This window comes from Streptacidiphilus jeojiensis (assembly GCF_042510965.1).
Classification (GTDB): domain Bacteria; phylum Actinomycetota; class Actinomycetes; order Streptomycetales; family Streptomycetaceae; genus Streptacidiphilus; species Streptacidiphilus jeojiensis.
On sequence record NZ_JBEUKS010000005.1, the window covers coordinates 1 to 55,384 of the forward strand.

Here is a 55,384-nt window from a genome sequence, read left to right on the forward strand (position 1 = left end):
CCGTTCGCCACTGATCCACCCCGAAGGGCTTCACCGTTCGACTTGCATGTGTTAAGCACGCCGCCAGCGTTCGTCCTGAGCCAGGATCAAACTCTCCGTGAATGTCTCACGCAAGAGCGGCACGACAGTCAGCGGAATAGCCGACCTCGTGCACTGCGTCCTCGCTATAAATGTAAAACTGTTTTCCCAAAGGAACCTCGACCACCCACAGAATTGCGGGCGGACGGGGTATCAACATTTGGCGTTGACTTTTGGCACGCTGTTGAGTTCTCAAGGTACGGACGCTTCCTTCGAGCGGCTTTCACACCAGCCCTCCGGGCGCTTCCTTCGTTTTCCACCGTACCAGACCGTTTCCGGCCCGTTCCGACGAGTGAAACTCTAGCGGAATTTCTCGGTCCGAGCCAATTCCGCCGTTTTCCCGATAAACGGCATGCCAAAGAAGAGCCATGCCGTCTCATCAGGGGTTTCGCCGCCACCGCTGTCCGCAGGGCAACTCGCAGAACGTTACGGCAGCGGCAGCCCCACTGCAAATCCGCCCCAGCGGTTCAGCCTCAGCGGCCGGCGAGGGCGTTCAGCTGCTGCCGGTCCAGGCCCGCGGCCTTCTCCACCTCGGCGGTGTCGACCGCGCCGCAGTCGAGGCCGCGGAGCAGATAGCTGCTGAGCGCCTTGGCGGTGGCCGGCTCGTCCATGACGTCCCCTCCCCGTCGGGAGACATAGGCGCTGAGGCGGGCGGCGGCCTGGTCGAGGCCCTCGCGGTAGAAGGAGTAGACCGCGGCGTAGCGCGTCGGCAGGTGGCCGGGGTGCATGTCCCAGCCCTGGTAGTAGGCACGCTCCAGCGAACGGCGGACCAGCCGGTGGTGGAGCTGCCAGGCGTCGCGGACCTGGGCGGCGTCACCAGTCGGGATCACATTGGTGGAGCCGTCGGAGAGGCGGACGCCCGTTCCGGCCGCGGCGACCTGCATCACGGCCTTGGCGTGGTCGGCGACCGGGTGCTCCATGCTCTGGTAGGCCGCGCCCACACCGCAGGAGGCGCTGTAGTCGAAGGTTCCGTAGTGGAGTCCGGTGGCCCTGCCCCGGGCGGCGTCGATCATGCGGGCCACGGTCGCCCGGCCGTCGGCGCCGAGGATCGACTGGGTGGTCTCGATCTGGATCTCGAAGCCGATGCGACCGGCCGGCAGTCCGGCCGCCCGCTCGAAGTCCTCGACGAGCCTGACCATGGCGTCGACCTGCTGGGTGTAGGTGACCTTGGGGAGGGTGAGCAGCAACCCCTCCGGAAGCCCGCCGCCGCCCGCAGCCAGCAGTTCGGTGAGGAAGAGGTCGAGGGTACGGATACCGCGGCTGCGGACCGCCGCCTCCATGCACTTCATCCGGATGCCGACGTACGGCGGAGCCGTCCCGTCCGCCACGGACGCCGCCACCGCTCGGGCCGCCCTTACCGCTGCGGCGTCCTCTTCCGCATCGGGGCGGGGGCCGTAGCCGTCCTCGAAGTCGATGCGCAGGTCCTCGACGGGTTCGCGTTCGAGCTTGGCGCGGACCCGGTCGTAGACCTCCTGGGCGAGCTGGTCGGCGGGGCGGCCGACGATTCCGGCCAGCGTGGCCGCGTCGGGGGCGTGCCGGTCGAGCAGGGCGAGGGCCTGGCGTCCCCAGTCGTCTACCAGCTCGCCCACCCCCGTCCCGGCGAGGGCGTCGGCCGGCACGTACACCGTGTGGACGGGCTGACGGGTGCTCGGCTCGCCCGGGTAGCGGCGCGAGAGCTCCGCGTCGACCTCGGCGAGGGCGCCGTCGACCTCCTCCCGTACCGCGTCGGAAAGAGTCGTGCCGTACCCCGCACCGTTCGCCGGGTCGTCATGACGCGCCATCGCGTAGCCCTCCACACTTTCAACAGTTTGTTGATGTGAAGGTATCGGCGGGTCCGGAGGGCGTCAATGGGTGACCTGCAGCTGAAGGCCGGGTTCCGGCGATATCCCATTGACGTCCGTCCCTGGTCCGGGCCATCGTGCCCGGATGCCCGTCGACCCGCGCTCCGCCCTCGCCCCGCTCCGGCATCCCGCCTTCCGCCTCCTCGTCGCCGGGCGCTGGGTGAACACCCTGGGCAGCGGGGTCGCCCCCATCGCGCTGGCGTTCGCCGTCCTCGACCTCACCGGATCGGTCAACGACCTCGGGCTGGTCGTGGGCACCCGGTCGCTGTTCAATGTCGTCTTCCTGCTCTTCGGCGGCGTGGTGGCCGACCGGCTCCCGCGGCACCTGGTGATGGTCGGCTCCGGGGTCCTCAGCGCGGCCAGCCAGGCGGCGGTCGCCGCGCTCGTACTCACCCACTCGGCGAGCATCCCGACCCTGCTCGTGCTCTCCGCCGCGAACGGCACTTTCGCCGCGTTCGCGCTGCCGGCCTCCTCCGCCCTGGTGCCGCAGACCGTTCCGGAGGAGCTGCGGCAGTCGGCCAACGCGCTCAACAGCATGGCCGGCAATGCCGCACAGATCGTCGGAGCCTCCCTGGGCGGGGTGCTGGTGGCCGTCGTGGGCCCTGGCTGGGGGCTCGCGGCGGACTCGTTGAGCTTTCTGCTCTCCGCGCTGCTCTTCCTGCGGGTACGGGTGCCCAGGGGTTCGGCCCGGCCGGCGGAGGGCAGCAGCCTGATCGGCGAACTACGGGACGGGTGGCGGGAGTTCACGGCCCGGACCTGGGTGTGGGTGGTGGTGGTCGCCTTCGGCTTCATCAATGCCGCGCTGGTCGGTGCCACCTCCGTACTCGGGCCGTCGGTCGCCGACGCGACCTTCGGCCGCTCCTGGTGGGGCGGCGTCCTCGCCGCCGAGACGGCGGGCATGGTGGTCGGCGGACTGGTCGCGCTGAGGCTTCGCCCGCGTCGGCTGCTGCTGGTGGGCGTGGTCTGCGTGGCGGCCGAGGTGACGCTGCCGCTGGGACTGGCGCTGCGCGTCCCGGTCTACGCCCTCACCGTGGCCGCCTTCCTGTGCGGGATGTGCCTGGAGCAGTTCGGCATCGCCTGGGAGACCTCTCTCCAGCAGGAGATCCCGGCGGACCGCCTGGCCCGGGTCTACTCCTACGACATGCTGGGCTCCTTCGTCGCCATCCCGCTCGCCCAGGTCACGGTCGGTCCGCTGGCCTCGGCCTTCGGCGTCCGCGGCACGCTCCTGGGCGCAGCCGGAATCATCATGCTGAGCACCCTGGCCATGCTCGCCGTCCGCGACGTCCGGGTCCTCCGCGCGGCCTCAGCAGTCCGAACCCTCCAGACCACCACCACCCAGACACCGGATCCCGCGACGGCGCAGCCGGTCACTCCCCCGCCGAACTGACGAGTCGTCGGACCAGCGCCGGGACGGCCGTGCCGATGGGCTCGCGGATGACCTCGGCGGCACGGTCGTCGTACGGGGTGGGCTCGGCGTTGACGACGGTGACCCTGGCGCCGGCTGCGAGGGCGATGTCGACCAGGCCCGCCGCCGGGTGCACCTGCAGCGAGCTGCCGACGGCGAGCAGCTGGTCGCAGGCGGCGGCGACCGCACGGGCCTGACCGAGCACCTCCGGGTCGAGGTGCTCGCCGAACATCACCGTGGCCGGTTTCAGCACCCCGCCGCAGGCGCGGCAGTCGGGGTCGGGCTCGCCCGCTCCGACCCGGGCCAGTGCGTCCGCCATGTCGCCGTAGGCGCGACAGCGCAGGCACTGGGTCCTGCGGGCGGTGCCGTGCAGTTCCACGACCTTGCGCTCGCTCACCCCACCCAGTTGGTGCAGGCCGTCGACGTTCTGGGTGAGCACCCGCAGCGGGAGCCCCGCCTGCTCCAGTTCGGCGAGGGCCCGATGGGCGGCGTTGGGGCGGGCCGCGAGCATGCCGACCTCGATCCGCATCAGCCAGGCCTTGCGGCGCACCTCCGGGTCGGCCCGGTAGTCGCTGATGGTGACGAGCTTCTCCGCCTCAGGGTCACGACGCCACAGACCGTTGGGGCCCCGGTAGTCCGGAATGCCGGAGTCGGTGGAGAAGCCCGCGCCGCTGAGGACCGCGACCATCGGTCGAGTGGTGGCCATGGCGGAAACGTTAGGACGGGTGCCCCGGCAGTCGCGAGCGGATTTGGCCGCCGGCGAGGGCAACACGCGGATCCAGGCAACACATGAAGGATCTTTCATATGTTCGGGTATCGTGGTGATCGAAGTCAACGGAGGAGGAACCGGTGAGCCCCATCCGCGAGCAGGCGCATCAGGAGCCGGGCCACGGTCATGCCGAGGGCGGCGCCCACGGCCGGGCACACGATCACGACGACCCCGAGCACGACGACAGCCACGGTCAAGACGACAGCCACGACCACGGCAGCCATGCCGGCCACAGCCACGGCGTCTCCGCGGACGCGGACCGGCGGTACCTGAAGGCCGCGCTCGCGCTGATCGCCGCCTTCATGCTCGGCGAGGTGATCGTCGGTGTGCTGGCGAAGTCGCTGGCGCTGATCTCGGATGCCGGGCACATGCTCACCGACGCCGCCTCGCTGGTGCTGGCCCTGGTGGCGATGAGCCTGGCCGCGCGGCCCGCCAAGGGCGCGCTCACCTTCGGCTTCAAACGCGCGGAGATCCTCTCGGCGCAGGCCAACGGGATCACCCTGCTCGGCCTGGGCGCGGTCTTCAGCTACGAGGCGATCCGCCGCCTGGTCAGCCCGCCCTCCGTCGAGGGCGGGATCGTCCTGGTCACCGCGCTGGTCGGGATCGTGGTCAACGTCCTGGCCGCCTGGCTGATCTCCCGGGCCAACCGCAGCAGCCTCAATGTCGAGGGCGCCTACCAGCACATCCTCAACGACGCCTGGGCCTTCATCGCCACCGCCCTGGCCGGACTGGTCGTGATGCTGACCGGTTTCAACCGGGCCGACGCGATCGCGACGCTGGTGGTGGCCGGGCTGATGTTCCACGCCGGGTACGGGCTGGTGCGCGAGTCCGGACGGATCTTCCTGGAGGCCGCGCCGCCGGGGCTGGACCCGGACGCCATCGGCGCGGAGCTGGCGGCGGTGCCGGGGGTGGTGGAGGTGCACGATCTGCACGTCTGGACGATCACCTCGGGGTACCCCGCCCTGTCCGCACACGTCCTGGTCCGCGGCGACCAGGACTGCCACGCGGTGCGGCTGCGGCTGGAGCGGACCCTGCGCGAGCACCACCGGATCGAGCACAGCACCCTGCAGGTCGACCACGCCACCCCGGAACTGCTCCAACTCGGCGTGCTTGGAAAGCCGGGAGCCGACGGCCCGTCCCCGGGCCACTGCGCCGACCCGCACGGAAGTTCTCACCGTCCTGTTACCTGAGCCGCCGGGCGGGCCGGGGCGGCCGATCTCCTCGCGCCGTTACCAAGCTGTAATTTTCTTATATGGTGCATATCGGTACAAAATAAGATCATCGTCTCAGCTTTGAGCTGCACACTTACGGGACGCTAAGCAGCGCACCTACTAACGTGACCGCCGCGGGGACCGTACACGCTGTTTCCAGGGCAAGCCGGAAGCTACTGAGGACCGATGACACAGAAGAAGCCGTCGAACGCCGACCGGCGCCGTATAGCCCAGGCGAAGATCGCCGAGCAGCGCCGCATCGAGGCCCGTCGCCAGCGCAGGATCACGATCTCGTGGGTCGTGGCCGGAGTGGTCGTCCTCGCCGGTGCGGGAACCGCGGCCACTTTCGCCATCTCCAGCACCAACAAGGACAACGCCAAGGCCGCGGTCGCCAAGCAGGCGTCGGACCCGTCGATCGACAAGAGCAGCAACCTGCTCGCCACCACCGCCGACCAGTCGACCGGTGACACCGTGGACGGTGTGGTCAAGAGCAACTCGATGGAGACCACGGTCTACCACATCCACGCCCACCTGCAGATCTACGTCAACGGCGTGCAGAAGAACATCCCCTACGGCGTCGGCATCATGCCCCCGTACTCGCTCAGCGGCTCGGGCTCCTCGGCCTTCGTCAGCGGCGGCAGCAAGTTCTACTTCCTGCACACGCACGACGAGACCGGCGTCATCCACGTCGAGTCCCCCAGCAAGCAGGAGTACACCCTGGGGAACTTCTTCGACCTGTGGAAGCAGCCGCTGAGCACCACCCAGGTCGGCCCCAACAAGGGCACCGTGACGGTCTTCGTGGACGGCAAGAAGTACACCGGCGACCCGACCGCGATCAAGCTGACCGCGTACGAGAAGATCCAGCTCGACGTCGGTACCGTCACCCCGTACAAGGACTTCACCTGGCCGTCGGGCTACTAGTCGGACCGGCAGTCAGTCGGGCGAGCAGTCGACGCACCGGGCAGGGCGACCGGGCAGGACGACCGAGCAGGGAGCAGCGCGCATGGACGCCGAGGCAGACGCCGAGGAGCTGGAACTCGCCGCGCTCGAGCAGGAGGCCGCGCTGCTGGAGGCCCGCGGCCGCCGGCAGCGCGGCGGGGCGGCCCGGCTGCGGCGGCTGCTCCAGCTGCAGGCCCCGGTGCTGGTGGCGCTCGCCGTGGTGCTGCTGCTGTGGGGGCGCAACGCTCCCCAGCCGGCCACGGCGGCCACCGCGGTCGCCTCGCCCGCGCTGATCGGGATGAGCAGCGCGCACCTGGACGTCCCGGCAGCCGGTGCCACCACGCTCTCCGCCTATGTGACGATCCGCAACAACGGCGGGACGCCGGACCGGCTGGTGGGCGCGTCCAGCCCGTGGGCCGGGACGATTAATCTCGTGGACGCCTCCTCGCCCGCCTCGCTACCGTGGATCACCGTCCCCGCGCACGGGTCGGTGACGCTGAAAGCCACCGCGGACCACATGCTGCTGAGCGACCTGAAGCGGGTTCCCAAGGCCGGAGACACCATCCAGCTGAACCTGAACTTCGCGAACTCGGGCACGGTGTACGTGTTCGCGCCGGTGGGTCCCGCCGACAGCCTCACCGTCCTGGACGTGGTGAACGCCATGAAGTACATGGACAAGCTGCCCCCGGAGTAGGTACGCAGTGGTGCGCCGCGCCAGGGGCCCTTCCGGGAGGTTCCTGTGCCGTCCGTCGACCGGCTGGCCGCGTTCGCCGCGGTGTCGCTGCTGCTGATCGTGATACCCGGCCCCAGCGTGCTGTTCGTGGTGGGCCGGGCCCTCGCGCACGGACGCCGCACCGCGCTGCTGTCGGTGCTGGGCAACACCGTGGGCGCGTACGTGCTGGTGGTGGCGGTGTCCATGGGGGTCGGACCGCTGGTGGAGCGCTCGGTGCTGCTGTTCACGGCGCTGAAGCTGGCCGGCGCCGGCTATCTGGTCTTCCTCGGGATCAAGGCGATCCGCCACCGGGGCTCGCTGCGTGAGGCCTTCGAGGCCGACGCCCCGGCACCGCACGGCGGCCCGCGGACCGTGTGGGAGGGCTTCGTGGTGGGTGTGGCCAACCCCAAGACCATGGTCTTCTTCGCCGCCGTGCTGCCGCAGTTCACCGACCGCAGCAGCGGCCGGGTGACCATCCAACTGCTGCTGCTCGGGCTGGTGTTCACCGGTATCGCACTGGTGTCCGACAGTCTGTGGGGGCTGGTCGCCTCCACCGCGCGCTCCTGGTTCGCACGCTCGCCGCGGCGGCTCTCGCTGGTCGGCGGGACCGGCGGGCTGGCCATGATCGGCCTGGGACTGACCGTGGCGGTCACCGGCCGCAAGGACTGACCCGGGGCACCCGGATCCGAGTACCCGTCAGAGCGTGCTCTGCGCACGGGATCGGACGGCCCGTCAGCAGGCGGTCCGTCAGAGGTCGGGAATCAGGGACTGTTTGGCCGAGTCTGCACAATCCTGGAAGAAAATGCGAGCAGACTGATCACCAGTTCTTCCCATCGGCTTCACAGAAGGGTCCCGTCTGTGCCCTCAACCCCTGTGCCCCCATCCCCTGCGCCGTCAGCCCGCGTGCCGTCAGCCTCTGCACCCCCGACCCGCCCGTCCCGCTCCCGGCGACTGCTGGCCGCCCTGGTGGGAAGCGCCGCCCTCGGTGCGCTGCTGCCGCTCGCCGCGGCCGGCTCCGCCGCGGCCGCCGCTCCCATCTGCACGGCGCCGGCCAAGCACGCCGCCGTGGCCGCCAAGCTCTCCCGTGACATCAAGTCAGCCCTGTCAGGCCGCAGCGACCAGGTCGGCATCTCGGTGTACGACCAGAACACCGGCGTCTTCTGCACCTACAACGCCTACACCCACTTCGACTCCGCGAGCGTGGTCAAGGCCGCGATCATGGGCACGGTGCTGCGCCGGGCCCAGGAGCAGCACCGCGGACTCACCTCCTGGGAGACCTCGAACCTCAGGGCGATGATCACCCACTCCGACAACACCGCCGCGACCAACCTGTGGAACAGCGTCGGCCGGACCCGCTTCCAGGCGTTCCTCAACCTCGCCCAGATGCACAGCACCCACCCCGGTTCCGGCGACCTCTGGGGACTGACCCAGATCACCGCCCGCGACGAGGTGCACCTGCTGGACGCCTTCACCGACCACCACGACGCGCTCAACGCCACCTGGCGGGCCTATGCGCTGAAGCTGATGTCCCAGGTCACCCCGTCGCAGCGGTGGGGTGTCCCGTACGGGGCGCCGGGCGGGACGCTGGTCTCCAACAAGAACGGCTGGCTGCCCCGGGCCACCCACGGCTGGCGGGTGCACAGCATCGGCACGGTCACCGGCAACGGCCGCGACTACCGGCTCGCGGTGCTGACCCAGAACAACAGCACCATGTCCTACGGCGAGACCACCATCGAGCGGGTCGCCCTCGCGGTCCACCGCGACCTGGGCGGCTCCACGACCCGGGCCGCGGCCGTCTCCACCCGGGCAGCGGACGTACCGGCGCCGACCGACGGCTCGGCGCCGTTCTGACCCGTAGCCTCCACTGACACCCCGTCCGGCACTGCGCCGGGCGGGGTGTTCCCGTCTCCGGGCTGCACCTGTATGCTCATTTCTGCTTGAAACAAGCAATCAATGAGCAGTATTGATCAGCTGTTCTCTCTGGGGAGGGCCCGCCCACATGTCCTGGACCGCGCAAGAGATCGCCTCGCAGCCCGACTGCTGGCAGCAGGCCGTCGACCGGCTGCCCGAGTTCGCACCGCTGCTCCCCCGCCACGGCGAGCGGGTCGCCGTCGTCGGCTGCGGCACCTCCTGGTTCCTGGCCCAGGCCTACGCCGCACTGCGGGAGACCGCGGGCCACGGCGAGACCGACGCCTTCGCCGCCTCCGAGGCCCCGCTGGGTCATGGCTTCGCCCGCCGCTACGACCGGGTGCTGGCGCTGACCCGCTCCGGAACCACCACCGAGGTGCTGGAACTGCTCGCCGAGGTGCGCGGCACGGTGGCCACCACCGCGATCACCGCCGACCCGGCCACTCCGGTCGTCGACCTGGCCGACGACCTGGTGGTGCTGGACTTCGCTGACGAGCGCTCGGTGGTGCAGACCCGCTTCCCGACCACCCAGCTGCTGCTGCTCCGGGCCCACCTCGGCGAGAAGACCGACGCCGTGGTCACCGACGGCGCGATCGCGCTGACCGCACCGATCGCACCCGAGTTGCTGGACGCCGAGCAGATCAGCTTCCTCGGCCGCGGCTGGAGCTACGGCCTGGCCCGCGAGGCGGCCCTGAAGGTCCGTGAGACCGCCGCCTGGTGGACCGAGTCCTACCCGGCGATGGAGTACCGGCACGGACCCATCAGCGTGGCCCGCCCCGGCCGCGCCGTGTGGAGCCTCGGCGAACTGCCGGACGGCCTCGCCGAGCAGGTCGCGGCCACCGGTGCGCACCTGGAGCAACCGACCCTGGACCCAGTGGCGGAACTGGTCCGGGTGCAGCGGCTGGGTGTCGCGCTGGCCGGGAAACTGGGCCGGGACGTCGACAACCCGCAGCACCTGACCCGGTCGGTGGTGCTCGCCGACGCGGCACCGGGGTCGGCCGCGGGCGCCGACGCCTGATGATCGTCACCGTCACCCTCAACGCCGCGCTGGACACCACCTACCGTCTCGACGCACTCAGGCCCGGAGACACCAACCGGGTCGCCTCGGTGGCCCAGCGGGCCGGCGGCAAGGGCGTCAACACCGCCCGGGTGCTGGCGGCCCGCGGCCGGTCGGTGCTGGTCACCGGCCTGGCCGGGGGCCCCTCCGGGCAGGCGCTGCGGGACGACCTGGACGCCTCCAGCCTGCCGCACCGGCTGACACCGGTTCAGGGAGCCACCCGGCGCACGGTCGCCGTGGTGGCCGACGACGGCGAGGTGACCGGGCTCTGGGAGCCGGGACCGGAGATCAGCGCCGCCGAGTGGCGCCGCTTCGCCGAGCACGACTTCCCCTCGGCGCTGGCGGAGGCCGAGGTGGTGGTGGTCTCCGGCAGCCTGCCGCCGGGCGTTCCGGTGGACGCCTACGCGCTGCTGCTGCGCCGCGCCGCACAACTGGGCGTCCCGGCGGTGCTGGACGCCGACGGCGAGGCCCTGCTGGCCGGTCTGGCCGGACGCCCCGCGCTGGTGAAGCCCAACGCCGAGGAGGCCCGCCGGGCCACCGGCGCCGCCCACCCGGCCGCCGCGGCGGACCGGCTGCGGGAGCTGGGGGCCGTGACGGCGGTGGTCACCGCGGGGGCCGACGGGCTGTTCGGCAGCACCGCGGGGTCGCGCTGGCACACCCCGGCCCCGCGCCGGGTGCACGGCAATCCGACCGGCGCGGGGGACGCGGCGACCGCCGCGCTCGCCATCGCCCTGGCCGAGGGACTGCCCTGGGCCAGGGCCACCGCGGACGCCGCCGCCCTCGCCGCCGCGGCCGTGGCCGCTCCACTCGCGGGCGACTACGACCCGGCGCTCTACCGCGAACTGCTCAAGGCGTCTGACGCGTACTCAGGCCCTCACCCGGGCCTTCACGCAGACCGCTGACGCACACGCAGACCTGAACCGACCTGATCAGAACAGACAGCAGGGGGCTCGACCGCATGCCGCTCACACCCACCGCCCGGATACTCCGCACCGCGGAGCGTGACGGCTTCGCCGCCGGCGCGTTCAACGTCATCCAACTGGAGCACGCCGAGGCCATCCTGGCCGGGGCGCAGCAGGCCAAGGCCCCGGTGATCCTGCAGATCAGCGAGAACGCGGTGGGGTACCACGGCGGGCTGGCCCCCATCGCCGCGGCCGTGCGGGCGGCGGCCCGGGCCTGTCCGACCCAGGCCGCCCTGCACCTGGACCACGCCACCGGGTTCGAGCTCATCCAGGAGGCCGCCGCCTGCGGCTTCGGCTCGGTGATGTTCGACGGCTCCACCCTCCCCTGGGAGGAGAACGTCGCCGCCACCCGCGAGATCACCGACTGGTGCCACGACCGCGGCCTGCTGGTGGAGGCCGAGCTGGGCGAGATCGGCGGCAAGGACGGCGCGCACACCCCCGGGGTCCGCACCGACCCCGGCGAGGCGGCCGCGTTCGTCGCCGCCACCGGGGTGGACGCGCTGGCCGTCGCCGTCGGCTCCTCGCACGCCATGACGGTGCGGGAGGCGGCGCTGGACCTGCCGCTGATCGAGGCCCTGCGCGCGACGGTCCCGGTGCCGCTGGTGCTGCACGGCTCCTCCGGGGTGCCGGACGCGACCATGGCGGCGGCGGTGACGGCGGGGATGCGCAAGGTCAACATCTCCACCCACCTCAACCGCCTCTACACCGAGGCGGTACGGGATGCGCTGGCCGCCGACCCGGCCCTGGTCGACCCGCGCCGCTGGCTCGGACCGGCCCGGGACGCAGTGGCCGCCGAGGTGGCCCGGCTGCTGGGGGTGCTGGCGCCCTGACCCTGGGTCGGGTGCCGCAGCCTCACGGGGTCAGCAGGTAGGGGGTGGTGGTGCTCAGCGCGGCGAATCCCAGCCGCTGCAGGATCGGACGGCTCAGGTCCGAGGCGTCGACCTGCAGGTACTCGTAGCCGGCGGCGGCCGCCTCGCGGGCCCGATGGGCGACCAGGGCGCGGTAGATGCCCTTGCCCCGCCAGGCCGGCAGGGTGCCGCCGCCCCACAGCCCGGCGAAGCCGGTGCCCGGGTAGAGCTCCATCCGCGCCGCGCAGACCGGCTCCCCCTCCGCCACGGCGACCACCATGCTGAGGGTGTCGGGGTCCTCGGCGAGCCTGGTCAGCAGCCGGGCCCGCATCCGGTCGGCGCCGCCGCCGAACACCTCGGCGTGCACCTGCACCACCTGTTCCACCCCGGCCGCGTCGGTGACCCGCTGCAGCTCGACCCCCTCCGGCAGTCGGGCGTCGGTGGGCAGCCCGGCCACCGGGGCGACCATCAGCGTCTCGGTCGGCTCGGGTTCGAATCCGGCCGCGAGCAGCCGCTCACCCAGATCGGCCGGGCCGTCGTGCCCGTACAGCTTCCACTCGAACTCGCGGCCGAGCCGCTTCGCGTGGGCGACCTGCTCGGCGATGGCGGCGTCGGCGGTGGACCCGGTCAGGTCCGACCAGAGCACACCGGCCCAGGTGTCCGCCCCGCCGCCGGTCTGGCGCAGCACGTCGCCGACCCGTTCGACGACGGCGCCGGGGCTGTCGGGCGCTGCCTCCCGACGCATCCGGCGGTCGAACAGGGCGAGTACCTCGTCATGGTCCATCTTGGTCATGGCCTCTATACGACCATCGATCCCGGACCGCAGCCAACTGCTTAATCGCAGGTCAGGACGGCCGAGCGGGACCGGCCCCGGCCGTCACGGCGGGGAGGCCACTTCGGACAGCACCCTAGCCGCTGAAACGTCCCTCCGTACGGACAATCGGACACTCTCCGCGTCCAGCCGGTCACTTGAGGTACCCATGAGGCGGGAGGGATGTTCCTTGCTGTTCAAACGCACCATTCCATCGCACCCCGGGGTCGGGCGACGCCGCCCGCCCGCGCTGGCCGAACGCGTCCACGCCGCGGATGCCTTCATCAGGCAGTTCGCCGAGGAGAACCCCGACTCGGGCGATCCCGAACGCCGCCGACGCGAGGTCCGCCGGGCGATCGAGTCCTACGGCACCTACGAGCACACCACCGACGAGCTGGTGTTCGGCGCCAGGGTCGCCTGGCGCAACGCCGCCCGCTGCATCGGCCGGCTGTACTGGCGCAGCCTGGTGGTCCGCGACCTGCGGCACCTGCGGCACCCGGACGACATCGCCGAGCAGAGCTTCGAGCATCTGCGGCTGGCCGGCAACGGCGGCCGGATCCGTCCGGTGATCAGCATCTTCGCGCCCGACCGGCCGGGCCGCCCGGGCGCCAGACTGCTCAGCGAGCAGTTGGTGCGCTACGCCGACGACCCCGCCAGCGCCGAACGCCTCACCCTGGCCCGGAACCTGGGCTGGAAGGGCGGCAAGGAGGAGTTCGAACCGCTCCCGCTGCTGGTCCAGGCAGCACCGGACCGCACCCCCGAGTACTACGAACTCCCCGAGGACGCCCTGCTGGAGGTGGAGCTGCGGCATCCGCACCACTCCGGTTTCGCCGGACTCGGCCTGCGCTGGTACGCGGTTCCCGCGGTGTCCGACATGAGGTTGGAGATCGGCGGGGTGAGCTATCCGGCGGCTCCCTTCAACGGCTGGTACATGGGGACCGAGATCGGTTCGCGCAACCTCGGCGACAGCGACCGCTACGACCTGCTCCCCTCCGTGGCCGCGCTGTTCGACCTGGACACCGCCAGCGACCGCAGCCTCTGGCGCGACCGCGCCCTGGTGGAGCTCAACCTGGCGGTACTGCACTCCTTCCACGAGTCCGGCGTCACCATGGCCGACCACCACACCGAGTCCGCGCGCTTCCTCGCGCACATCGAGCGCGAGCGGCGCAACGGCCGTTCCGTGCCCGCCGACTGGAGCTGGATCGTCCCGCCCCTGTCCGGCTCGGCCACTCCGGTCTTCCACCGCACCTATGACCCTCCCGACGCGGGGCTGCGCCCCGCACTGCTGCGGCGTCCCGCCAACGACCCCTGGGGGACGTCCGACTGAGTCCGCATCAGCAGGATCGGACCGCAGACGCGTTGGTGCATTGTGCGCCAACGCGTTTGATCTTGTTCATACCTTCATCCCCGTTTGACAGCCCATTCATCCACTGGGCACATCACGGTCTCGCAACGCATCCGGAACGGGGCGTTGACGCCCCTGACCAACTGCCGTAGAACTACCCGTGCGGTCGAGACAAGTTTCATCCTGGTGACTTATGTTAGAAACCGATCGGCCTTAACGGGCTGATCAGGTCCGTCGATTCAGGCAGCTCTCCCCAACTCCCTCCACACCCCCTCCACAGTCGTCGCCGATGGACACAGGCGCTGTGCGTTTGTGTTCCTTTTCGCCTCTCCGCATGCCACGCAGCACTCCCACCACTCATGGAGGCACCATGTCGGACGCAGGGATGTCACCAAGCCGTCGAACCCTGCTCAGGGGACTGGCCGGCGTCGCCGGAATATCCGTCGCGGGCGGACTCGTCTCCGCCTGCAGTTCCTCGGGTTCGGGCTCCGGTACACCCAGCAGCGGCAGTTCGACCGGATCGTCGGGCTCCTCGGGAGCGGTCAGCGGCACCGTGTCCTTCGGATCCAACTACTCCGACCCCGGAGTCAAGTCCGCCTTCGCCGCGCTGTGCACCGCGGCGACCGCCGCGACCGGGGCCCAGATCAAGATCAACACGGTCGACCACAACACCTTCCAGACCGACATCACCGCCTACCTGCAAGGCACCCCCGACGACCTGTTCACCTGGTTCGCCGGCTACCGCATGCAGTACTTCGCGGCGCAGGGGCTGGCCCAGCCGATCGACGACGTCTGGGAGAAGATCGGCGGCAACTTCAACGCCGCCGCCAAGGCGCTCTCCACCGGCCTGGACGGGCACCAGTACCTGGTGCCGCTGTACAACTACCCGTGGGTGGTCTTCTACAACAAGAGCGTGTTCACCGCGAAGGGCTACACCGTCCCCACCACCTGGGACCAGTACCTGGCGCTGGCCAAGAAGATGAAGTCGGACGGGCTCATCCCGTTCGCCTTCGCCGACAAGGACGGCTGGCCGGCCCTGGGCACCTTCGACATCCTGAACATGCGCATCAACGGGTACGACTACCACATCAAGCTGATGAAGCATGAGATCCAGTGGACCGACCCGGGCGTGACCCAGGTGTTCGAGCACTGGGCCGAGCTGATGCCCTACATGCAGACCGGGGCCAACGGCCGGATCTGGCAGGACGCGGCGAAGACCCTGGAGCAGAAGAAGGCCGGGATGATGTTCCAGGGCACCAACCAGGTGGCCGCGCAGTACGTCACCGACAAGGCGGACCTCGCCGACCTGGACTTCTTCGTCTTCCCGGAGATCAACCCCGCGTACGGCCAGGACTACATGGACGCCCCCACCGACGGCTTCATGCTCAGCAAGAAGGCCAAGAACACGGACGCGGCCAAGGCGATCCTGGAGTACATCGGCACCGGCGCCGCCGAGGCCAACTTCCTGAAGACCGACCAGTGGGACGTCGGCCTGGCCCAGGGCCTGTCCGCGCCGACCTACGACGCCATCCAGAAGAAGTCGGTCACCGAGATCGGCAAGTGCAAGGCCGTGGCTCAGTTCATGGACCGCGACTCCGACCCGGCGATGGCCAACGCGATGATCTCCATCATCCAGAGGTTCATCGACGACCCCAGCACCGGCAACATCGCCACGCTGCAGAAGAGTGCTGAGGCCCAGGCGAAGTCGATCTACACCTCATGAGCTCTGCGACCGACACGCAGGCTCTCCGGACGCGACCGGGTGGTGGTGGGGCTGCTGCTGGGCATCCCGCTGCTGCTCGACCTGGCGTTCGTGTGGTTCCCCGCACTGGCCACCGTGCTGCTCTCGTTCACCAAGTGGAACGGCGTCGGCGACCTGCACAACAAAGCCTGCCTGCCCAACGTCCCGTCCATCCTCAACAACGGCTGCCTGTACGGCATCCAGAACTACCACCAGGCCGTCACCATCTACCCGGAGTTCTGGCCGGCGGTCCGGCACAACCTGATCTGGCTGGCCGTCTTCATCCTCTTCGCCACCCCGCTCGGGATGCTGTTCGCGGTGCTCATCGACCGCGGCATCAAGGGCAGCCGGATGTACCAGAGCATCCTGTTCCTGCCGGTGATGCTCTCGCTGGCGCTGATCGGGATCATCTGGGAGTTCGTCTACTCGCAGAACCTCGGTCTGATCAACACCGTGATCGGACGCAACGGCAACAACAACGCCATCGACTGGCTCGGCAATCCGCACCTCAACCTGTGGGCTGTGCTGGTGGAGGCCACCTGGCGGCAGGCCGGCTATGTGATGGTGCTCTACCTGGCCGGCCTCAAGGCCGTCGACCCCACCCTGCGCGAGGCGGCCGTCGTGGACGGCGCCAACGCCTGGCAGACCTTCTGGCGCGTGATCTTCCCGGTGATGCGGCCGATCAACGTGGTCATCATGGTGGTCACCGTCATCGAGTCGCTGCGCGCCTTCGACCTGGTCTACATCACCAACAAGGGGATCAACGGCCTGGAACTGCTCTCGGTACTGGTCACCTCCAACATCGTCGGCGAGACCCAGCGGGTGGGCTTCGGCTCGGCCCTGGGCGTGGTGCTGCTGGTGATCTCCCTGGTGCCGATCTGCATCTTCCTGTTCCAGACGTTCCGCAGTGAGAGCCGTGAGGGGCAGTCATGACCACCGACTCCAGTCTTTCGGGGAGCCTCCCCCAGGTCAGGGCCGCGCAGCCGAGCGGCGCCGGACGCCGCGACAAGCCGCGGCCCTGGGGCCAGATCGCCTCTCAGGTGTTCCTGATCAGCGCCTCGGTGCTGTGGCTGCTGCCGATCCTGTTCGCGCTCTACATCGCGCTGCGGCCGTACTCGGAGACCACCAAGTACGGCTACGTCTCGCTGCCGCACTCGCTGACGCTGAAGAACTTCACGGACGCCTGGAGCTCCTCCGGGATGCCGCACTTCTTCTGGAACTCGGTGCTGATCACGGTTCCGGCCGTGGTCATCGTGCTGGGCCTGGCCTCGGGCGTCGCCTTCGTGCTGACCCGGGTGAACCTCAAGGTCAACGTGGCGCTGCTGATCCTGTTCACGGCCGGCAACCTGCTGCCGCAGCAGGTCATCATCACCCCGCTGTACCGGTTGTACCTGCTCATCCCGCTGCCGTCGTTCCTCAGCGACAGCGGCCTGATGTACAACTCGATCACCGGCCTGGTCGTCATCAACGTCTCCTTCCAACTGGGCTTCTGCGTCTTCGTGCTGAGCAACTACATGAAGTCGATCCCAGAGGAGATGTACGAGGCGGCACTGGTCGACGGGGCCGGCCTGTGGACCCGCTTCTGGCGGCTGACGGTACCGCTGTGCCGTCCGGCGCTGGCGGCCCTGGCCACCCTGCTGACGACCTGGATCTACAACGACTTCTTCTGGGCCATCACCCTGATGTCGTCCGGCGACAAGCGCCCGGTCACCTCGGCCCTGGCCAACCTCCAGGGCCAGTTCGTCAGCAACCAGAACCTGATCGCGGCGGCAGCCATGATCGCGGCCGTGCCCACCCTGGTGGTCTACATCCTGCTGCAGAAGCAGTTCATCGCGGGGCTGTCGCTCGGTTCGAGCAAGGGTTGACCGCGATTGCCACCGCTTCCGCCGCGAGAGCAGCCACCGGACCCGCCGGACCCACTGGACCCGCCACCACCACCAGAGCCGTTACCGAATGCGACGGGGGGCGAAAGGTGCTGCCCAGGCAGCGTCAAGGAGCGATCCTGGACGAGCTCCGTGCCAGGGGTGAGGTGGACATCGCCGAACTGGCCCTGCGGCTCGGCGTGTCGGAGGCCACGGTACGACGGGACCTCGGCGTACTGGCCCGGCAGGGGCATCCGGTGCCGCTGCGCCGCGCGGCGGCCCCCGCCCCCAGGGCGGCCCCCAGCGGGACGGCCACCCACCCCCAGGCCGAGCAGGAGGCCATCGCGGCGGCGGCCGCCGGGCAGGCCCGTCCGGACATGACCATCGGCCTGTCCGGCGGGACCGCCGTGCACAAGCTGGCGGTACACCTGCGCGAGCTGCCCGGTCTGACCGTGGTCACCAACTCCCTGGTCACCGCCACCATCCTGACCCGCTCGGGGCGCGGCCGGGCCCGTCCCACGGTGATCCTCACCGGCGGCTACCGCACCCCCGACAACGACCTGCTGCACGGTCCGGTGTCCGCCCTGGTGCTCCGCAGCATGCGGCTCGAACTGGCCTTCCTGGACTGCGCCGGCCTCGACGGCCCGCACGGCGCGAGCACCGACTCGCTCGCCGACAGCGACACCCGCCGCGCCCTGGTCCAGGCCGCCGCCCAGACCTGCGTCCTCGCCACCGCCGCCCAGTGCGGCCGCACCGCCCTCAGCGTCTTCGCCGGCCCCGAGGAGATCGACTTCATCGTCACCGCCTCCGCCGGCGACCCCTCCCCCGAGCAACGGTCAGTGCTCAGACAGGCCAGGGGCGCGATCTGCGTGGACCTGGGCCCGGCCTGACGCACCGCCATGGGTGCCGATTTCTCTTTTCACTGCCTTTCCATGCCAAAAGGGATTTAGGCAGCAGTAGCGGCACAGACGGGCCGACAGTGAAATCGGGCGCGGCGTGACTCTCATCCAGTTCTTGTCATATACACGTCCAGGCCCTACGATCACCGAAGAGATTCCGGGGGAACACGGGGGATTACGGGGGATTACGGGGATTCGCTGCCTCTATGAGGCATGCCGCGCTCAATTCACCCTTTGCTGTCCTTCTCGGGATTTCGCTGCACGGGTTCAACTCCGCACTTCGCCTCGTTCGAATAGGGAGCAACCATGCACAGGTCCGAAAATCCCGATCCCGCCGCACCTTCCTCGGCCGTCAGGACCCGGGAAAAGCGTCGCGCGGCCCTCGCCGTCGGAATTCCGACCATCTCCATCGCGGTGGTGCTGTCCACCCTCGCCTTCGGGAGCCCCGCCGCCAGCGCACGGGTGCTGGCACCGGCCGCCTGCGTCAACGCCGTCCGCCCCGACGCCACCCCCGGCTGCGGCAGCAGTTCGGCCACGGCTTCGGCCACGGCCACCGCGTCGGCCAGTTCCAGCGCCAGCGCGACCGCCTCGTCCAGCCTCTCGCCCCTGCCGACCCCGAGCGCCACCGACTCCACCGTGGCCGGCGTCAGCGTCGGATCGGACGGCTGGATCTCCTACACCGACGGCCAGGCCACCGCACTCGGCGTCACCGGTTCCACGGTGACCACCATCGACGGGACCGTGGACGCCGACGGAGCCTGCAACTTCGACGACTCCGCGACGAGCACCGCGGCCGGCTCGACCTACCAGGAAGAAGTCGGGTTCAACCCGACCACCTGCCAGGACCGCATCCTCACCGGGTCCATCACCACCGCGGCCGAGGCAACCCTGGTCTCCCCCGACGACACCAACACGGTCGCCGAGACACCGCAGACGGCGACCGACACCGAGGCTGCCAGCGACGCCGTCTCCGCGCTGGCTCCGCCGTACGACACCGCCGGCACGGCCCAGACCGACGGGGCCGACGCCAGCACGGCGCACTACAGCTCCGCCCACACCAAGACCTCCTGGATCGACCCGGTCAACATCACCATCACCTCGCTCACCACCAACCTGCGGTGGCCGCTGTACGGCGCCGGAGGATCCCTGACCGGGCGCAACAACGCGTACAAGTTCAAGTACGACGGATGGTCGACCTCCGGCACGCCGTCACCGGTTCTCAGCGCCGTCTCCGGAGGCTGGACCACCAGCGGCGCCGAGACCTTCAAGAACAACGACTTCGAGTACTACGTCCTCGCCACCTTCGGCATCGCCGGCTGGGCGGCCTGCGGCTACAGCACCGCAACGGCCGTCTTCAAGCACAGCGTGCACGTCTACGGCTACAAGAGCGGTGGCTACGGCTACAGCTGGTACGACACCAGGTCCGGCGGCTGCTCGAACCTGGTGCACCACCGGGACTCGGTCGGATACGGCTGGACGTCGTAGGAATGCACCTGCCCCGCAGGCCGCACCCCGTCCGCCGCCGCACCCCGCGGTGGACGGGGGCGCGCGCCCTCATCGCTTCCGTCCTTCTGGCCGCCTCCGCCGGCTGCGCATCGGCGGTGGCTGCGCCCGGTGTCGCCGTGTCCGGCGCAGGCGCGTCCGGTTCCGCTGCGGCAGGCGCCCCGCAGCTTCCGGGGGCCGTCGCCCTCGCCTACACCGAATACCTTTTCACCGGTAATCTGAACCAGGCGAGTTCACTGGTCCTGCCCAGCGACCGAAACATCATCAAGGTCTTGTTCGCCGGGTTGGGCGCAGGCTCCTTCCGGACACAGAATCTGGCGGTCGGCTCCGTCGCCACGAAAGGCGGCGCGGCGACCGTCATTCTGACCGGAGAAATCTGCAGTTCCGGACCGGTCTCCAAGAACGGCACGAACACTGCCCGCCCTAACCAGAAGTGTCAGGACAACAAAGACCCGAAATCCGCCAATCCGGCCTTCCGGGTATCCCTCTGCGACAGCGCGCACACGTGGTACGTCTGCTTCCCCCTGCCCAGTGCGACCGGCGGCGAGGAGGCGTCCAGTACCGCCGAAGCGACTGTCTCGGCGACCCACGGCTGAAAACCGACGGCGCGCCCCCGGGGGCGCGCCGTCCCCGCCCTGCGAGGAGAGACCGTGAGTGATCCGGACAGCTCGACCGGACTGCCCCTCGATGCGGTCACCGGAGCCTTCGGCTACTCCGGCGGAGCCATCGCCGCGCAACTGCGCGCGTCCGAACGCCGGGTACGCACCCTGACCGCCCACCCCGGACGGGCGCCCGCCGGTACGGACATCGAGGTCCGCCCGCTCGACTTCGAGGACCGCCTCCGACTCACCGAAGCGCTGCGCGGGGTGGACACCCTCTACAACACCTACTGGATCCGCTTCCAGCGCGGAGCCCTCGACCACGCCACAGCCACCGCCCGGTCGCAGGTCCTCTTCCAGGCCGCTTCCGACGCCGGGGTGCAACGCGTCGTCCATCTGTCGATCACCCACCCCGGGACCGACTCGCCGTACAGCTACTTCCGCGAGAAGGCCCGCACCGAAGCCGCCCTGGTCGACACCGGTCTGCCCCACACGATCCTGCGGCCGGCCATCCTCTTCGGCGGTTCCGGGGTCCTGCTGAACAACATCGCCTGGCTGCTGCGCCGCCTCCCGGTGTTCGCCGTCGGCGGGGACGGCAGCTACCGCATCCGCGGCATCCACGTGGACGACCTGGCCCGCCTCTGCGTCACCGAGGGCGCCCGAACCGGCAACGCGGTCCTGGACGCCGTCGGACCGGAGCGCCCGACCTTCGACGAACTCGTCCGCAGCACCGCACAAGCGGTCGGCAGCCGCGCCCGCATCGTCCACGTCCCGGGCGCGCTGCTCACGCCGGTGTCCACGGCACTCGGCCTGCTGCTCCGCGACCGCCTGCTCACCACCGACGAGTACCATGCCATGTCCGACGGCCTGGCCGACACCGACGGCCCCGCCACCGGCACCACCCCCCTCAGCACCTGGCTCCGCCAGGAGGGCCCCACCCTCGGCCGCCACTACGCCAACGAACTCACCCGCCACTACCGCTGAGGCGAGGCCCTGCGCATGTTCGGGTGCCTAGTGGCGGTGGTCATCGGCCACTCCTTGCAACCGGAGTGGTCAGTCCGTATCCTCTAATCGGAGTCACCAGTCCGATTCCAGGGTCAACGGATTCCACAGCTACGGGATGGGGACCGGCATGTGGCAGGCGGTACTGCTCGCGTTTCTGGCCGGCACACTGGCCGCCAATGCATATCCTCACTTCGCCAAGGGCATCGCGGCGGAACGGTTCCCGACCGTCTTCGGATCCTCCCCGGTAGTCAACGTGCTCGCCGGCTGGACGGGCCTGGCGCTTGCCGGGCTATGTCTTTGGGGCGCGCATCCAGTGCGGCATCCCGGCTGGGCGCTGCTCGGCATGGCCGTCGGTGCGCTGCCGATGGGTCTGTTCCACGCCACCGGCCGCACGATCGGCGCTCGCGACTGAACCCACCCCAGCCGCCAGGTCGGAACCGGCTCTTCGACAAAACCGTTGCCGGGTAAGCGATCGGGCGGTGTGTCGCGGCCGGGCATCGCGCGGCCACCGCACGATCATCAGGTGCTGTGTAGGGGAGGGTACGGAGACGGGTACAGCCACCGTTGATCATCGTGAGTGTGCTGCTACTAGCCTCCGCGTTTCAGCTGGGGTCGAATGAGCCGTGCTCGTCGTCGCGAGGGCGGTCGCGGATGGCTTCGCCGCCGTCGGCGAGCATGACCGCCAGGTCCACGGTCACGCGGCCGGGATCATGCCCGGTGCCGCGCGGGCGCAGTTGGCGCAGAGCGTTACTGAAGGCGCCGGTGAGGCCGGTGGAGTCGGCCAGGTCCGCGAGCAGGCGCGAGCCAGGGTGGCTGACCACCCCGCGGCCGTCGGACGAGACTATGAGCTTGGGACGTGACCGAGGGGCGTGCACGCAGAGATTGCCTTCATGCCGGTACTACGGAGACCTTGGAAGGGCCCTATCGTCCCAGCTCAGAAGGCATTGTTACTTTTTCGATCATGATTCGGGCACAGCTGCGGGCGTGCGGCGCGGGCTAATAGTGGCGGCTTCGGTTCGTGGTGTGGTCGTCCGGTTGTGCGGACCACGGGAGGAGGAAGCGCAGTGCTTCCTGGGAGGGGGAGTGTGGTGGGGCCGTGTAGGCGACCAGTTGCTGGTCGGGCTGTGTGTCGACGCCGAACTGCTGGACGTCGAGGGTCACGGTGCCGATGACCGGGTGGCGGTAGGTCTTGGTGAGCTGCCTGGGCCCGCGGACCTGGTGGCTTGCCCACCAGGTCCGGAAGTCCGGGTCCCGGACGGTGAGTTCGCCGACCAGGGCGGTGAGCGCCCGGTCGTCGGGGTTGCGTCCGGCCTCCATCCGCAGGACCGCGACGCACTCGCGGGCAGCACGTGGCCAGTCCGCGTACAGGGACCGGTAGGCGTCGTCGAGGAAGGTCAGCCGGATCAGGTTGCGCTCAGGTGCGGGAAGTGCGGCGAAGTCGGTCAGTAGGGCCGCCGCGCCCCGGTTCCAGGCCAGCACGTCCATACGCCGGTTGAGGACCATGGCGGGGATGTCGTGCATACCGTCGAGCAGCTGCTGAAGTTGCGGGTCGACCCGCTGCCCGGCGGGCTGTCGGGCGGGGGCGGCCTGCGTGACGTCGGCGACGGTGAACAGGTACGCGCGTTCGTCCGCGGCGAGTTGCAGTGCGTCGGCGAGGGCGTCGAGGACCGGGCGGGAGACCCGGCGGGTCCGGCCCTGTTCCAGTCGTACGACGTAGTCGATGCTCACGTGTGCGAGCTGGGCCAGTTCCTCCCGGCGCAGGCCCGGTACCCGGCGCAGGCGGCCGTCGTCGGGAAAACCGCAGCAGTGCGGGTCCAGGGCGGCGCGGCGGGCGCGCAGGAACTCGCCCAGGTCATTGCCGCCTGGAGGACTGCCGGGGTTTTCCATGGTTCCCAGTGTCCGCCAGACTGCAGCCGCGTGCCTGGTACTGGTCTGCACAGGCAGGACCCTCCCTGGCATCTCGTTCCGGGCGGCGCGACGGTGGTGGAAGTGGCCGACGGACTCGACGCGGTCACCGGATCCCGCTCCAGGAGCGGGCCCGCCCCCTTCCCTGACCGGAGAGCACCACCATGAAGACGGACGTCACCTTTCCCAGCGCCGGCCTGAAGCTCGCAGGCCACCTCTACACCCCCGACAACGACACCGGCGGCCCCCGCCCCGCGATCGTGGTGGGGCATCCCGGCAGCGGTGTGAAGGAACAGGCCGCCGGCCTGTACGCGCGGCGCCTGGCCGAGCAGGGCTTCGTCACCCTCGCGTTCGACGCCGCCTACCAGGGCGAGAGCGAGGGCGTTCCGCGCGGCCTGGAGGACCCGGCCCACCGGGTGGAGGACATCAAGTCCGCGGTCTCCTTCCTCACCACCCGCGACGAGGTCGACCCCGAACGCATCGGGGCACTGGGCATCTGCGCCTCCGGCGGGTACGTGCTTCCCGCCGCCGCCACCGACCACCGCATCAAGGCCGCCGGCACCGTCAGCGCCGTCGACATCGCCCGCCAGTTCCGCCTGGGCGCCGACGGTGCGCAGGACCCCGCCGTCATCCAGGGCATGCTCGACGCCGCTGCAACCGCGCGTACCGCCGAAGCCCATGGCGAAGGTGTCCCGAGCTTCCAGCTCTTCCCCGACACCGCCGAGCAGGCCCGCGCCCTGGGCGGCCGACACGGCGTCGAGGGCTTCGAGTACTACCGCACCGACCGCGCCCGACACCCACGCTCAGCGACGTCCCTCACCTGGTCCAGCGTCGACCGCATGACCACCTTCGACGCCTTCGGCTTCGTCGACCTGATCGCGCCCCGCCCGCTGCTTATGATCGTCGGAAGCGAAGCGGTGACGTCCTGGATGGCCGTGGAGGCGTTCCAGCGCGCTCGCAGCCCCAAAGAACTGCACTGGATCGACGGAGCCAGCCACGTCGACCTCTACGACAAAGAGCAGTACGTCAGCCCCGCAGTCTCCAAGCTCACCGACTTCTTCAAGATCCACCTGGCCAAGGCCAAGTAAACCGGCCGTCCTGAGCACCACAGCACAGCGGCGCAGCCACGAGGCGGCTTGCAGCGGCGCCACTGGCATGAGAGCGGGGATGCCGAGCCCGGAACCCGCACCCGGAAGGTGCCTCTGAGTCCGGGCTGCACAGACCTCGGGCAAGCCTGATCGTCAAGGTCAGAAGGTACTTGCTTCCCCAATACGTTCCGGACACAGTCGCAAGTGAAACGCCGATCATGGAACCCCGAAGGGACGGCCGTCATGGTGCTTGGAAAACTGGTGAAGCTGCGGCCGATGGAGCCGTCGGACGCCGATGCGTTGTGGCGCTGGAACCACGACCCCGAGGTGATGCGCTGGATGCAGGACGGGTACGCCCAACCGCTGGCTCAGGTCAGGAAGCGGTTGGAGGAGCGGCCGAGGAACTCGTACGGCGACCTGCTGCTGGGGATCGAGACCCTCGAAGAGGCCCAGCTCATAGGCCTGGTCCACTTGGGCGACGCCGAGCCGGAGACCGGTTGCGCCGAGCTCGACATCTACCTCGGCGAGAAGGAGTACTGGGGACGCGGCTACGCGACCGACGCCATGCGGACGATCTGCCGCTACGGCTTCGAGAAGATGCGCCTGCACAAGATCATGCTGACCGTCGTCACCGAGAACCACGCCGCCCACCACATCTACCAGAAGGTCGGATTCGTCGACGAGGGCAGGCTGCGCCAGGTCTTCCGACGAGACGGCCAGTGGTACGACGTGTTCACCATGGGCCTGTTGGAGGGCGAACTCCGCGACTGAGGCCCTACGGGCGGACCCGAACTGACGCGGCGTTCTCGTCCGCCCAGCGTTGGCTCCAGGCGTTCAGCGGGCGGAGTGCGTCGACGAGGTCCTCGCCGAGTCGGGTGAGTTGGTAGCCGTCGCCGTGCATGGTCAGCAGGCCGGCGTCGGTCAGTTCGTTGAGCCGGGTGTTGAGCACGCTGGAGGACATCCGCTCGCATCTGCGCTGCAACTCGCGGAAGCCCGCCGGAGACTGGCTGAGCTCCCACAGGATGCGCAACGCCCAGCGCCGTCCGAGGAGGTCGAGTGCGGCCATGACGGGACGGCCCGACTCGGACCCTCGCACCGGTACGCCCGGCCGCGGCGTTCTGCTGTCCATGCACCCATCCTTGCGCTTCGGTTGTCGAAGCAGCATAGTGCTTCGACAACCGAAGCAGAGGAGAGGTGCATGCCGCGCATCGAACCGCTCGAACCGCCGTACTCCACGGAGATCGGCCAAGCCCTCCGCAGATGGATGCCGCCCGGCGTGGCGCACGAGCCGCTCGCACTGTTCCGGGTGCTGCACCGCAGTCCGGAGCTGGCCTCCCGCATGTTCGCCGTGGGCTCCGGGCTGCTAGGCCACGGCCTGCTCCCCGCTCTCGACCGGGAAATCGTCATCGCCCGGACGACCGCCCGCGCCGGCTGCTCATACGAATGGGGCGTGCACGCCGCGGGCTTCTCGCGCCAGGTCGGACTCAGCCCCGAACAGCTGCGGGCCACCGCCGACACGGACCCGACAGCCAACGCCACCTGGCAGCCACGGCATGAGGCACTGCTGCACGCTGTCGACGAGCTGCACGACACCGCACACCTCTCGCACGAGGCCTGGGCACCCCTGCGGAGCCACTACGACGAGGCCCAGCTGCTGGAGTTCCTGGTGCTGGCCGGCTGGTACCGGACCATCAGCTACCTGGCCAACGGCCTCCTCCTCGACGAGGAATCCTGGGCCACCCCGTTCCCGCCCAGCTGACCTCGATCAACAACCGATCGTCAATTTGGAGCACTGGCGTTTCCCTCTTGGGGGTGATGGTGGGGTTGGGGGTGGTGGGGGAGAATGGGGTTATGGACGCCCTGGTCTTCGGGGGCGAGGCGATGGTTGACGCGGCGTCCGGTGCTGGCCCTTCGGTCGGCCAGGCAGTGTCGTCCCCTCCCTCCTCCCCCGCGCAACCCTCCCCCTTGTCGGCCCACACGGTGGGTGGCGGTGAGGCGATCCAGGCTGCGACCGGGCTGGACTGGTCGACCGGCTGGCGGGAGCAGGTCGCCCAGGAGGGCGCCGGGGTGTCCGGGCGCAACGGTGGCGTGGGCGGGATGCTCACCGACGCCTCAGGGTGCTCGGTGCGGGCCGGTACGCCGGTGTCCTCGCGTACCGCCGTCCTGCCCGATCCGCTGCGCTCGGTGCCGGGCCGGCCGCAGGCGATGCTGGCGGCGCTGGCCGGGCAGGACCAGGAGGCCCTGCGTGCCACCGGCGCGCTGGCCCTGGGCGAGCAGGTCCTGGCCCTGCTGCGGCTGGGCGAGATGCTGGAGGCCGAACTGCTGCGGCGGGTGGCGGTCTTCGACGCCATGGACGGCGCCACCGTGCTGCGCTCACGTTCCACCGGCGGCTTCCTGGCCACCCACGGCCAACTCGCCAGCACCGCCGCGCGGCGCTTGACGGCACGGGCCGGTCAGCTGGCCGCGGTGCCCGCGGTCCGCACCGCACAGGCCACCGGGACCCTCAGCGCCGACCAGGCGCAGGTGATCGCCCGTCATCTGGCGCCGGTGGACGATGTCCAGGCCCGCGGCCAGGCCGAGGAACTGCTGCTGGCCCACGCCCCGCAGCTGCACCTGTCCCAGCTGGCCCGCGCCGCTGAGGAGGTACGGGTGCGGCTGGTGGCCGAGGAGGAACCACCCCAGGACCAGGCCCCGGCCGTATTCCAGTCCTGGGTGAAACTCTCCGCCACCGGAACCACCGACCGCCCGTTCTGGGTCCTGTCCGGCGAACTGGAGGCCCTGGCCGGGGAGCGGCTGCGGACCGCCCTGGAAGCCGCCGCCGGCCCACCGAAGACCGAGGACCCGCGCACCGGCGCGCAACGCCTGGGTGATGCGCTGGCCACCGTGGCCGCACTGGCCCTGAACACCGGCACGCTACCGGTCACCGGCGGCACCCGCCCCCACCTGACCCTGATCGCCGACCTGGACACCCTCACCACCCCCCACCCACACCACCATCACGACGGACCGGTCCAGGACCCGCTCCCCAACCCGGAGCACCCCGGTGACCCGCTGGCCGGACTGCTGGCCCCACCCCACGGCGCCTTCACCACCCGCGGACTGCGCCTGGACACCGCCACCGCACGCCAACTGGCCTGCGACTGCACCCTGCGCGTACTGCTGACCCGCGGCCAGGGCCGACCGCTGTCCATCGGCCGGGCCTCGCGCACCATCCCCCCGCACATCCGCGACGCGGTCACCGCCCGCGACCGGCACTGCATCTGGCCCGGCTGCCAGCGGCCACCCTCCTGGTGCGAGGGCCACCACGCCATCCACTGGGCCGACGGCGGACCCACCTCCGTCGACAACATCACCCTGCTCTGCCCCGAACACCACCACGACCTGCACACCACCGGCTGGAACCTCACCCAACAACCCAACGGCCACTACACCGCCACCCCACCCCCCAACACCCCCACCCCACCCAACACCCGCATCCCCCCACCACCCACCCGGCACAGACACACCACCACCGCCGCCTAAACAGCCCGATTCTGGAAGCTGGCGCAGTGCGCCTTGCCACTACCGGCAGGCCGCTCGCCGGCGGGCATGGGCACAACCCCCTCCGAGGTACGGCCTGTTGACGGCGCGGCCGGGTTCCCTTCCGTCGGTCAAACTGGGGGAACCCGTGTCTGACGACGAGTCCGCTGTTGCTCCACCGCCCGGGCCAAGACCCCTGGCTCCGACCTACCGCCGTTGTGGTACCTGAAGTCCGGGCCCGACTCTCGCCCATCTGCAGGACGGCGTCAGCGGTCCGGGGTGAGCAGGGGTTTGACGTCCAGGATCGGGGTTGCGTCGAGGGCTTCGAGGTTGCGGACGTGCACGCGGGTGCCGGCGACGGCGAGGATGTGGACCTCGTGCAGGCCGATCGGATTGGGACGGTCAGGGCTGCGGGTGGCGAAGACGCCGGCGCGCGGCCGGGCGGCCTCGCCACGAGGGTGGACGGTGAGCGTGTCGCGGTCGGTGCGGTCGAGCCAGGTGAACAGGAGCACATCGGCGCCCGGGACCAGGCCGTCCAGGGCAGGGGCGTAGCAGTCGTCGAAGACCAGCCAGGCGTCGGGAGCACCCTCGTCCGGCTGTCGAGGTGCCGCCGCCCGCTCTGCCAGCACCGACTCGACGTGCCCGATCACGCGCAACGTGTACTCGCTCAAGAGCCCTGGTTCCTTCCCCGGCAGGCATTCCACGGTCACGCCGACGCTACCGGTCAATCGACCGGCAGACGAGCCGGTTCGCTGGTCTGCTCACCCTGGTGCGGGTCCGGATCCAGGGTCGCCGTCGTCACCCGGGGTCCAGCTGGCGCCTGACGTCGACCGTCAGCTTCTCCAGGAGGTCGACCAGCGCCGTACGTTCCTCCGGTGACAGGGAGCTGACGAGTTCCGCCTCGCGGCCCAGGACCGCGTCGACGGAGCGTTCGATCAGGGCGTGGCCCTCGGCGGTGAGAGTGACCAGGACCGTGCGGCGGCCTGTGGTTCCGGGGGTTCGGCGGGCCAGACCCTCGTTCTCGGCCCGGGCCACGCGTTGGGAGATCGCGCCTGCGGTGACCAGGGTGAGTTCGGCCAGCTCACGGGTGCTCAGGGTGTAGGGCGGTCCGGAGCGGCGGAGCACCGAGAGCAGGTCGAGGGTGGCCGCGTCGATCCCCGCTTCGCGCAGCACGCGGTTGCGGTCGTCGGCGAAGAGCTTCGCCAGGCGCCAGATCGGGGTCACGATCTCGATCGACTCGGTGGGGGTACCCGGACGCTCCCGCTGCCAGGCGGCGGCAATCCTCGCGGCGGGATACGGGGTCTCGGACGCCATCGACACCGGGCCTTCCTCGATCGTCCTTCACTATGTTTAGATCTAAACGTAGCACTGAGCCAGCCAGGAGGATGCCATGACCCGCCGCCGCACCGTGCTTGTCACCGGAGGAACCAGTGGGATCGGCCGTGCCGTCGCGGCCAGGTTCGCGGCGGAGGGGGCCGAGGTGTTCATCACCGGGCGCCACTCCGACACCGTCGAGCGCAGCGCCAAGGAGTTGGGGGTTCGGGGAGTGGTCTGCGACGCGACCAGGCCCGAGCAGGTCGCCGCGGTGAGCGATCGGCTCGGCGCGGAGCTCGGCACCGGGCTCGACGTGCTGGTGAACGCGGCCGGCGGGCTGCCCGAGGCGGCGGCCGGGTCCGCCGAACTCCCGCTGCTGGAAGCACTGCTGACGCAGTGGCAGACCAGCCTGGAGCAGAACCTGCTGAGCGCCGTGCTGACCACCGCCTCGGTACGGGAGAAGCTCAACCGTGGCGGTTCGGTCATCAGCATCGGCTCGATCGGGGCCGAGCGCCGGGGCGGCTCGTACGGGGCGGCCAAGGCGGCGCTCGCCGCCTGGAGCGCCACGCTCTCGGCCGACCTGGGGCCGCTCGGCGTCACCTGCAATGTCATCTCGGCCGGATATGTCGCCGGAACCGGCTTCTTCCAGGGGCAGATGACGGACGAGCGCCATCAGTCGCTGGTCCAGGAGACGCACACCAAGCGGGCCGGCACCCCGGCGGACATCGCCGAGACCGCCTGGTTCCTGGCCTCGCCAGGGGCCGCGCACATCACCGGTCAGACGATCCACGTCAACGGTGGCGCGTTCACCACCCGCTAGCCGCCGGCGTTGGTGCGTCCGTACTGCAGGGTCAGCCCCTCCATCAGTGCGCTGATCCCGGTTTCGAAGGCCCCCTCGTCGATGCTGCGGCGGTGCTCGGCCAACAGGTGGGCCTGGTCCAGGTGGGGGTAGTCGGCGGCGTAGATCTGCTGGTCGTCCACGAAGCCGCCGGCGAAGGAGCCCAGCGCGGAGCCGAAGACCAGGTAGCGCATCAGGGCGCCGATCCGGGTGGCGTCCCCGCGCGGCCAGCCCGCGTCGACCAGCCCGCCGAAGACCGCGTCGGCCAGCCGCAGCGCATTGGTCCGCCGTCCGGGCCCCTGGGCCAGCACCGGGATCAGGTTGGGGTGGGCGACCAGCGCGGACCGGTAGCTGCGGGCCCAGCGGGTGAGGGCGTCGGCCCAGGTTTCTTTGTCGACTTGGGCCCACATCGACAGGTCAACCTCCCCCAGCACCTCGTCCACCACCGCGTCGAGCAGGGCGTCCTTGGTGGCGAAGTGGTTGTAGAGCGACGGACCGCTGACCCCGAGCACGGCGGCAAGGCGGCGGGTGGAGAGCGCGGGCAGACCCTCCGTGTCGACCAGCTCCAGTGCGGCCGCGACGATGCGGTCGCGGCTCAGCAGTGGGTTGCGCGGGCGGGCCACGGCGCACCTCCGATTCATGGGCCGATCCAGGGACTGCCACGGGCAGCCGCCGACGGCTGCGGTCCGGGCACTTTCCAACAGGCGTACGGTCGGGTTAGAGTCCAAAAACTTGCAGCGCTAGTTTATTGGCAGAACCCGGCGCAGCACCAACCATGTCCCACCCTCCCCCAGACTCCGTCCGGGGGTGCCCCCCTGCCTGAGGACCACCGTGAACCTGGAGCTCAACGAGGAGCAGACCGCCGTCCGCGAGCTCGCGGCCGACTTCGTCAACCGCGAGATCATCCCGCACGCCACCGCCTGGGACCGCGCCGAGCAGGTGGACCGCGGCATCGTGAAGAAGCTCGGGGCGCTCGGCTTCCTGGGCCTGACCATCCCCGAGGAGTACGGCGGCTCCGGCGGCGACTACCTCTCCTACGTCCTGGTCACCGAGGAGCTCGGCCGCGGCGACTCCTCCGTGCGCGGGCTGATGTCGGTGTCGCTGGGCCTGGTCACCAAGTCGATCAACACCTACGGCACCGAGGAGCAGAAGCAGCGGTGGCTGCCCCGGCTGTGCGCCGGGGAGGCGCTGGGCTGCTTCGCCCTGACCGAGCCCGGCACCGGGTCGGACGCCGGCAACCTCTCCACCCGGGCCGTGCGCGACGGCGACGGCGGCAACAGCGGCGACTGGGTGATCAACGGCGCCAAGATGTTCATCACCAACGGCACCTGGGCCGAGGTCGCCCTGGTCTTCGCCCGCACCGGCGGGGACGACCCCGAGCAGGCCGGACACAAGGGCGTCAGCGCCTTCCTCGTGCCCACCGACACCCCGGGGCTGACCCGCACCACCATCCACGGCAAGCTCGGACTGCGCGGCCAGCCCACCGCCGAGCTGGCCTTCGAGGACGTCCGGGTCCCGCACAGCGCGATGCTGGGCCAGGAGGGCAAGGGCTTCCAGGTCGCCATGGCCGCCCTCGCCAAGGGCCGGATGTCCGTGGCGGCCGGCTGCGTCGGCATCATCCAGGCCTCGCTGGACGCGGCCGTCGCCTACTCCACCCAGCGCGAGCAGTTCGGCAAGCCGATCGCCGCACACCAGCTGGTGCAGGAGATGCTCGCCGACATCAAGGTGGAGCTGGACGCCGCCCGGCTGCTGACCTGGCGGGTCGCCGACCTCATCGAGCGCGGGCTGCCGTTCCGGGCCGAGGGGTCCATCGCCAAGCTCTACGCCTCCGAAGCTGCCGTGAAGGCGGCCAACGCCGCACTCCAGGTCTTCGGCGGCTACGGCTTCGTCGACGAGTACCCGGTCGGCAAGTACGTCCGCGACGCCCGGGTGATGACCCTGTACGAGGGCACCAGCCAGATCCAGAAGCTGCTCATCGGCCGGGAGCTGACCGGCGTCAACGCGTTCTGATCCACCGTCCCCAGCAAACACGCAAACACGCACGTACCCAAGCACGTGAGCCCGCAAGGAGCCGATCATGCGTCCCGTCTACTTCGCCGCAGCGCGCCGCACCCCGATCGGGCGGCTGCGCGGTGCACTCTCCACCGTCCGCCCCGACGACCTGGCCGCCACCGCGGTGCGGGCCGTGCTGGACAGTGTGCCCGGACTGGACCCGGCCAGGATCGACGACGTCTACTGGGGCGCGGCCAACCAGTCCGGCGAGGACAACCGCAACATCGCGCGGATGGCCGTGCTGCTGGCCGGACTGCCCGACTCGGTGCCGGGGGCCACCCTGAACCGGCTCTGCGCCTCCGGGCTGGAGGCCGTCACGACCGCCGCGCGGGCCATCGGCTCCGGCGAGGCGGACATCGTGCTGGCGGGCGGCTCGGAGTCGATGAGCCGCGCCCCCTTCGTCCTGCCGCGCGCCGAGGTCGCGCTGCCGCACAACGCCGAGATCTTCGACACCAAGCTCGGCTGGCGGATGACCAACCCGAAGATGCGCGAGCTGCACGGCGTGCTGTCGATGGGCGAGACCGCCGAGGAGGTCGCCGCGCGCTACGGCGTCAGCCGCGAGCACCAGGACGCCTTCGCCCTGAGCAGCCATCAGAAGGCGGCGGCAGCACGGAAGAACGGCCTGTTCGACGCGGAGATCGTGCCGGTCGTGCTGGCCGACGGCACGGTGGTGAGCCAGGACGAGTCGATCCGCGCCGACACCACCCTGGAGAAGCTGGCCGCGCTCAAGCCGGTGTTCCGCAAGGGCGGCACGGTCACGGCCGGCAACGCCTCGCCGATGAACGACGGCGCGGCCGGGCTGCTGCTGGTCAGCGAGGAGGCGCTGGGCGAGCTGGGCCTGGAGCCGCTGGGACGCTACGTCGCCGGGGCCAGCGCCGGGGTGAACCCGGACATCATGGGCATCGGGCCGGTCCCGGCGGTACGGCGGGTGCTGGCGCGCACCGGCCGGGACATCGGCTCGTTCGACACCGCCGAGTTCAACGAGGCGTTCGCCGCACAGGCGCTGGCCTGCGTGAACGAGTTGGGGATCGACCCGGAGCTGGTCAACCCGCAGGGCGGCGCGATCGCGCTGGGGCATCCGCTGGGCGGGTCGGGGGCGCGGATCCTGACCACGCTGCTGCACCGGATGGCGCGGGACGGGGCCGGCCGGGGGCTGGCGACGATGTGCGTGGGGGTCGGGCAGGGGACTGCGGTGCTTGTGGATCGTGACTAGCGCTCAGGTGTGTGGGTGGTTGGCAGCGCAGTTCCCCGCGCCCCTTATGTAGTTGCAACTTTCTCTGGAGTGGATCATGACTCGTTTTACCGGCAAGGTCGCTGTCGTCACCGGCGCGGCACAGGGCATCGGCGCTGCCACCGCTGAGCGGTTGGCGTCGGAGGGCGCGGCGGTGGCCGTGGTGGACCTCACCGCCGAGCGCGCTGCGGCCACCGTGGAGGCCATCACCGCCAAGGGCGGAACGGCGCGCGGCTACGGCTGCGACGTCGCCGACATCGACGCGGTGGAGGCGGTCTTCGCCCAGGTCGCCGCGGACCTCGGCGGGATCCACATCCTGGTCAACAACGCCGGGATCACCCGCGACAACCTGTTCTTCAAGATGCCGAAGTCCGACTGGGACGCCGTCATCACGGTCAACCTGACCAGCGCCTACAACTGCTCGCAGATCGCCCAGCGGTACATGTGCCAGCAGAAGTACGGCAAGATCGTCTCGCTGAGCTCGCGCTCCGCCCTGGGCAACCGGGGCCAGGCCAACTACGCGGCGGCCAAGGCCGGCATCCAGGGCCTGACCGCCACCCTGGCCATCGAGCTGGGCCCGTTCAACATCAACGTCAACGCGGTCGCCCCCGGCTACATCGCCACCGGCATGACCGCCGCCACCGCCGAGCGGGTCGGCGCCACGCCCGAGCAGCACCAGGAGCTCGCCGCCGAGCGCACCCCGCTGCGCCGGGTCGGCCGCCCCGAGGACGTCGCCTCGGTAGTCGCCTTCCTGGCGTCCGAGGACTCCTCCTACGTCAGCGGCCAGACCCTGTACGTCAACGGCGGAGCCCGCTGAGCCGCAGCTCCACCGCGGATCCCGCGCCGCCGATCCCCCACCCACCCCGCCACCGGAGCCACCACAGCAATGACGCTTTCCCTTGCCTCCATCCTGGCCGAGAACGCCCGCCGCAGGCCGAACAGCACCGCCCTGGTCGAGGGCGACCTCCGACTCACCTTCGCCGAGCTGTGGCAGCAGTCGCTGGCGCAGGCCGCGGCCCTGGTCGAGCTGGGTGTGCGGCCCGGTGACCGGGTGGCGCTGATGGCGCCCAACGTCACCGAGTTCCCCCGCGCCTACTACGCGATCCTCGCGGCCGGCGGCGTGGTGGTGCCGGTGCACCTGCTGCTCACCGCCGATGAGGTCGGCTATGTGCTGCGGGACAGTGGCGCGACAGTGCTGATCAGCCATGCGGCCACGGCGGCGGTCGCGGCCGGCGCGGCCTCGGCGGCGCAGGTTCCGCTGGTGACGGTGGGTCCGGCCGTGCCGGTGCCGGGGGCGGTCGGACGGCTGGAGGAGCTGGCCGGACGGGTGACCCCGCTGACGCACTTCACGGCCCGTCAGCCCGAGGACCCGGCCGTGGTCTTCTACACCAGCGGGACCACCGGCCAGCCCAAGGGCGCGATCCTGAGCCATCTCAGCCTCATAATGAACGCTGTCGTAAATGCGTTCGACGCCAACCATGTCGAGTCCACGGACGTGGCGCTGGGCGCGCTGCCGCTGTTCCACACCTTCGGACAGACCGTCAGCATGAACTCCACCTGGCGGGCCGGCGCCACGCTGGTGCTGCTGCCCCGCTTCGACGCGGACGCCGCGCTGGCGCTGATGGTGCGCGAGGGTGTCAACACCTTCCACGGCGTGCCGACGATGTACATCGCGCTGCTGGAGGCGGCCAAGCGCGCGCCGGAGCTGCCGAGGCTGCGGCTGTGCATATCCGGCGGCGCGTCGCTTCCCGTCCCGGTGCTGGAGCGGTTCGACGCCGTGTTCGGGACGAGCATCTGGGAGGGCTACGGCCTCTCGGAGACCTCGCCGACCGCGTCGGTGAACCAGCCCGACTTCGGCACCAGGGCCGGCACGGTCGGCCATCCGGTCTGGGGCGTGGACGTCGAGATCGCCCGGCCGGAGCTGGACGACCGGATCGAACTGCTGCCGACCGGGGAGCTGGGCGAGATCGTGGTGCGCGGCCACAACGTCTTCCTCGGCTACCTCGGCCGCCCCGAGGCGACCGCCGAGGCCCTGGTCGACGGCTGGTTCCGGACCGGGGACCTGGGCACCAAGGACGCCCAGGGCTTCATCAGCATCGTGGACCGCAAGAAGGACATCGTGATCCGCGGCGGCTACAACGTCTACCCCCGGGAGGTGGAGGAGACGTTGCTGCGGCACCCCGCGGTCGCCGAGGCGGCCGTGATCGGCCTGCCCGACGAACTGCACGGGGAGGAGGTGTGCGCGGTGGTGATCCTGGCCCAGGACGCGGAGCAGCGCCCGACCGCGGACGAGCTGATCGCCTGGTCCAAGGAGCACCTGGCCAAGCACAAGTACCCGAGGCGGGTGGAGTTCGTCGACGCGTACCCGCTGGGGCCCAGCCACAAGGTGCTGAAGCGGGAGCTGCGGGCGCGGTTCAGCCAGTAGCGGCAGCGGGGGTGGCGGTGGCAGGTGTGGCAGGCGGCTGACGCACCATGAGGACGTCGACCGGGTCCTGGTCCTCCACGGTGAAGCCGTGCCGCTCGTAGAGCCGGCGGGCGGCGCTGCCCTGCAGGACCTGCAGCCGGACCGGGACCCCGTCGGCGTCGGTGCGCTCCAGCAGCGTGCGCAGGACGGCCGAGCCGAGGCCCCGGCCCTGGACGGCGGGGTCGAGGTAGAAGCTCTCCAGCCACTGGCCGTCCGGCACCGGGCGGAGGGTGACGCAGCCCGCGAAGGCCTTGCCGGCCAGGATGACCGAGGTGTGCTCCGGGGCGAACGAGTCCCGGAACCGCTGGCGCACCCGGTGCTCGTCGAAGCGGCCCAGGCGCTCCAGGTCCCTGCGCATGACCGCTGCGCGGAGCTCGGCGATCGTTTCGACGTCGGCGGGGGTGGCGGGGCGCAGGGTCCAGTGCAGCCGGCTGCTTGTGATCATGGTCGTAGTATCGCAAGCGGGCGGGCTGTACAGGGCAGCAGGGGAAACCACCGGGGGCGCGGGGCTCGGTGCGTCGAGTGTGCACGGAGTGCGTGGTTGATCGCGCAGTTCCCCGCGCCCCTTGCGGGGCCCCTCTGGTCACTCAGGTGCGGGAGTCCCAGGCCAACAAGAGTTGCCGTTCGCGGTCCTGGGTCATCACGCGGTCGTCCTTCTGGCTGTGGTGGACGTCGAAGGCGTCGTCCATGCCGCCCGGGGCGAAGAGCCAGGCTGCGGTGTCGCGGATGGAGTCGGGGACCGGGCGGCAGCGCAGGCCGGCGGCGATGGCCTTGGCCGAGGAGGGTGACCAGACGGCGGCGAAATCGTCGTTCGGCGGGGCCCAGAGCGGGAGCTCGGTCCACGGCTCGACGTTGTGCTCCTCCAGGAAGGCGTCGTCCACCCAGACCAGCTCGGCCTTGCCGCCGGTGGCCTCCACGCAGGTGCCCAGGTACTCGCCCCAGGTGGTGTTGGCGGGGGTTCCGCTGGTGAGGTAGGTGCCGCTGCTGCCGTCCACGATCCGGTCCAGGCCGAAGACGGCGATGTCGCGGGCGTCGATGACCTGCATCTCGCGGTCGGGGCTGCCGGGGGCGATCATGCGGCCGCCCTGCGCGGCGCGGCGCAGCCAGACGGCGAGGCGTCGGGCGCGGTCGCCGGGGCCGAGGATCAGGCCGGGCTCGATCACCAGGGTGCGGCCCGGGAAGCCCTCGGTGACGGCGCGTTCGCAGCCGACCTTGAGCTTGCCGTAGTCGCCGTCGTCCGGGCCCGCGTCGGGCTCGCACTCGTGCCGCAGCGAGCTCTCGTCGACGGGCTTCGCCGGCCACTCCGGGTAGGCGTTGATCGTGGAGATCATCAGGTAGGTGTCGGCCGACTTCGCGAGGGCCGCGACGGAGGCGCCGACCACCCGCGGGACGTAGCCGCAGACGTCCACGACGGCGTCCCAGGGGCCGGCCGCGGCCAGGCGCTCCAGGTCGGCGCTCTGCTCGCGGTCGCCCTGGACCACGGTGACGCCGGGCTCGTCCGTGCCGGACTGCCCGCGGTTGAAGGTGGTCACCTCCCAGCCGCGCGACAGCGCCTCATGCACGAAGGCCCGTCCGAGGAACACCGATCCACCGATCACAAGTAGCTTCATGGGATCGAGTGTCGGCCGGACGGACGGGCAACCGAAAGAGCCTTCTGCCGTCAGCAGACAAGGTCGGCTGACGGCAGAAGGAGTCCGCGGGGCTAGCTTGCCTGCGCGCGCCAGGCGTCGACGCCGGCCTGGGAGGCGGCCTTGGAGACCGCCTTGGCCTGGCGCATGGCGCGGGTGGCCATCTCGGTGGGCGGGGTCTCGAGCTGCTGCACCCAGCCGCGTCCGGCCGTGGCCAGGGCGGTGCCCGCGATCGCGGTGCCGACGAGGGCCAGCAGGGCCCCCGTGCCGGTGAGGACCGCACCGGCGGCCAGCATGCGTCGGTTGACCCGGAAGGTCATCATCTGGTTGTTCGCCATACCCCTACCCTGGGGGTGAGCGGCACCGCGTGCCTCGTGGGTGGGCCATCCGGGTTTGGCCGGTGGCCCGGCGTTGCGTAAGGTGTCGCAGTTGGCATCGCCACACCTCACCACCTCCCCCAGCCACGGAACGGCAGCAGCGGCATGAGCGCAGGACCCGACAGCGGCACCACCCTCACCGAGGCCCGTGCCGGGGAGACGCCGGTCGAGGACGTCCCCGGCATCGACCCGGAGCGGCTGAAGCTGGCCCTCGCGGTCCTGGCCGAGCTTGACCAGCTGCCGATCGACCACCCCGACGCCATCGCGGTCCGGCTGGCCACCGCCGGGCTTTACCGGACGGTCAAGCACCGCCGCCGGCAGGAGCGCCGGGCCGCCAAGACCGCCAACGACCGGGCCGTGACCGAGGCGACCGCGACCGGCGCGGCCGACCGGATCGACGACGAGACCCAGGGCCTGCAGCTCACCAGCGGCACCAGCGGTCCGATCGCCGGCGTGCTGGAGCGGCCGCGCTCCTGCTACATCTGCAAGACCCGCTACGTCGAGGTCGACGCCTTCTACCACCAGCTGTGCCAGCCCTGCGCCCATGAGAACCGGGCCCGCCGGGACGCCCGTACCGACCTGAGCGGCAGGCGCGCGCTGCTCACCGGCGGACGGGCCAAGATCGGCATGTACATCGCGCTGCGGCTGCTGCGAGACGGCGCCCACACCACGATCACCACCCGCTTCCCCAACGACGCGATCCGCCGGTTCACGGCCATGCCGGACAGCGCCGAGTGGCTGCACCGGCTGCGCATCGTCGGCATCGACCTGCGCGACCCCTCGCAGGTCATCGCGCTGGCGGACTCGGTGGCCGAGCAGGGCCCGCTGGACATCCTGATCAACAACGCCGCGCAGACGGTGCGCCGCTCCGCGCAGGCCTACGCCGAGCTGATCACCGCCGAGGACGCGCCGCTGCCCGCCGGGGAGCTGCCGGAGGCGGTCGTGCTGGGACGCTTCGACCTCAGCCGCCAGCCGGCCCTGCCCAGCCAGTCGCGCGGCGAGCGCGGCGCGCTCAGTGCCCAGGCGCTCACGGCGCTCGCGCTGACCAGCGGCTCGGCCGCGCCCGCGCTGGTCGAGGCGGGGACCGCGATCGACGCCGGCGGCCTGGTGCCGGACCTGGACCCGGTGAACAGCTGGAGCCAGAAGGTCGACGAGGTCGACCCGATCGAGCTGCTGGAGGTGCAGCTCTGCAATGTCACCGCGCCGTTCATCCTGGTCAGCAAGCTGCGCCCGGCGATGGCCCGGTCCACCGCGCGGCGCAAGTACGTGGTGAACGTGTCCGCGATGGAGGGCCAGTTCAGCCGCGGCTACAAGGGCCCGGGGCACCCGCACACCAATATGGCCAAGGCCGCGCTGAACATGCTGACCCGCACCAGCGCCCAGGAGATGCTGGAGCAGGACGGCATCCTGATGACGGCCGTGGACACCGGCTGGATCACCGACGAGCGCCCGCACCCGGACAAGATGCGGCTGGCCGACGAGGGCTTCCACGCCCCGCTGGACCTGGTGGACGGCGCGGCCCGGGTGTACGACCCGATCGTGCGCGGCGAGCAGGGCGAGGACCTGCTCGGGGTGTTCCTGAAGGACTACGCGCCGTCCCCGTGGTGAACCGGGGAACCCGGGACAACACCGGGATAACCGGGACGGCTCCTGGTCGGGGACGGCCCTAGCTGCTGGTGAGTGAGCCGGTCAGGCGGGCCAGGTGGCGTTCGACCGAGCCCGGGCGGCTGGTGTCCGGGACGTCGCGGCGCAGGGCCAGCAGGTCCGGTCCGAGCCGGCGGGCCTCGTCGTCGTCCTCGATGGCGCGCCAGCAGGCCTCGGCGTTGGCCGCCGCCTGGGTGGTCTCCGGATCGTCCGAGCCCCGGGTCTCCAGCAGGCTGAGCGCCACCGCGCGGTAGAGCTCGGTGGCGTCGGCCTGCTTGCCGGCCAGCCGGGCCACATGGGCGTGGACCTGACGCACCCGCAGCGAGACCTCGGCGTGCGGGCCGTGCTCGGCCACGGCCTCGTCCTCCAGCTCCTGGGCGAAGGAGACGGCACGGGTGTGCTCGCCCGCGTCGGCGGCGGCCACGATGACGCCGATGGCCACCCGGTAGTCGTCCGGGGCGGGGTCCTCCGCAGGGGGTTCCGCCGGCGCGGCGGTGCCGGTGTCCGCGTGGGCGTTCTCGTCCAGGGCGCGGAGGTGGACCGTCGGCGCGGTCGGGGGCAGCGGCGGCGTGTCGAAGGGGGGCGGGTCCATGGCCCCGGCCACGGCCACTGCGCCCGGCGCCGGCATCGGAACCGGCTGCTGTTGCGGGGCGGCCTCCAGGCGGCGGGCGGTGTTGCGGAAGATCTGCCGGCCGGGGGCATGGGTGGCCACCAGCACCACCTCGGGACGCAGCACCGAGTGCACCTGCTGGTGCAGTTCCTCCGGGGTCAGCATGCCGTTGGCGCCCGGGCGTCCGCCGTGCAGGGCCTCGATCAGGGCCCGGGTGAAGGTGCCGACCTGCTGCGGATCGGGGGTGACCGCCGCCCACAGCGGCATCCCCGCACCCAGTGGCGAGGGGACCACCCGGAGCGGCGGCAGCACCGCCTCCTCCGCGCTGAGGTCGGCGACGACCAGGGTGGCGGTCTCGGCGGGGCGCAGCCGGATCTCCTCGGCGACCGACGCCCAGGGCAGCCGGGAGTCGCCCAGGTCGAGTTCGGCGCCGCCGGTGCGGCGGTCCCTGACGAGGTGTCCACCGATGTGGACCAGCAGCGGACCCGGATGCCGCACGGCCGAGCGCAGGTGCGCGAGCACCCCGGACGCGTCGGTGGCCGCGGTCAGATGGACGGTGTCCACGGCGTCCGCCGCGAGCAGCACCTGCGGAGCGATGGCGGCGATGATGGTGGAGAGCCCGGGAGCGGGGCGGCCGGCCCGTGGCGGGAAGCGTCGCGGGCTCTGCCCGTTGCCGCCCTCGATCACCAGCACCCGACCGCGCGGCCCGGATTGGCCCTGCCGGTCCGGCAGGACCTGCTGGACCGCCTGGACCTGCTGAACCGCCGTGACCTGCTGGATCTGCGGACCCGGCTGGGTCTGCCGGCCATGAGGGCCATCGCCCGGCGCCACCGTCTCGCCCGTCACCACGCCACCCCGTCCCCGCAGTTCCGCTGCGATCGTCCAGAAGCGACACCCTACCGTCGGATCATGGAGCCCCTTTCAGCCGGTGCCCCGAAGTTCCGCGATCAGCGCGTTGGTCTCCGGTTCCAGCGGCCGTCCGGTCCGGTTGGGGAGGCGTTCGAGGCGGGTCACGGCCTTGTTGAGCTGCTCGACGGCGCCGGCGTCGGCATAGACGCAGAGCAGGTCGCGGTGGAGCAGTTCGGTGTCCGGGGCGGGCTGGAGCCCGGCGAACGCAGCCGCCTCGGCGCCCTGGTGGTCGCCGGCCCGGAGCCGACGCAGGATCAGCTCGTGGGCGGCCTCCACGGCCTCCGGCGAGTCGTCCGACTCGGGGTCGTAGGGGGCGGGGACGGCACCGGGGTGGGCGGAGCGGCTGCGGACGGCCCAGGGGTCGAGCGGCGGGGCGAGCTCCGAGGCCCCGGGCTCGGGGAAGCGGCCCTGACCCGGCGGGGGGAACAGCGGGGTGGGGGCGGGCTGGGGCTGGGCTTGGGGTTCGGGTTCCGGTTCGGTCGCGGCCTGGGCGGGCGCCTCGTCCGGCCGGAACCAGGAGTCGAGGTCGACGTCGGGCATGTCGGTGTCGGCCTCCGTGCCGGCCCTGGTGCCGGCCCCGTCGCCGGTCTCCCTGAGCAGGGCGATCCACTGGGCGTACTGGTGGTCCGTCAGCCGCTGCAGTTCGACGCCCATGCCGAGTCCCGGCAGGTCCGCGCGGCCGCGGGCGGGGAGCGTCCAGCGGGCCATCGGTCCGGCCCCCGGCGGGGGTGCGGCGGTGACCACGGCGACGCTGCCGCGCGGGCTGGCGTCCAGCAGCCTGCCGAGCGCCTCGGGGATGCTGCCGCTGGGCGCGGTCGGGCAGAGCACGATGTCCGGGGCCCAGGCCTCGCTGACCACCCCCCGGCCCCTGGCCTCCCTGGGAGTGGCCGCTCCTGCCTCCGCCAGGGACTGACGTACGGCCAGGTCGCGGGCGACCACCGCGGCCACCGCGTCCTCCAGGGTTGCGTGCATGTGCAGCCGCCCTTCAGCGGCCGCCGCCAACTCGTCGGCGACGCCGACCATGTGGATGTTGACCCGGTCGGCGAGCGGGGTGAAGGCGAGTTCCAGGGCGAGGGTGCGCAGGACGTCCGCGACGTCGCCGGGCGCCCCCGCGAGGTGCACCAGCCGGATCGCCTCCAGGTCGACCAGGACGATGCTGCCGTCCTCCATGGTGCCGACGCTGACCAGGCCCGGATAGGGCGCGGGAACGGTGCCCGCGTCGGCGGGCGACAGCAGCCCTTCGGCGTCCGGGGTGGTCCACCAGACGGTTGAGGCGTGGGCCGCCTGGAACGGTGCGAGCGGCACCGCCGGGGCGGAGAGGTAGAGCTCGACGCTGGGCACCGGGGTGCTCTGGGCCGAGACGAGGCGTGCGGCGACCAGGGCCGGCAGGCGTCGGCCCTCGACGACCGCGGTGGCGGCGAGGCTGCGCAGGGCGCGGTCGAGCAGGTCGAGACCGGAGGCGTCCTGACGTTGCGTCAGCGCCGTCTCGAAGGCCGAGAGGCCGGTCGCGACGGCTGCGGCGGGGAGTTCGGGGAGCGGCGCGGGGACCGGGCTGAGGCCGGAGTCGAGGTCCTCGTCGGGTTCGGAGGTGACGGGGGCACTCGATGTGCCGGGGAGGGGGGCCAGCAGGGCCGGGGGCAGCGGCACCGGGTCGGGGCCGCCACTGCGCGGGCGGGCGGCGGAGCGGCCACCGGGACGGGGAGCCGGGCGCACCGCGCGATTGCGGCGGCGCAGCGCGACCGCGCCGACCAGGACGGCGGCGAGCACCGCGGTTCCGCTGAGGATCTCGCTCTCGGACAGACCGGCGCCGTGGGTCGGCGTGGACCCGTGTTCGGTGGGCGGGACGACGGGGGCGCCGGCGGTGTGGCTCGGGGAGGCGGTCGTGGACGGCGCCGCGGAGGTGGGCGCCTTGGACGTCGGGGCCGTGGAGGGGCCGGACGCCCCGGCGGCACCGCTGTGGGCGGGGTGGGTGGGGGTGGCGGTCGGGGTCGGCGCGGCGGTGTGCGTCGGCGCGGCGGAGTGTGTGGGTGCGGCGGTCGCCGGCGGGGTCGTCACCGGTGCGGTGGACGTGGGAGGCGTGGTCGTGGGAGGCGTCGTCACCGGTGCGGTGGTGGTCGGCGGGGTCGTCGTGGTGGTCGTGGTGCCCGAAGTCGACGGGACGGTCAGCACCATGCCCGGCTCGATCAGGTCCGGGTCCTCCAGGCGGTCCCCGTCCGGCGCCTTGGCGCCCTTGTTGGCGGCGAAGAGTGCGGGCCACTCGTCGGCGTTGCCGAGTTCGCGTTGGGCGATCGCGGAGAGCGAGTCCCCGGCCTCGACCTTGACCTCGGTACCGGGCTTGGCCGGCGCCGGCGCCGTCACCGCCGAGACCGCGTCGGCCGGCATCAGCAGCACCCAGCCGGGCTGGATCGGCCGGTCCGCGTCGAAGCGGCGTCCGGCCGCGTCCATGATGCGGCCCTGGTTGAGCCGGGCGATCTCGTGCCAGCGGGCCCCCGAGCCGAGGTGGCTCTCGGCGATGCTCCAGAGGCTGTCGGCCGGGCGCTCGTCGCGGACCGTGTAGGTGGTCTGCCGGTGCTTGGCCGCCTCGGTCGTCGTCGCGGCCGCCGCGCCGCTGTCGGTGCGCGCGTGCGCGGCCTGGTCCGCGGTCACCGCGACCGGTGCGTGCACGCCCACCGTGGTGGTGACGGCCGCGGGGGTCGCCGCCAGCGCGGCACCGGCCGTGGGCAGCAGCGCCAGCACCGCGCCGACCAGGGTGCCCGCCATCCGCTGGCTCCAGCCGAGGGCCAGGATCCGTCGGGCGCTGCGACCGCGCAGTTGGGCCGGGATCTCGACCACCACCGACAGGGCGAAGCAGAGCCAGGCCAGCCAGCCGATGACGACCAGCGCCCAGAGGAAGAGGTTGCCCTGGTCGGGTTGGGTCAGCAGGTCGACGATGCCGGAGCGGGTCGGATCGCCCTGGCGGGTGACCGCGAGGGTGCCGAGGGCGAGGACCCCGGGCAGGCCGACGAGCAGCAGCGCGAGGGCGACGAGAGCGGTGAGGCCTCGTAGCAGGAGACGGAGCATCAGGGCTACTCCACGTTGGGGGCGGTGAGGTGCGGTCAGGGGCCGGTGCTGGTCAATGGGTCGGGGCCGGTGACCCCGGGGACGAGGCGGGCGCTGCCGTGGCCCTCGACGGGGATGTCCCCGAAGCCGAACAGGCCGAGCATGGTGGTGTGGTAGGTCGCGTTCACGGTCACGGTGATGGTCTGGTCGGTCGCCACCGCGCTACCGGTGACGCTGTTGTTGCCCACCGTGCTGGCACCCAGGTAGGCGTCGGCCGCAGCCTGCGCGGCCTGCGGGTCCAGGCGGATGCCCTTGCCTTGCAGCAGCGCGGCCCGGTCGATCTGCTGGCCGCCGGCCCTGGCCGCCTCGTCGGCGACGGCGTCGGCCTGTTCGATGGCGATCAGCCGGCCGCCGCCGTCGATGACCAGCCCCGACAGCATCAGCAGCGCCGTCGCGCAGATCGCCACGAAGATGGACAGGGCTCCGCGCTCGGACGCGTCGGCAGATGTGGTCGCAGTGCTCATGAGGCCCGGTAGAGGTCGAGGACGGAGGTGAAGGTGCTGCTCATCGTCACGCTGCCGGGCATGCCGGGTACCGCGAGATCGCCCAGCGGGACCACGCAGACCACGGTGACCTGCACCGAGCCCGCCTGATCCTGGGTACTCGGGACGAAGTCCACCTGGGGCTGCTGTCCGCCCTGGCAGGAGACCCCCTCCTGGTTGAGCGTGGTCGCCGCCGAGTCGGCGGCGGCAGCCTGGGCGGCGCCGGCGGTTCGGGTCAACGAGGCGCTGCGGGCGGCATCCCGCGCCGCCGCGGCGACCACGCCCTTGGCGGTCTCCGCCCGACCCGCGGCGATGACCAGCAGCAGGAACAGCAGGATCGCCGGCACGAGGATGGCCGCCTCGATGGCGATGCTCCCCCGTTCCTGGTCGGCATCCACGTCTGCTCCTCCCTTCCTCACTCTGCTGGGGTCCTCACTGTGCTGTGGCCGGTACGAAGCGCTCGACGGGGGCGGTGATGGTCTGGGTGATGAGGATCCCGGGCAGGAACGGCAGCAGCGACTGGGTCCGCACGGTCACCGTCGAGGTGACCGTGGTGTCGGACTCCGTCACGGTGACGTTCCGGTCCGTCAGCCCGCCCCCCACCCGGTCCAGGAAGCTGTTCGCCTGGGTCTCCCCCGCCGCCGGATCGGCCTGGAAGAGCCGCTGCGCCTCGCTGCCCTCGCGGGCGGCGGTCAGCGCGACCTGGCGGTCGTACCACCAGAGCGCGCCCTGCACCGTGAGCAGGATCAGGACCAGGACGGACGGGAAGACCAGGGCGAGGCTGATGGACATCGACCCGGCGTCCTCGCGGGACGCCGGCCCGGTCCGCAGTCGTCGCTTCATCAGGGGCCGGTGATCTTGCCGGATTCCTTGGTGACCAGTGCTGTGATGGCGGCCACGACCAGCCCTGCGGCAAGGATCAGCACGATGACCAGCAGCGCCAGTTCGATGCTCAGGGCCCCCTTGTCCCGGTCCTGCCGTGCGGCGGACACCCGTCCGACCCGGTACCGCAGCTGGTGCAGGCCCGCCACCAGCGGCAGCGGTACACCGGGGCGGCCCTTCTCGATGTAGCTCCGTACGCGCTTGGGGGTCAGCATGGTCAGCCTCCGTGGAAGATCTGAAAGACGGCGGGAAAGGCGATCAGAAAGGTCATCAGGGTGACGAGCGCGGAGCCGGGCGCGACCATGCGCTCGCTGTCGACGTTGGACCGGTCCAGGTCGTCGGTGAGCAGTTCGGCGCGCAGGTTGCGGGCCCGGGCGCGCAGGGCGCGGTAGACGGCGGCTCCGTCGGTGCCGGAGATCCGCATGATGTCGGCGAGGTCCTGAAGGGGCGTCAGCGCCAGTTCCGCGGACAGCACCTCCAGCCCGTCCCAGGGCGGCAGCCGGTCCAGCGCGGCCCGGTCCAGGGTGTCCGAGATCCGCAGGAAGACGGTGCCCCGGCCGACCCGGGCGGCCCGGTGCAGCGCCTCGGCGGGGCCGCAGTCGGCGGCCCGCTCCAGGGCGACCAGTTCCAGGTAGGCGGCGATGCCGTGCAGGTACTCGACCCGCGCCTCCTTGGCCTCGCTGCGCACGATCACGTCCGGCAGGAACCAGAACAGGGCCGCGAGCAGCAGCGAACCGAGCACCGGTACCGCGATCGGCAGCGTGCCGCCCATGGCGCTGTAGCCGAACTGCACCAGCGGCGGCAGCAGCAGCCCCAGCAGCGCGAACATCGCCTTGTGGGCCATGAAGCGGGCGGGTGTGCGCCCGATCAGGGCCAGCTCCCGGGTGGGTATCCGCACGCCCGGCAGGCCCAGCAGGCTGCGGCCGATGCGCTCGCCGAAGTCGGCGTCCCGGCCGTCCTGGGCCGAGGGCCGGACCGGTGCGCGGTGCAGCCGGGCCAGCGCCGAGGTCAGGTCCGGTGGCGCCGGGCGCAGTTCGGCCGCCAGGACGGCGATGCCGATGCCCAGGGCGGCTCCGGCGAGGATGAGCCAGGTCAGCATCAGGGCACCTCGCTCTGGGCCAGGTCGGCGGGCAGTTCGACGCCCGGTGTCGAGCCGGTGGGCGCACGGCCGGTGGCGCTGCGCCGGTCCGGCTCCAGGAAGCGCGGGGTGGGCTTGTGGCTGGCGAGGCTGCGCATCCACCAGATCACCGCGAAGAACGCCAGCGCGATCAGCACCAGGACCAGCTGCCCCAGGGCGGTGCGGTAGGGCGCGGTGTAGGAGTGGTTCAGCGAGCCGACGCCGATCACGCCCAGGATGATCAGCACCATCCAGCGCACCGTGGCCCGGTGCTTGGCCCGGTCCGCCTCGATGGCGCGGCGCTGCCGCACCTCCTCGCGGACCGACTCGGCCAGGTCGGCCAGCGCGCCGGCCAGGCCGGGGCCCCGGTCGGCGGCGCGCAGCAGCAGGGCCGCCAGGACCTTGTCGGCGGTGGAGTCGTTGAGGTCGTCGGCAAAGGCGCGCAGCGCCTCCTCCGGGGTCCAGCGCGACTGCAGCCGCCCGACCAGGTCGGTGATCTGGCGCTCCAGCGCGGCGGGTGCGGTGCGGCGGCTGGTGACGATGGCCTGTTCCAGGCCGACGCCGAGCAGCAGCACGTCGGCGATCCGCTGGGTCCACTCGGCCAGCGCCTCCAACTGCTCGATCCGGCCGGTGTGGGCGCGGGTGGAGGCGAGCAGCCAGGGGACCAGGAAGACCAGTGCCGGCAGCAGCAGGCCCATCAGCGGAACGCCGGTGTACAGCCACGCGCCGGCGCCGGCCGCCACCGCGACGGCGACCTGGATCCGCCGCCGGGCCAGGTCCTGGGCCAGCCGTTCGCCGCGGCTCGGCCCGGGCCGGTACTGCTCCGGCTTGGGCTCGCTGCCGCGCAGGAACCAGACCAGGGAGATCAGCCCGGCCACCACGGCGGCGCCGCAGAGCATGTAGAGCAGCGTCACCGCGCACCCCCGGCCTTGACCCGCAGGTCCAGCGGCCTGCCCCAGGCGCCGTGCGGGGAGTCCAGCAGTCGGGCGTCGAAGCCGACCCGGCGCAGGTCGTCCAGGCAGGCCGGCGGGGTCTGCGGGACGGCGCGCTCCTCCGCTCCCCTGGGGCCGAAGATGCTGTTGAGGGCGGGGCGTCCGCTCTCCCCCATGCCGACGACCTCCAGGACGTGCGAGACGAAGCGGTGCCGCCGGCCGCCGATGGGGGTCTCGTCGACCATGGTGACGTGGACGACGAAGTCCAGGGCGTTGGCGGTGAGCCGGTAGGCGAGGGTGTCGGTCATCTGCGAGCCGTACTCCAGGCAGAGCTCGGCGATGCGGTCGATGACCATGTGCGGGGTGCGGGCGTGCAGGGTGCACATCGACCCGCCCTCGCCGTTGGTCATCACCCGCAGCATCGGGACGACCTCGGCGGAGCGGACCTCTCCGACGATGATGCGGGTCAGCGTCATCCGCAGGGCCGCGGGGATCAGCTCACCGATCGTCAGCTCCCCCGCCGAGCGGCCGTCGACGCGTTCGCCGTTGCCCTCGCGGGCCTCCATCGGGACGACCTGGCGCAGGTGGCCGAGGGTGTGCAGCCACAGCTCGTACTCGGACTCCAGGGTGCCGACCCGCTCGTCCGGGGGGATCTCCCCGGCCATGGCGCGCAGCAGGCTGGTCTTGCCGACGCCCTGGGTGCCGGTGATCATCACGTTCTTCCGGGCCCGGATCGCGGCGGCCAGGAAGGCGGCGAGGGTGCTGTCGATGGTGCCCATGGCGACCATGTCGCCGAGGGTGGCGCTGGCGACGCGGTGGCGCCGGATCGCCACGTAGGGGCGCGGGGTGACCCCGGTCATCGCCTGCAGCCGCATGCCCCCCTCCAGCCGCAGGGCCAGGGTGGGGCTGGAGGTGGAGAGGCTGCGTTCGCCGCCGCCGTGACGGCGCGCCAGGTCCTGCAGCAGCTCGACCAGTTCGTCGTCGCTGTCGGCGACCGGCGGCACCTGCCGCAGCGGCTGGTGGGCCCGCGAGACCCAGACGTCGTCGCAGCCGTTGACCAGGATGTTCTCGATCTCCGGGTCGTCCAGGTAGGGCTGCAGCCGGCCGGCCCGGAACAGCAGGTCGTAGACCGCCTCGGCCAGGGCGCGGTCCTCCTCCCTGGTCGGCGGCGCCCCGTGGGTGAGGGCGTAGGTGTCGGACCAGCGGGCGACGGCGTCCTCGATCAGGGCCCGGCCGCGCTGACGCCTGGTGGCCGGGTCGGCGGCGGTGCCGCGCTGGTCGTCCAGCAGGGCGAGCTGCTCGTGCAGTTCGGCGGCGACCTGGCGCTTGAGCGCGCGGGCCACCTGCGGGTCCGGGGCGGGCGCCGCAGCGAACGGGGAGAGGTTGGGCGGCAGCGCCGACGCGGGGGACTGTGACGTCGGGGACGGCGGCATCGGGGACTGTGGCATCGGCGACGGCGGCACCGGCACGGTGGGCAGGACCGGGTGCTGGACCGCGGTCGGCGACCAGGCGGCGAAGCTGCCGCCGTTGCCGGGGGCAGCGCCGTTGACCGGAGCACTGCCGTTGCCGGGGGCGCTGCCGTTGACCGGCCTGGCCGGCTCGGCCTGGTCACGCGGGGCGGCGTGACGGGAGGTCATCGCGCACCCCCGGTGGGTGTCGGTGCCTGCCGGGGATCAGGCCCGGTGTCCGTCCGCCAGCGGGGCTCCATCTCCTGGCCCGGGCCGGACGGTCCGCCGGGGGTCGGCGGGGCGAACGGCTGCGGTACCGGCTGCCGCGGCGCGAAGCCCGCCAACGGGGCTGGTTGGGGCTGGGGTTCGGGCTGGTACGGGTACTGCGGCTGGGCGGCGGGCTGACCCTCAGGGTGAGGTTGATACTGATCAGGCTGCGGTTGCGGCTGGTACGGCTCGGGCTGCGGGAACGGGGCCGCCTGCGGTGCCACCGGAGCGGCGGCGGCCGTCGAGGCGGTGCCGAGGCGCAGCCGCCGACGGCCCGTCAGCAGCCGTACCTCGTCCGCCGTGGACCGCACCGCGCGCATCAGCGCCGAGCGGACGAACCGCCGGTCGCCGCTGTCGCCGCCGTCCGACAGCACCCGGGCGCTGCGCGGTTCGTGCGGCAGCAGCCCCAGCACCGGCGCGCCCAGCGCCTTGCCGACCTCGGCCGCCGCGTACGGGCCCTCGTGCACCAGGATCAGGCCCAGCGCGTCGGACCCGGTGCCGTTGGCGTCCAGGTCGGCCGCGAGCGCGGCCACCCTCGGCCGGGCCGCGCTGAGTCCGCGCAGGGTGGTGCGCACCGTCACCAGGACCGCGTCGGCCCCGCGGGCCAGTGGCGCGGAGGCGCCGTGCGCGCCGTTGCGGCCCAGGTCGACGATGACGTCGCAGCCGGCTGCGTCCAGGTCGTGGCAGGCCGCCACCAGCGGCTCCCAGGTGTAGGCGAGGCCGGGGGCCTGCGCGGGGTCGGTGAGGCCGGGCAGCAGCAGCCGGTTGCCGGTGCCGTCCCGGGAGAGGTCGACGAGCTGCTCCCAGAGCGTCTCGGCCAGCCGCCCGCGCCGGTCGGCGACGGCCAGGTGCCGCAGTCCGTACCCGGCGTCCAGCCGGCCTTCGAGGGCTCCGGCGAGGACCGCGCCGCCGTCCGGGTCGCACTCCAGCAGGACCACCCGGCGGCCCTCGGCGAGCGGCCAGGCGAGCAGCAGTGCCAGTGCCGTGGTGGTGGCCCCCGGGGCGCCGGGGCCTCCGCTGATCGCGACGACTGCCATCAGCCGCCTCCCTGGGCTGCCAGCAGCAGGGCGAACTTCCCGCTCGCGGCCAGGTCGGCCACGGCGGCACCCTGGGCGGCGGGGACCGCGAGGTCCACCACCACCGTGCCGTCGCTGTCCGGCGATCCGATGTCCACGACGGTCGCGGTCAGTGCGCTCAGGGTGTTCGCGGCGGAGCCGTTGCTCCCCGACGCGTTGCCGGCCGCGGACGGGGTGGCCACCAGCACGACCCTGCTGCCGGGCTCCAGCTTCACGGCCGGCAGCTGGGTGTGCTTGGTGGCGACGCCCACCACCTGCTGGCCGGCCTGCACCAGCGGCGCGTTGGTGAGGTCGCCGCTGGTGAGCAGGGTGCCCGCCTTGAGATCGGCGGTGGCGCGCATGCCGACCACCCTGCTGTTGACGGAGATGGGTTTGAGCGCCGGATCCAGCGGGATGTGGGCCTCCGTCAGATCGGCGCTGGTGATCGCCTGCCCGGCCGGGACGTTGCGGGCCAGGGCGATGACGGCGACGCGCTTGCCGGTGGCGGTGTAGAGCGCGGCGCCGCCGAGGCCGCCGGCGGCGATCAGCGCGACCGCGAGCGCCAGCACGGCTGGCCGTCTGCGCCGCGCTCCGCCGATCCGGTAGGGAGCGGGCGCGCCCGCAGCGAGCGGTGGGCGGGTGGCCGTGAGCGGCCCGGTCGGGGTATCCACCGTGCGGTCGCCTCTCAGGAGTTGTTCGTCGGCTGGTTGAGTACCTGGAGCTCTTCGACTCTCAGGGTGGTCGCGACTCCGGCGACGGAGTCCACGTCGAGTTCTCCGCCGACGCCTACGGATGAGGTCCATCGGGCGTGCCAACCGACTGTCGCGGTGATGGCGTAGCGCTCTCCGGGCTGGTTCGCGGAAGGCTGGTGGTAGGTGTATCCGCATTGGGGGGAGGCGCTGTCGCCGTCCGACGGCGCGTAGGAGACACCCGGTGCATCGGCGGAGCACTGCGCGAGTCCGCCGTCGCCCATGTCCCAGGTGATCCCGGTGGACCACACCGTCAAGGTCACGGTGAGCGCGCCGTCCGTCTCGACCTTGGTGATTCCGTGGTCGGGGCCCGGGCCGGCCCAGGCGTTGCCCCCGGTGTCGATCCACAGCCAGATCGGAGCCCCCACCAGTGCGGTCCCGCCGGGCGCGGTGTGCACGACCGGGGTGCCGAGGTGGATCGCGTCGCGTGCCCTGAGGGCCAGCGCGGCGGGGGTCACCGCAGCGGCCGGGGGGCCGCCCGCGATGAAGACCTCGACGGTGTCGCCTCCGGCCTGGTTGGGGCAGGTCTGCAGGTAGAAGGCGCCGTCGGCCGGCCCCTTGCCCGCCCAGAGCGGGTCGTTGGCAGGCGGCTGCGGCTGGGCCTCCATGTAGTAGCAGCCGTTGGCGGGATCCAGTGCGCCGTACTGGTTGCTGCAGTCGACCGGCTTGCCGCCGTAGTAGCAGGCGTTCGCGCCACCCCCTCCCCCGCCGCCACCGCTGGTGGAGCCGGCCGACGGAAGTGTGCTGGCGCCTACGCAGACATAGTTGATCGCGCACGGTCCAGTGGTGTCCGCGGCCGCACGCGGGCTGTGCAGCCACAGCGGCGAGGAGAGTGCCAGCACCAGTGCCACCAGCAGTGCTGCCCAGCGCCGGTGACGGACCGTCGGCGGCTGCGGCCGGTGCCCGGCCCTCAGCACGACTGCCCCGTGTTCTCGTGGACGTCGGAGATCATCCAGACACCCCCCACTGTTCGAGCCGTCGCGGTCACCCGGTACCGGGTCAACCGATGTGCTGGATCGCGCAGCTGACGCGTCTTCTGGTCGATCTGGTGCCAGCCGGTGATGTCCAGGCAGTCCTGGACGGTGGCGCTCTGCACCCCGCTGGACGGAGCGACGGTGCCGATTTCAGTCACGCTCGGATTGCTGCGGGGCGCGCCGGACATCAACAGCCCGGCCCGGTTCAGCCGTTGGGAGTCCGTGTACGCGCCGCTCAGTGCGGCTCCGATGGAGTACGTCTGCAAACCGCTGCCGGTGACCGTTCCGCTGTCCAGAGCCTTGACCTGCGCCGTCCAGAAGCCCGCGTAGGCGCGCAGCACCAGGACCCCGGTGATACTGCTGGGCAGCACCGAAGGCGCCGCCTGCACGGAGACCCCCGCCGAGGGTGCCGGGGCCGCGGTCTGCGGGGCACTCGGCAGCGTCTGCACGGTGCCGCCCGCCGAGCAGGCGGTGAGACCCAGCGCGGCGGACGCAGCGGCAGCGGCGATCGCGGCACCACACCGCAACGCCCCACCCATGTGTCGCATTGATGCCCCCTCGCCGCGTACTCCCCAGGTGGCGATGAATCAGCACACTATTACTCGTTTGCTGTCATGTCCTGAGTGTGGCTGATTTTCTCGTTAACGAAATGTGCACGTCAATCACTTCCGTACGGCTGTTCCCCAGTGGTCTCCCGCAGTACCCCCCGTAGCACCGCACGGTTGCGCAGCAGCAACCTGGACGCCGCCGGGGGACCCAGCCAGCGCGAGCCGGGGGTGTCCCTGGCCTCCAGGGTGCTGTGCAGCGCCGCCGGATCGAGGACCGCGGGCTGGCCAGGCAGCCCCTCGCGCACCGCCTGGTCCAACAGCGCGGAGAAGCCCCCGGCCGTTGCCGTCACCGCACCCACCCCGGTCACCGCGCCGGGAGCCCCGGAGCGGCCCCAGCGCGGCGGCGCGTACGGCTGCAGCCGGCCCCAGAGCCTGACGCCGACCGCGTCGAAGGAGGCGCTCGCCCAGGCCTCGGCCCCGACGACCGCGTCGACCACCAGCAGCGACTCCCCCCGGGCCGCCCCCGCTCCGTGCGCCAGCGCACTGACCACCCAGTCCCAGGCAAGACCGCGGCCGTGCGCGTTGTCCCGCCCGCTGCCCGCGGTCACCAGCACCGGACGCCGCCGGCGGACGTCCCAGGTGAACTGACCGCCCAGATAGACGACCAGCAGCCTGCTGTCCCGCTCCACGGCCTCCTTGACCGCGGTGAGCAGCATGTTCGCGTCCGCGTCCGGCGGAGCCGCGGTGACCTGGCAGCGCCCCGCCCCCGCGTCGAACATCGCCCCCGTCACCACCTGCGCGAACAGCCCGCCCCCTGCGGCCGCCCCGATCGATCCCGCGAAGGCACGTTCCTCGGGGCACTCCGCCCCCAGCAGCACCAACTCCACCACCATGCCCACAGCCCCCCATCAACGGATGCCCCTTTCCCACTCTTTGCCGGGACTATGTGCCCTACCCCCGACGAGTTTCCGACAGCAGACTCGAAGGCATGGACCCGATCGACCTCCCCGAGAGCACGCAGACCACGCTCAGCGCCGACGAAAGCCTGCGCCTGCTCGCGCGCGGCTCCCTCGGCTCGCTCGGCCGCATCGTCTACACCCGGCACGCCCTGCCGGTGGTACTGCCGGTCAGCTTCGCCCTGGACTTCTCCGGCACGCTGATCGTCTCCACCCCCGGCGGCAGCAGCCTGGCCGCCGACCTGGACGGCGCCGTCGTCGCGCTCCAGGTCGACAGCGCTGATCAGGACGCCGACCGCAAGGACTCCGAGCCGGACCCGCTGGGCGCGGTCTCGGTGATGGTGCACGGCACCGCCCGGGCCACCAAGGACGGCACCGGGCTGCGTCTGGTGCCCGAGCTGATCAGCGGCCTGCGGCTGGAGTGGGCGGCGGAACAGGCGCAGCAGGCGGAACCGACGGGGTCGGCGGACAAGTGACCCGCCAGTAGCTGTAGCCTCCACCCAACACCGGATGTGCAGGAGGAGTGTCAGCATGGCTACGTTCGCATCGCTCGCCGATTTCACCGCGGCCGTCGGCACCGAGCTCGGCAGCAGCGAGTGGCTCACCGTCGACCAGGACCGGATCAACCTCTTCGCCGAGGCGACCGGCGACCACCAGTGGATCCATGTCGACCCCGAGCGCGCCGCGGCGGGCCCCTTCGGCACCACCATCGCGCACGGCTACCTGACCCTGTCGCTGATCCCGGCGCTGGTCAAGGAGTGCTACAGCATCGAGGGCGGCCTCCGGATGGCCGTCAACTACGGCTCGGACAAGGTCCGCTTCCCGGCACCGGTCCCGGTCGGCTCCACCATCCGGGCGACCGCCGAACTGGTGTCCGTCACCGAGGTGGCCGGCGGGGTCCAGGCCCTGGTGCGGGTGACCATCAGCAACAAGGACGGCGGCAAGCCGCACTGCGTCGCCGACACCATCACCCGCTTCTACGTCTGACGCCGGCTCAGCCGGGGCCGAGCCGGAAACAACTGCCGAGCCGCGCCGGCGGCCCGCAGGTACGCTTCCCGGGAATCATGGTTTCCTCGTCCTAGGAGGCGCTGTGCCCGGAACCGGCCCCTGGGCCCGCATCACCGATCTACGTCCCGCAGCGTTCGGCGCGGAGCCCACCGGAGAGCGCCTGGCGCGGATCCGCCGCTCCCCCAACTTCGTGGACGGCGCCTTCCGCAACCCGGTCCCGACCCGCCGGCTGGCCTCCGGGGCCTTCCCGGGCGCCCTGCGCGAGGGGCTGGCCAAGAAGCGGACCCGCCCGGCCGAGGCCGTCCCGGTGCACCGGCTCACCCCGGCCGAGCTGGCCGTGCCGCCCGCGAGCGGGCTGCGGCTCACCTGGATGGGGCACGCCACGGTGCTCGCCGAGATCGGCGGGCGGCGGGTGCTGTTCGACCCGGTCTGGGGCGAGCGCTGCTCCCCCTTCTCCGGGTTCGGACCGCGCCGGCTGCACCCCAACCCGATCCCGCTGCCCGAGCTGGGCCCGATCGACGTGGTCGTGGTCTCGCACGACCACTACGACCATCTGGACATGGCCGCGATCCGGGCGCTGGTCCGGGCCGGCGCGGACTTCGCCGTCCCGCTGGGGGTGGGCGCGCACCTGGAGCACTGGGGCGTGTCGGCGGACCGGATCACCGAGCTCGACTGGAACGAGTCGGCGCGGATCGCCGGGCTCACCCTCACCGCGACCCCGGCCCGGCACTACTGCAGCCGCGGGCCGCGGACCAGCCGCCACCAGCTGTGGGCCTCCTGGGTGGTCCAGGGC

56 protein-coding genes, 1 rRNA gene and 1 pseudogene (1 of these 58 cut by a window edge) are annotated in these 55,384 nt (G+C 71.6%); 31 read left to right on the top strand and 27 right to left on the bottom strand.

Features of this window, described 5'->3' with window-relative positions; translation table 11 throughout:
- Both ABUW04_RS14945 and ABUW04_RS14950 read right to left on the bottom strand, forming a co-directional pair.
- Window positions 1-102, bottom strand: a 16S ribosomal RNA gene (locus ABUW04_RS14945); the annotation flags it as partial.
- A gap of 449 nt (window positions 103-551) precedes the next feature.
- Window positions 552-1,859, bottom strand: a complete 1,308-nt coding sequence (locus ABUW04_RS14950) for a DUF6986 family protein (protein ID WP_380565054.1) — start codon at window positions 1,857-1,859, stop codon at window positions 552-554.
- 145 nt (window positions 1,860-2,004) lie between these two features.
- Here ABUW04_RS14950 and ABUW04_RS14955 point away from each other — a divergent pair, with 145 nt between their 5' ends.
- Window positions 2,005-3,306 carry an MFS transporter gene (locus ABUW04_RS14955; RefSeq protein ID WP_380565056.1) on the top strand — a complete coding sequence of 434 codons (1,302 nt, stop codon included), beginning with the start codon at window positions 2,005-2,007 and terminating at the stop codon, window positions 3,304-3,306.
- Here ABUW04_RS14955 and ABUW04_RS14960 read toward each other — a convergent pair.
- A complete protein-coding gene (locus ABUW04_RS14960) occupies window positions 3,287-4,030 on the bottom strand; it encodes an SIR2 family NAD-dependent protein deacylase (RefSeq protein ID WP_380565058.1) in 744 nt (247 codons plus the stop codon). The two genes, ABUW04_RS14955 and ABUW04_RS14960, sit on opposite strands and share 20 nt — an antisense overlap.
- Before the next feature lie 152 nt (window positions 4,031-4,182).
- Here ABUW04_RS14960 and ABUW04_RS14965 point away from each other — a divergent pair, with 152 nt between their 5' ends.
- From ABUW04_RS14965 to ABUW04_RS15000, 8 genes are all read left to right on the top strand, one after another.
- On the top strand, window positions 4,183-5,283 hold the full coding sequence (locus tag ABUW04_RS14965) for a cation diffusion facilitator family transporter (protein WP_380565635.1): 1,101 nt from the start codon (window positions 4,183-4,185) through the stop codon (window positions 5,281-5,283).
- Window positions 5,284-5,490: 207 nt separating this feature from the next.
- Window positions 5,491-6,225, top strand: coding sequence for a hypothetical protein (locus tag ABUW04_RS14970; protein ID WP_380565060.1), 735 nt, complete (start codon window positions 5,491-5,493; stop codon window positions 6,223-6,225).
- Window positions 6,226-6,307: 82 nt separating this feature from the next.
- Window positions 6,308-6,937 carry a copper chaperone PCu(A)C gene (locus ABUW04_RS14975; protein ID WP_030266984.1) on the top strand — a complete coding sequence of 210 codons (630 nt, stop codon included), beginning with the start codon at window positions 6,308-6,310 and terminating at the stop codon, window positions 6,935-6,937.
- A 45-nt stretch (window positions 6,938-6,982) separates the two neighbouring features.
- Window positions 6,983-7,624: a LysE family translocator gene (locus ABUW04_RS14980; protein WP_380565061.1), complete on the top strand. Its 642-nt coding sequence runs from the start codon at window positions 6,983-6,985 to the stop codon at window positions 7,622-7,624.
- A gap of 234 nt (window positions 7,625-7,858) precedes the next feature.
- Window positions 7,859-8,806: a serine hydrolase gene (locus ABUW04_RS14985; protein ID WP_380565063.1), complete on the top strand. Its 948-nt coding sequence runs from the start codon at window positions 7,859-7,861 to the stop codon at window positions 8,804-8,806.
- A 148-nt stretch (window positions 8,807-8,954) separates the two neighbouring features.
- Entirely contained in the window at window positions 8,955-9,881 is a 927-nt protein-coding gene (locus ABUW04_RS14990; protein ID WP_380565065.1) for an SIS domain-containing protein, read from the top strand.
- A complete protein-coding gene (locus ABUW04_RS14995) occupies window positions 9,881-10,822 on the top strand; it encodes a 1-phosphofructokinase family hexose kinase (RefSeq protein ID WP_380565067.1) in 942 nt (313 codons plus the stop codon). The genes ABUW04_RS14990 and ABUW04_RS14995 overlap by 1 nt, the downstream gene beginning before the upstream one ends.
- A 56-nt stretch (window positions 10,823-10,878) precedes the next feature.
- Window positions 10,879-11,712 (top strand): class II fructose-bisphosphate aldolase, encoded by an 834-nt coding sequence (locus tag ABUW04_RS15000; protein ID WP_380565068.1) that lies wholly within the window; start codon window positions 10,879-10,881, stop codon window positions 11,710-11,712.
- 22 nt (window positions 11,713-11,734) lie between these two features.
- On the opposite strand, the gene ABUW04_RS15005 is transcribed toward ABUW04_RS15000, so the two are convergent.
- Window positions 11,735-12,514: a GNAT family N-acetyltransferase gene (locus ABUW04_RS15005; protein ID WP_030266999.1), complete on the bottom strand. Its 780-nt coding sequence runs from the start codon at window positions 12,512-12,514 to the stop codon at window positions 11,735-11,737.
- A gap of 277 nt (window positions 12,515-12,791) precedes the next feature.
- Between ABUW04_RS15005 and ABUW04_RS15010 the strand changes: the two genes are divergently transcribed.
- The 9 genes from ABUW04_RS15010 (at window position 12,792) to ABUW04_RS15050 (ending at window position 21,907) form a co-directional block, all read left to right on the top strand.
- A complete protein-coding gene (locus ABUW04_RS15010) occupies window positions 12,792-13,868 on the top strand; it encodes a nitric oxide synthase oxygenase (protein WP_380565636.1) in 1,077 nt (358 codons plus the stop codon).
- Between the two features lie 403 nt (window positions 13,869-14,271).
- Window positions 14,272-15,609 (top strand): ABC transporter substrate-binding protein, encoded by a 1,338-nt coding sequence (locus ABUW04_RS15015; RefSeq protein ID WP_380565637.1) that lies wholly within the window; start codon window positions 14,272-14,274, stop codon window positions 15,607-15,609.
- Window positions 15,610-15,612: 3 nt separating this feature from the next.
- Window positions 15,613-16,560, top strand: coding sequence for a carbohydrate ABC transporter permease (locus ABUW04_RS15020; protein WP_051726656.1), 948 nt, complete (start codon window positions 15,613-15,615; stop codon window positions 16,558-16,560).
- The gene (locus tag ABUW04_RS15025) at window positions 16,557-17,492 is read left to right on the top strand and encodes a carbohydrate ABC transporter permease (RefSeq protein ID WP_051726657.1); all 936 of its coding nucleotides are present in this window, start codon (window positions 16,557-16,559) and stop codon (window positions 17,490-17,492) included. Before ABUW04_RS15020 ends, ABUW04_RS15025 begins: the two co-directional genes overlap by 4 nt.
- Before the next feature lie 107 nt (window positions 17,493-17,599).
- A complete protein-coding gene (locus ABUW04_RS15030; protein WP_380565069.1) occupies window positions 17,600-18,379 on the top strand; it encodes a DeoR/GlpR family DNA-binding transcription regulator in 780 nt (259 codons plus the stop codon).
- Window positions 18,380-18,694: 315 nt separating this feature from the next.
- The gene (locus ABUW04_RS15035; protein WP_380565071.1) at window positions 18,695-19,873 is read left to right on the top strand and encodes a hypothetical protein; all 1,179 of its coding nucleotides are present in this window, start codon (window positions 18,695-18,697) and stop codon (window positions 19,871-19,873) included.
- A 137-nt stretch (window positions 19,874-20,010) separates the two neighbouring features.
- Window positions 20,011-20,487, top strand: coding sequence for a hypothetical protein (locus ABUW04_RS15040; RefSeq protein WP_380565072.1), 477 nt, complete (start codon window positions 20,011-20,013; stop codon window positions 20,485-20,487).
- Window positions 20,488-20,541: 54 nt separating this feature from the next.
- Entirely contained in the window at window positions 20,542-21,474 is a 933-nt protein-coding gene (locus tag ABUW04_RS15045) for an SDR family oxidoreductase (RefSeq protein ID WP_380565074.1), read from the top strand.
- 148 nt (window positions 21,475-21,622) lie between these two features.
- Window positions 21,623-21,907 carry a hypothetical protein gene (locus ABUW04_RS15050; RefSeq protein ID WP_063757734.1) on the top strand — a complete coding sequence of 95 codons (285 nt, stop codon included), beginning with the start codon at window positions 21,623-21,625 and terminating at the stop codon, window positions 21,905-21,907.
- 232 nt (window positions 21,908-22,139) lie between these two features.
- On the opposite strand, the pseudogene ABUW04_RS15055 reads toward ABUW04_RS15050, so the two are convergent.
- Window positions 22,140-22,370: pseudogene (locus tag ABUW04_RS15055) on the bottom strand (IS1380 family transposase); the annotation flags it as partial.
- Between the two features lie 121 nt (window positions 22,371-22,491).
- Complete coding sequence (locus ABUW04_RS15060) at window positions 22,492-23,382, bottom strand: helix-turn-helix transcriptional regulator (protein ID WP_380565075.1); 891 nt, start codon at window positions 23,380-23,382, stop codon at window positions 22,492-22,494.
- 182 nt (window positions 23,383-23,564) lie between these two features.
- Here ABUW04_RS15060 and ABUW04_RS15065 point away from each other — a divergent pair, with 182 nt between their 5' ends.
- Window positions 23,565-24,488 carry an alpha/beta hydrolase gene (locus tag ABUW04_RS15065; protein ID WP_380565077.1) on the top strand — a complete coding sequence of 308 codons (924 nt, stop codon included), beginning with the start codon at window positions 23,565-23,567 and terminating at the stop codon, window positions 24,486-24,488.
- A gap of 243 nt (window positions 24,489-24,731) precedes the next feature.
- Window positions 24,732-25,259, top strand: a complete 528-nt coding sequence (locus ABUW04_RS15070) for a GNAT family N-acetyltransferase (RefSeq protein WP_380565079.1) — start codon at window positions 24,732-24,734, stop codon at window positions 25,257-25,259.
- A 4-nt stretch (window positions 25,260-25,263) separates the two neighbouring features.
- On the opposite strand, the gene ABUW04_RS15075 is transcribed toward ABUW04_RS15070, so the two are convergent.
- Window positions 25,264-25,617, bottom strand: coding sequence for a winged helix-turn-helix transcriptional regulator (locus tag ABUW04_RS15075; protein WP_030267046.1), 354 nt, complete (start codon window positions 25,615-25,617; stop codon window positions 25,264-25,266).
- Window positions 25,618-25,686: 69 nt separating this feature from the next.
- Between ABUW04_RS15075 and ABUW04_RS15080 the strand changes: the two genes are divergently transcribed.
- Together ABUW04_RS15080 and ABUW04_RS15085 are read left to right on the top strand one after the other, a co-directional pair.
- Entirely contained in the window at window positions 25,687-26,247 is a 561-nt protein-coding gene (locus ABUW04_RS15080) for a carboxymuconolactone decarboxylase family protein (RefSeq protein ID WP_380565080.1), read from the top strand.
- Between the two features lie 206 nt (window positions 26,248-26,453).
- Entirely contained in the window at window positions 26,454-28,010 is a 1,557-nt protein-coding gene (locus ABUW04_RS15085) for an HNH endonuclease signature motif containing protein (protein WP_380565082.1), read from the top strand.
- A gap of 263 nt (window positions 28,011-28,273) precedes the next feature.
- On the opposite strand, the gene tsaA is transcribed toward ABUW04_RS15085, so the two are convergent.
- Window positions 28,274-28,678, bottom strand: a complete 405-nt coding sequence (tsaA, locus tag ABUW04_RS15090; RefSeq protein ID WP_380565084.1) for a tRNA (N6-threonylcarbamoyladenosine(37)-N6)-methyltransferase TrmO — start codon at window positions 28,676-28,678, stop codon at window positions 28,274-28,276.
- 127 nt (window positions 28,679-28,805) lie between these two features.
- A complete protein-coding gene (locus ABUW04_RS15095) occupies window positions 28,806-29,321 on the bottom strand; it encodes a MarR family winged helix-turn-helix transcriptional regulator (RefSeq protein ID WP_380565638.1) in 516 nt (171 codons plus the stop codon).
- Between the two features lie 76 nt (window positions 29,322-29,397).
- Here ABUW04_RS15095 and ABUW04_RS15100 point away from each other — a divergent pair, with 76 nt between their 5' ends.
- Window positions 29,398-30,141, top strand: coding sequence for an SDR family NAD(P)-dependent oxidoreductase (locus tag ABUW04_RS15100; protein WP_380565086.1), 744 nt, complete (start codon window positions 29,398-29,400; stop codon window positions 30,139-30,141).
- Here the strand turns inward: ABUW04_RS15100 and ABUW04_RS15105 are convergent.
- Window positions 30,138-30,782 carry a TetR/AcrR family transcriptional regulator gene (locus tag ABUW04_RS15105; RefSeq protein WP_380565087.1) on the bottom strand — a complete coding sequence of 215 codons (645 nt, stop codon included), beginning with the start codon at window positions 30,780-30,782 and terminating at the stop codon, window positions 30,138-30,140. The genes ABUW04_RS15100 and ABUW04_RS15105 overlap by 4 nt on opposite strands.
- A gap of 208 nt (window positions 30,783-30,990) precedes the next feature.
- Between ABUW04_RS15105 and ABUW04_RS15110 the strand changes: the two genes are divergently transcribed.
- From ABUW04_RS15110 to ABUW04_RS15125, 4 genes are all read left to right on the top strand, one after another.
- Window positions 30,991-32,169, top strand: a complete 1,179-nt coding sequence (locus ABUW04_RS15110) for an acyl-CoA dehydrogenase family protein (protein WP_380565089.1) — start codon at window positions 30,991-30,993, stop codon at window positions 32,167-32,169.
- Between the two features lie 67 nt (window positions 32,170-32,236).
- The gene (locus ABUW04_RS15115; RefSeq protein WP_380565091.1) at window positions 32,237-33,424 is read left to right on the top strand and encodes a thiolase family protein; all 1,188 of its coding nucleotides are present in this window, start codon (window positions 32,237-32,239) and stop codon (window positions 33,422-33,424) included.
- Between the two features lie 76 nt (window positions 33,425-33,500).
- Window positions 33,501-34,259 (top strand): 3-oxoacyl-ACP reductase FabG, encoded by a 759-nt coding sequence (fabG, locus tag ABUW04_RS15120; RefSeq protein WP_380565093.1) that lies wholly within the window; start codon window positions 33,501-33,503, stop codon window positions 34,257-34,259.
- Window positions 34,260-34,328: 69 nt separating this feature from the next.
- Window positions 34,329-35,867, top strand: coding sequence for a long-chain-fatty-acid--CoA ligase (locus ABUW04_RS15125; RefSeq protein WP_380565094.1), 1,539 nt, complete (start codon window positions 34,329-34,331; stop codon window positions 35,865-35,867).
- On the opposite strand, the gene ABUW04_RS15130 is transcribed toward ABUW04_RS15125, so the two are convergent.
- The 3 genes from ABUW04_RS15130 to ABUW04_RS15140 all read right to left on the bottom strand — a co-directional run bounded on the left by ABUW04_RS15130 (window position 35,857) and on the right by ABUW04_RS15140 (window position 37,872).
- Window positions 35,857-36,351 (bottom strand): GNAT family N-acetyltransferase, encoded by a 495-nt coding sequence (locus ABUW04_RS15130; RefSeq protein ID WP_380565096.1) that lies wholly within the window; start codon window positions 36,349-36,351, stop codon window positions 35,857-35,859. The two genes, ABUW04_RS15125 and ABUW04_RS15130, sit on opposite strands and share 11 nt — an antisense overlap.
- Before the next feature lie 142 nt (window positions 36,352-36,493).
- Entirely contained in the window at window positions 36,494-37,516 is a 1,023-nt protein-coding gene (locus ABUW04_RS15135; RefSeq protein WP_380565098.1) for an NAD-dependent epimerase/dehydratase family protein, read from the bottom strand.
- Window positions 37,517-37,608: 92 nt separating this feature from the next.
- Complete coding sequence (locus ABUW04_RS15140) at window positions 37,609-37,872, bottom strand: hypothetical protein (RefSeq protein ID WP_030259601.1); 264 nt, start codon at window positions 37,870-37,872, stop codon at window positions 37,609-37,611.
- Between the two features lie 144 nt (window positions 37,873-38,016).
- On the opposite strand from ABUW04_RS15140, the gene ABUW04_RS15145 reads away from it, so the two are divergent.
- Window positions 38,017-39,519, top strand: coding sequence for an SDR family NAD(P)-dependent oxidoreductase (locus tag ABUW04_RS15145; protein WP_380565100.1), 1,503 nt, complete (start codon window positions 38,017-38,019; stop codon window positions 39,517-39,519).
- A 58-nt stretch (window positions 39,520-39,577) separates the two neighbouring features.
- Here the strand turns inward: ABUW04_RS15145 and ABUW04_RS15150 are convergent, their stop codons facing one another.
- The 14 genes from ABUW04_RS15150 to ABUW04_RS15215 all read right to left on the bottom strand — a co-directional run bounded on the left by ABUW04_RS15150 (window position 39,578) and on the right by ABUW04_RS15215 (window position 53,520).
- A complete protein-coding gene (locus ABUW04_RS15150; RefSeq protein ID WP_380565101.1) occupies window positions 39,578-41,011 on the bottom strand; it encodes a hypothetical protein in 1,434 nt (477 codons plus the stop codon).
- Between the two features lie 75 nt (window positions 41,012-41,086).
- Window positions 41,087-44,134: a LysM peptidoglycan-binding domain-containing protein gene (locus tag ABUW04_RS15155; protein ID WP_380565103.1), complete on the bottom strand. Its 3,048-nt coding sequence runs from the start codon at window positions 44,132-44,134 to the stop codon at window positions 41,087-41,089.
- Window positions 44,135-44,169: 35 nt separating this feature from the next.
- Window positions 44,170-44,637 (bottom strand): TadE/TadG family type IV pilus assembly protein, encoded by a 468-nt coding sequence (locus ABUW04_RS15160; RefSeq protein ID WP_030259592.1) that lies wholly within the window; start codon window positions 44,635-44,637, stop codon window positions 44,170-44,172.
- A complete protein-coding gene (locus ABUW04_RS15165; protein ID WP_380565105.1) occupies window positions 44,634-45,053 on the bottom strand; it encodes a TadE/TadG family type IV pilus assembly protein in 420 nt (139 codons plus the stop codon). Before ABUW04_RS15165 ends, ABUW04_RS15160 begins: the two co-directional genes overlap by 4 nt.
- Window positions 45,054-45,087: 34 nt before the next feature.
- The gene (locus tag ABUW04_RS15170) at window positions 45,088-45,498 is read right to left on the bottom strand and encodes a TadE family protein (RefSeq protein ID WP_030259587.1); all 411 of its coding nucleotides are present in this window, start codon (window positions 45,496-45,498) and stop codon (window positions 45,088-45,090) included.
- The gene (locus ABUW04_RS15175) at window positions 45,498-45,752 is read right to left on the bottom strand and encodes a hypothetical protein (protein ID WP_380565107.1); all 255 of its coding nucleotides are present in this window, start codon (window positions 45,750-45,752) and stop codon (window positions 45,498-45,500) included. Before ABUW04_RS15175 ends, ABUW04_RS15170 begins: the two co-directional genes overlap by 1 nt.
- 2 nt (window positions 45,753-45,754) lie before the next feature.
- Complete coding sequence (locus ABUW04_RS15180; protein WP_051726010.1) at window positions 45,755-46,636, bottom strand: hypothetical protein; 882 nt, start codon at window positions 46,634-46,636, stop codon at window positions 45,755-45,757.
- Complete coding sequence (locus ABUW04_RS15185; RefSeq protein ID WP_232242434.1) at window positions 46,636-47,568, bottom strand: type II secretion system F family protein; 933 nt, start codon at window positions 47,566-47,568, stop codon at window positions 46,636-46,638. Before ABUW04_RS15185 ends, ABUW04_RS15180 begins: the two co-directional genes overlap by 1 nt.
- Window positions 47,565-49,223, bottom strand: a complete 1,659-nt coding sequence (locus ABUW04_RS15190; RefSeq protein ID WP_380565109.1) for a CpaF family protein — start codon at window positions 49,221-49,223, stop codon at window positions 47,565-47,567. The genes ABUW04_RS15185 and ABUW04_RS15190 overlap by 4 nt, the downstream gene beginning before the upstream one ends.
- Window positions 49,220-50,338, bottom strand: coding sequence for a hypothetical protein (locus tag ABUW04_RS15195; RefSeq protein ID WP_380565111.1), 1,119 nt, complete (start codon window positions 50,336-50,338; stop codon window positions 49,220-49,222). The genes ABUW04_RS15190 and ABUW04_RS15195 overlap by 4 nt, the downstream gene beginning before the upstream one ends.
- Window positions 50,338-51,027 carry an SAF domain-containing protein gene (locus tag ABUW04_RS15200; RefSeq protein WP_030259573.1) on the bottom strand — a complete coding sequence of 230 codons (690 nt, stop codon included), beginning with the start codon at window positions 51,025-51,027 and terminating at the stop codon, window positions 50,338-50,340. Before ABUW04_RS15200 ends, ABUW04_RS15195 begins: the two co-directional genes overlap by 1 nt.
- A 14-nt stretch (window positions 51,028-51,041) precedes the next feature.
- Entirely contained in the window at window positions 51,042-52,022 is a 981-nt protein-coding gene (locus ABUW04_RS15205) for a hypothetical protein (RefSeq protein WP_380565113.1), read from the bottom strand.
- A complete protein-coding gene (locus tag ABUW04_RS15210) occupies window positions 52,016-52,627 on the bottom strand; it encodes a hypothetical protein (RefSeq protein WP_380565115.1) in 612 nt (203 codons plus the stop codon). Before ABUW04_RS15210 ends, ABUW04_RS15205 begins: the two co-directional genes overlap by 7 nt.
- 110 nt (window positions 52,628-52,737) lie before the next feature.
- Window positions 52,738-53,520, bottom strand: coding sequence for a hypothetical protein (locus tag ABUW04_RS15215; RefSeq protein WP_380565116.1), 783 nt, complete (start codon window positions 53,518-53,520; stop codon window positions 52,738-52,740).
- Between the two features lie 95 nt (window positions 53,521-53,615).
- Here ABUW04_RS15215 and ABUW04_RS15220 point away from each other — a divergent pair, with 95 nt between their 5' ends.
- From ABUW04_RS15220 to ABUW04_RS15230, 3 genes are all read left to right on the top strand, one after another.
- Window positions 53,616-54,059, top strand: a complete 444-nt coding sequence (locus ABUW04_RS15220; RefSeq protein WP_051726007.1) for a pyridoxamine 5'-phosphate oxidase family protein — start codon at window positions 53,616-53,618, stop codon at window positions 54,057-54,059.
- 55 nt (window positions 54,060-54,114) lie between these two features.
- Entirely contained in the window at window positions 54,115-54,570 is a 456-nt protein-coding gene (locus tag ABUW04_RS15225) for a MaoC family dehydratase (RefSeq protein WP_380565118.1), read from the top strand.
- Window positions 54,571-54,673: 103 nt separating this feature from the next.
- Window positions 54,674-55,384, top strand: the 5' portion of a protein-coding gene (locus ABUW04_RS15230; RefSeq protein ID WP_380565120.1) for an MBL fold metallo-hydrolase. Its footprint extends 456 nt past the window's final position; the window shows 711 of its 1,167 coding nt (coding positions 1-711); its start codon is at window positions 54,674-54,676; its stop codon lies off the right edge, out of view.

Bases quoted from the DNA above. Each gene is read 5' to 3' on its own strand.
- ABUW04_RS14950 (WP_380565054.1), bottom strand. From the start codon at position 1,859: ATGGCGCGTCATGACGACCCGGCGAACGGTGCGGGGTACGGCACGACT.
- ABUW04_RS14955 (WP_380565056.1), top strand. From the start codon at position 2,005: ATGCCCGTCGACCCGCGCTCCGCCCTCGCCCCGCTCCGGCATCCCGCC.
- ABUW04_RS14960 (WP_380565058.1), bottom strand. From the start codon at position 4,030: ATGGCCACCACTCGACCGATGGTCGCGGTCCTCAGCGGCGCGGGCTTC.
- ABUW04_RS14970 (WP_380565060.1), top strand. From the start codon at position 5,491: ATGACACAGAAGAAGCCGTCGAACGCCGACCGGCGCCGTATAGCCCAG.
- ABUW04_RS14975 (WP_030266984.1), top strand. From the start codon at position 6,308: ATGGACGCCGAGGCAGACGCCGAGGAGCTGGAACTCGCCGCGCTCGAG.
- ABUW04_RS14990 (WP_380565065.1), top strand. From the start codon at position 8,955: ATGTCCTGGACCGCGCAAGAGATCGCCTCGCAGCCCGACTGCTGGCAG.
- ABUW04_RS14995 (WP_380565067.1), top strand. From the start codon at position 9,881: ATGATCGTCACCGTCACCCTCAACGCCGCGCTGGACACCACCTACCGT.
- ABUW04_RS15000 (WP_380565068.1), top strand. From the start codon at position 10,879: ATGCCGCTCACACCCACCGCCCGGATACTCCGCACCGCGGAGCGTGAC.
- ABUW04_RS15005 (WP_030266999.1), bottom strand. From the start codon at position 12,514: ATGGACCATGACGAGGTACTCGCCCTGTTCGACCGCCGGATGCGTCGG.
- ABUW04_RS15015 (WP_380565637.1), top strand. From the start codon at position 14,272: ATGTCACCAAGCCGTCGAACCCTGCTCAGGGGACTGGCCGGCGTCGCC.
- ABUW04_RS15025 (WP_051726657.1), top strand. From the start codon at position 16,557: ATGACCACCGACTCCAGTCTTTCGGGGAGCCTCCCCCAGGTCAGGGCC.
- ABUW04_RS15035 (WP_380565071.1), top strand. From the start codon at position 18,695: ATGCACAGGTCCGAAAATCCCGATCCCGCCGCACCTTCCTCGGCCGTC.
- ABUW04_RS15050 (WP_063757734.1), top strand. From the start codon at position 21,623: ATGTGGCAGGCGGTACTGCTCGCGTTTCTGGCCGGCACACTGGCCGCC.
- ABUW04_RS15060 (WP_380565075.1), bottom strand. From the start codon at position 23,382: ATGGAAAACCCCGGCAGTCCTCCAGGCGGCAATGACCTGGGCGAGTTC.
- ABUW04_RS15065 (WP_380565077.1), top strand. From the start codon at position 23,565: ATGAAGACGGACGTCACCTTTCCCAGCGCCGGCCTGAAGCTCGCAGGC.
- ABUW04_RS15070 (WP_380565079.1), top strand. From the start codon at position 24,732: ATGGTGCTTGGAAAACTGGTGAAGCTGCGGCCGATGGAGCCGTCGGAC.
- ABUW04_RS15075 (WP_030267046.1), bottom strand. From the start codon at position 25,617: ATGGACAGCAGAACGCCGCGGCCGGGCGTACCGGTGCGAGGGTCCGAG.
- ABUW04_RS15080 (WP_380565080.1), top strand. From the start codon at position 25,687: ATGCCGCGCATCGAACCGCTCGAACCGCCGTACTCCACGGAGATCGGC.
- ABUW04_RS15095 (WP_380565638.1), bottom strand. From the start codon at position 29,321: ATGGCGTCCGAGACCCCGTATCCCGCCGCGAGGATTGCCGCCGCCTGG.
- ABUW04_RS15100 (WP_380565086.1), top strand. From the start codon at position 29,398: ATGACCCGCCGCCGCACCGTGCTTGTCACCGGAGGAACCAGTGGGATC.
- ABUW04_RS15115 (WP_380565091.1), top strand. From the start codon at position 32,237: ATGCGTCCCGTCTACTTCGCCGCAGCGCGCCGCACCCCGATCGGGCGG.
- fabG (WP_380565093.1), top strand. From the start codon at position 33,501: ATGACTCGTTTTACCGGCAAGGTCGCTGTCGTCACCGGCGCGGCACAG.
- ABUW04_RS15125 (WP_380565094.1), top strand. From the start codon at position 34,329: ATGACGCTTTCCCTTGCCTCCATCCTGGCCGAGAACGCCCGCCGCAGG.
- ABUW04_RS15130 (WP_380565096.1), bottom strand. From the start codon at position 36,351: ATGATCACAAGCAGCCGGCTGCACTGGACCCTGCGCCCCGCCACCCCC.
- ABUW04_RS15135 (WP_380565098.1), bottom strand. From the start codon at position 37,516: ATGAAGCTACTTGTGATCGGTGGATCGGTGTTCCTCGGACGGGCCTTC.
- ABUW04_RS15140 (WP_030259601.1), bottom strand. From the start codon at position 37,872: ATGGCGAACAACCAGATGATGACCTTCCGGGTCAACCGACGCATGCTG.
- ABUW04_RS15145 (WP_380565100.1), top strand. From the start codon at position 38,017: ATGAGCGCAGGACCCGACAGCGGCACCACCCTCACCGAGGCCCGTGCC.
- ABUW04_RS15155 (WP_380565103.1), bottom strand. From the start codon at position 44,134: ATGCTCCGTCTCCTGCTACGAGGCCTCACCGCTCTCGTCGCCCTCGCG.
- ABUW04_RS15160 (WP_030259592.1), bottom strand. From the start codon at position 44,637: ATGAGCACTGCGACCACATCTGCCGACGCGTCCGAGCGCGGAGCCCTG.
- ABUW04_RS15170 (WP_030259587.1), bottom strand. From the start codon at position 45,498: ATGAAGCGACGACTGCGGACCGGGCCGGCGTCCCGCGAGGACGCCGGG.
- ABUW04_RS15175 (WP_380565107.1), bottom strand. From the start codon at position 45,752: ATGCTGACCCCCAAGCGCGTACGGAGCTACATCGAGAAGGGCCGCCCC.
- ABUW04_RS15180 (WP_051726010.1), bottom strand. From the start codon at position 46,636: ATGCTGACCTGGCTCATCCTCGCCGGAGCCGCCCTGGGCATCGGCATC.
- ABUW04_RS15190 (WP_380565109.1), bottom strand. From the start codon at position 49,223: ATGACCTCCCGTCACGCCGCCCCGCGTGACCAGGCCGAGCCGGCCAGG.
- ABUW04_RS15195 (WP_380565111.1), bottom strand. From the start codon at position 50,338: ATGGCAGTCGTCGCGATCAGCGGAGGCCCCGGCGCCCCGGGGGCCACC.
- ABUW04_RS15210 (WP_380565115.1), bottom strand. From the start codon at position 52,627: ATGCGACACATGGGTGGGGCGTTGCGGTGTGGTGCCGCGATCGCCGCT.
- ABUW04_RS15215 (WP_380565116.1), bottom strand. From the start codon at position 53,520: ATGGTGGTGGAGTTGGTGCTGCTGGGGGCGGAGTGCCCCGAGGAACGT.
- ABUW04_RS15220 (WP_051726007.1), top strand. From the start codon at position 53,616: ATGGACCCGATCGACCTCCCCGAGAGCACGCAGACCACGCTCAGCGCC.
- ABUW04_RS15225 (WP_380565118.1), top strand. From the start codon at position 54,115: ATGGCTACGTTCGCATCGCTCGCCGATTTCACCGCGGCCGTCGGCACC.